This window comes from Muribacter muris, from assembly GCF_004569585.1.
GTDB classification, from domain to species: Bacteria; Pseudomonadota; Gammaproteobacteria; order Enterobacterales; family Pasteurellaceae; genus Muribacter; species Muribacter muris.
The window spans coordinates 1-57,671 of the sequence record NZ_SPPA01000011.1 but is presented as its reverse complement, the minus strand read 5'-3'; the positions used below and the strand labels follow the sequence as shown (position 1 = coordinate 57,671).

The following is a 57,671-nucleotide window of genomic DNA, read 5'->3' as shown; positions in this document are numbered from 1 at the left end:
TACGGGGCATATTCGTGGCATACAAGGGGCAATTCCGGCTATTTTAGCCGCCCACCACGCTCGGCGGGAAATTATTATTCCCCAGCAAAACGCAAATGAAGCCTCGCTGGTCAGCCAAACCCAAACCCATTGCGCCAAAACGCTACTGCAAGTGGTCAATTTTTTAAATAATCGGGACAGTTTGCCGATCGCCCAGCAACTTTTGCCAAAAAATACCTCAATCTCACCGCTTGTTGCACGGGATTTAACCGACATTATCGGGCAGCAACACGCCAAACGGGCATTAACTATCGCCGCAACCGGACAGCATAATTTGCTTTTTCTCGGTCCACCCGGCACGGGCAAAACAATGCTCGCCAGCCGTCTTGCCGATTTGCTGCCCGAAATGACCGATCAAGAAGCGATCGAAACCGCCTCGATCACCAGCTTGGTTCAACACGAGCTGAATATTCAACATTGGAAAACCCGCCCGTTCCGCTCGCCGCATCACAGTGCGTCTATCGTGGCGTTGGTCGGCGGTGGATCGATCCCCAAACCAGGTGAAATTTCATTAGCCCACAATGGTGTGCTTTTTTTGGACGAATTACCCGAATTTGAACGTAAAGTACTGGACGCTCTGCGGCAACCGTTAGAATCCGGCGAGATCATTATTTCACGGGCAAATGCCAAAGTGCGTTTTCCCGCCCGCTTTCAACTGATTGCGGCAATGAATCCCAGCCCGACCGGTCATTATCAAGGCACGCACAATCGTGCCTCACCGCAGCAGGTAATGCGCTATCTCAACCGCTTGTCCGGCCCGTTTTTGGATCGCTTCGATTTATCCATTGAAGTGCCGTTATTGCCGCAAGGGGCGTTACAAAACGCACAAGATCAGCGGGGTGAAAGTACGGAACAGGTTCGCAAGCGGGTACTTGATGCCCGACAGTTACAATTTAACCGCCGTGGCAAAATCAACGCGCAATTAACCACCAAAGAGATTGAGCAGGACTGCCGCCTCCGCCCTCAAGATGCGTTATTCCTTGAAAATGCGCTGATGAAACTGGGGCTATCCGTGCGGGCATACCACCGCATTTTGAAAGTCTCCCGTACGATTGCCGATTTAGCCGGCGAACCCGATATTCAGCAACCCCAGATCGCCGAAGCCCTCGGCTATCGGGCAATGGACAGGCTATTACAGCGGCTGCAGGGGGGATAGTGCCATCAGGCTGGCAAGCAGCCTTCAAACACCCGCAGCACCAACTTCGTCAGGCAGTCCATTACGATCAGCTCGGCATTAACGGCATTGATTTCCCGCAAATCCTGCTGGGTTTGTTGCAAAATTTGATGACCTGCCAGCAGCTGTCGGGTACTGAGCTGTTGGCTAAATAACTGTACTCCCTTTTCCAGATCAAGGTTGAGCCAACCGTTAGTTATTGCCAGTTTCGCTTTAACGGCATCGCTAAAAAAGCTCTCCAGCCATTCCAGTTCGGTCAGAAGCTGCGGTATATCGGTTGAAAATGCCTTGAGCATAAACCAAACATCACGGCTTTTGTAAAATCGCCAAAAGGTTTGGAAAAAGGTTTTGCGTTGCGTCAAGCGGTCGGTTTCAAGGAAATCTTTGCAAATCAACGGACGGTGGCGGCAAAGACGCAATGAGACGTCAATGGATTGCGGCTCGGTATTCGGGCAGTGGGATTGTAGCCAGTCATACGCAATTTGATGCTCCGGCGTGTGAATTAACCACGTTTGGCAGCGGCTCTGGATTGTAGCGAGTATCGGGGCAGACAACGGCGCTTCAAGCAGGAAATAGCACTGTTGTGGCGGTTCTTCGAGGGTTTTAAGGAGAGCATTGGCCGCCGCTTCGGTCAGCCGATCCGCATCTTGAATATACACAACCGTATTACCGCCTTGCTGCGCAAATTGTTGCAAACGGGCGGTCATTTCTCGGATTTGATCGATCCCAATATCCTTCCCATCAAGAGGGTGGATCAGGTGAAAATCGGGGTGGTTCTCCGCCTGTGTCAGCAAACAGCTTTTGCATTGCCCGCACGCTAAATTGCCCTGCGGGTGCTGGCAAAGCAACCAATGGGCGAAATGACGTACCAATGTGTCCGTGCCTAAGCCAAGCTCGGTTTTAAACAGTAAGGCGTGATGCCCGCGCCCGTTGAGAAAAGCGTTGCTCAATGCTTGATAAGTTGCCGTCTGCCAAGGATAGAGTGCCATTTGTCCGCCCTAATTTGCTGATTTTAGGAAAGATTCGACCGCTTGTTGAATCTCTGCCGATACCTGTTCGATCGTTTGCGCCGCATCAATCACCACAATGTGAGGATTTGCCTGCGCCAGTTCAAGATAACGCTGACGGGTGCGGTGGAAAAAGTCAATATGCTGTTGTTCAATGCGGTCTAACGCTCCCCGCCCCTTCGCTCGCTCCAAGCCGATACGGGGATCGAGATCAAGATAGAGGGTGAAGTCTGCTTTAAAATGGCCCAAAATTGCGTGGCTGATCGTCTCCACCAACGCCGTTAAATTCCGTCCGCCGCCTTGGTAGGCAAGGCTGGAAAGATTATGCCGATCGCCGATCACCCATTTGCCCGCAGCCAATGCCGGCTGAATGACCGTTTCAACCAACTGGGTGCGGGCGGCATACATCATCAGCACTTCTGCTTTGTCGGTGGTGTGTTCGCCGCCAATACCCTCTTTCCACAGGGTACGCAACGCTTCAGCAATCGGTGTGCCGCCCGGTTCCCGTGTGGTAATAAAATCCAGCCGATGTCGGCGTAAGGTGGCGGCGATCACGGCTTGAGCATTGCTTTTGCCTGCCCCTTCCAAGCCCTCGACAACAATAAATTTTCCACTCATTATTTCTGCTCGCTTTTCTTCATTTTTTCAATTTTCAGCCAGCCCCGCACCGCTTGATTATGTTCGTTTAAAGTGCGGCTGAATTTATGCCCGCCCGTGCCGTCCGCCACAAAGAAAAAGTAGGGCGTGCTGTCGGGTTGGGCTGCCGCCTTGATCGCCGCTTGGCTCGGCATTGCAATCGGAGTCGGCGGCAAACCGTCAATCACATAGGTATTGTAAGGGGTCGGCTCAAGCAGATCCCGCTTGCGGATATTGCCGTCATAGCGTTCACCCAAACCGTAAATAACAGTCGGGTCGGTCTGCAACTTCCAGTTATGGCGTAAACGGTTGATAAACACCGAAGCTACCTGCGGACGCTCCGCCGCAATGCCCGTTTCTTTCTCCACAATCGAGGCGAGAATTAACAATTCGTAGGCATTTTTGAGGGGAAGGTCTTCCGCCCTATTCTGCCAAGCACTGTCTAACGCTTTCTGCTGCTGTTGGTACGCCCGCTTGAGCAACTCGATATCCGTTGAGTACGGCACATAGCGGTAAGTATCCGGCGCAAGCCAGCCCTCTAATGTCGGCTGCAAAATGCCAAGCTTTCGAGCGATTTCCGCTTCGGACTTGCCAGCGAGGGTTTGGGTGAGGAATTTAGCCTTCGCCAACTGCTGCCGCCACTCTTTGAAGGTTTTCCCCTCAATAAAACGCACGTCTAACTGCACTTCTTTGCCGCTGTTAAAGTGGCGCAGTAAACTTTTCAGATCGGGGATAGCGTCCAACGCATACACGCCCGCCTTAAAGCGACTTAACTCGGGGTGAAAACGGATAAAATAGGGCAACCATTCGGCTTCTTGCTCGTCAATCAGCCCCGCTTGTTGTAGCGAACGGGCAAGCTGTTGGCTGGACGTGCCTTTTTCAATCACAAAAAACGCTTCCGCCGAGGGCATAATCGGGCGGGCAGCTAAAGTGGAAAATTGATGGTAAACATAGCCTGCTCCGCCTATTGCAACGGCAAGCAAAATACCGCCGAGAAACACAATTTTTTTTAACATTGGGAAAGAAAACCGTCAAAATCAAATCAATCAAAAACGGGGCGAACCTTACTACAACAAGGAAAAAAAAGCTATGACAAGCGGTTGGTTTTTTCAGGAAATTTGCAAATTAGGTGGTGGGTCGTGAAGGATTCGAACCTTCGACCAACGGATTAAAAGTCCGCTGCTCTACCGACTGAGCTAACGACCCAAACGGGATAATCATTGAGATTGGCTAAAGTGGTGGGTCGTGAAGGATTCGAACCTTCGACCAACGGATTAAAAGTCCGCTGCTCTACCGACTGAGCTAACGACCCTTTAGACTATGTTGGCGAGTAATCAATGGTGGGTCGTGAAGGATTCGAACCTTCGACCAACGGATTAAAAGTCCGCTGCTCTACCGACTGAGCTAACGACCCTTAATTACTGCGTAACGGAGGCGTATCATACTGATTTTGCGGCGCAAATCAACCTTTTTTTTAAATTTCTAAATTATTTGCATAGTTTACAAGCGATTTTTGCCCGTTACTTAAAAACCGTCTGTACCAACAGCATATAAAGCCCCGTCCCCGCTGCCATTGACAAGAACATATTCCGCTTCCAAAAATGCAGTATCAGCACCACCGCACCGGTGAGAAAATCCGGCAGCCCGTGATAACCGCTTGTAATATCGACATTTTTATAGCAATACACCACCAACATTGCAAAAATCGCCGCCGGCAGCACGCTGCCGAGATAGCGGATATACTCAGGAATCGGGCGTTTCGGCGAAAACACCCAAAACGGTAGCCAACGGGTAAACTGCACACCAGCAACCGCAATGGCAATCGTGAGAATTTGTTCGTTTAACGTCATTTTAACGCCTCCAATTTCACCGCTAATTTCGGGCGGCGGAGGGTGAGTACCAGCCAGATGCCAATCAAGGTCGGGATAAGAAAATGCGTTTTGCCGACGGTTAAAAGGGCGGTAAATGCGATACCGAAGCCGATCAACGAACTTTCGTGGGAGCGTTCCTTCAACCAATTTTCCGCAAAAATCACCAAAAAGAGTGCGGTCATTGCAAACTCAATCCCTTTGAGCGAGAACGGTAAATAACTGCCGAACGCATTGCCCAACACCGCACCGAGTGTCCAATAAAAATGCAAATACAGGCTGACAAACAAGAAAAACCAGCCCTTATCCAAATGCGGCGGCACTTTCGCCATATAATTCAGGGAAAAGGATTCATCTACCAAGGTACTGATTAGATACAGCCGCTTTTTGCCCAGCCAAGTGTCGTATTTTTCCAACATTGAAATGCCGTAAAACAGTTGTCTGGCACTCACCATTAAGGTAATCAATAACGTATTGAGCGGCGAGAAACCCGCCATTAACGCACCGGCGATAATAAATTCTACCGAACCGCCATAAATGAACATCGCCATAAACAGCGGAAACAGCACGCCGAAACCAAGGGATTTCATATACAGCCCGTAGGCAATCCCCAAAAACAGAAAACCGGCAATCATTGGGGCGCTATAAGGCAGTGCCGCTTTGGCAGCAGCACGCACAGGGTGGGAAAGATTATCCGACATCATCACAACTTCACATCAAAAGCACCATTCTAGCCATAATCCAGGAAAGTGCAAGCGGGTGGAAATCATACGTTTTTTACAAACCGAAGCTATCTGATAGCAACGGTATTCTTGAGTTTGGACACACACCATAACCCCTACCGATAATGCCATCGTTTAGGTTACGCTACGGTGATTTCAATATTGTAATAAGCTGTTTTGCGACCTCACCTTGCAAAAAATGACGAAAAACCCACCGCTTGCACGGTAACATCACCTTTTACGAAACTTATCAATGGCGAAAAGCACTAAGTTACGACATCGTTCACCCGTTTATTCACTTCAAAATAGGACGTTAATAATGAAAAAATATGCTTTTCTTACCGCTTTAAGCCTTGTTTTAACCGCGTGTGCCGGCGGTGGCACACAACACTATGCCGCCAACCCGCAAAACGCACAGAGCGTGCCTTACACCAAAGAGCAATACGAAAAATTGGCAGAGGCAATCAATAAAAATAAACGCCTAATCATCGATCAGATGAATAAAGAGTTAGAAAAGATGAAAGGCACAACAATTTCCGTGCCAATGCAATAATACCAACCTGCCAATACCGCCCGCTCACTTGGGCGGTTTTCTTTGCATATTGCCCTTGACCTTAAACCTGCTTTAACCTTTATACTGCACCCACCATTCACAAATTAAAGGAATAAAAATGCGTGTAGGCGAACGAATTTTTCACTCGGTATTATTTGAACTGGGCGCTATTGCCGTCAGCACCGTGGTCGTATTGGGCGTCGGCAATGTGCAAACGGAAACGGCGATTGGCACAAGCGTTGTGATGGCGATAATGGCGATGGTTTGGAATTTCGCTTTCAACTATGTGTTCGACACATTTTTTACCGGCAAACGAGAAGCCCGCTCCTTTGGGCTACGCCTGTTTCATACGCTCAGTTTTGAGGGCGGCTTACTGCTTTTTACCGTACCAGTTATTGCCTACCTGTTAAACCTCACGCTGTGGCAGGCACTGCTCGCCGATATCGGTTTAACCCTGCTGATTACCCTGTATGCGTTGCTGTTTAATTGGGCATACGACCATTTAAGGCTCCGCTGGGTAGAGACGTAACCACGCTCGAAATGCCGTGCATAAACACATAAATCGGATAAAATAACCACTCTCCGCCGTCTAGTGAGGCAAAAATGGAACATAAACGCTACCCTTTTCACGACCAAGGGATCATCGGTTTTTTATATAATGAGCGCAATGCCTCCCTTGAGATTTATTTAAACAACGGGCAGAAAATCGGCTTTGACCACGTTATTTTCTTTGAATTTACCGATATTTCAATGCAGAATATCATTTTCGATCTCTATTTGCTCACGGCACAAGACTTAAACGATGATCTGTGCCACACGTTTCCAACCCTACATTTTTATCGGCACAATGATGAATTAGCCTATTTCCATATTGCCGCCACTTGTGGCTGCGAAGCAATTATCATTTGCCCACAGGCAAGGGATTTCATTCTCCCATCACCCGATTAAATAGGAGGAGATAATGCTCTATTTCGGATTACTCATCATCGCCGTTGGTTTATGTATTTGGTTTTAGCCTCGTGCCGATTTACCCGTTCAACAAGCGGTACGTTTCTGTCATCTTTTGCAAAAACAAGCTGTCTTACGCTTATTTCTCATTTATTATCATATAGTTGCGCACAAACTCATTAAAAATACAAGACTGGTTTAACATTTGTTTTTTGTTAAAATAATCGCTGTTTTATCGGTTTTTAAAAGGAAAAAATAATGAATGCGTGGATTTTATTAGCCATTTCTATTTGTTGTGAAGTGGTCGGCACGACCTCCCTCAAATACAGTGATGGGTTTAGCAAACCTGTACCGACAATCATTGCACTGCTTTTTTTCGGGTTGGCGTTTTACTTTGTTTCTATCGTGTTTAAAACTCTACCGGTCGGTCTGGTCTATGCGATTTGGTCGGGCGTGGGGATTGTTATTACCGCAATCATCGCCTTTTTCGCTTTTGGGCAAAAACCGGATTTAGCGGGATTTCTCGGTATGGCGCTGATTATCGCCGGCGTGTTGGTGATTAACCTCTTTTCAAATAACGCCGCACACTAATCCCCACAAACCACGTTATACCCTTTTCAAGCGGTTGCAGAAAATCGCTATTTGCAACATTGTTTAACAAGCGTCTATGCCTAAAATAACGTGTTATTAAACGGACGCCAGCGTAGCGTCTCTACAATTAACCCACAGTATTATGTAGCAAATGCACAAAAATAGACATTTTAACAGAATGTAGGGACACACTGCATGTGTCCTTTATAAAAATCAAATTATTTCAATAGGTTAAAATCCGGACACACGCAGTGTATCCCTACAAGCGAACAAAAAACAACTTTGTGCAACGGCTACATAGTATTGTTAAACCACCATTCAAACGAACAAAACCACAATCTTACATTGTAAAAAATCCGCAAAATCCGACCGCTTGTTGTGAAATAAAAAGAGAGGCGATCTAGCCGAACACCTCTCTTTGCTATTTTAAAACCCTGATGTTTTGCCGTCAGGATTTCTCGGATCAGAGTAGCCGTAAAAACCGCCGTCCCTTGCTTGAATAATTTGCACTCGTCCCATTGGGGCTTTGAGCTTAATGTGATGCCCTTTCGCTTTAAGAATCGCTAAAGTGTCGGGGCTAATGCCTTCCTCAATCCGCAGCTCATCCGGCAACCATTGGTGATGAATACGGGGAGAAATAATTGCTTCCGCCGGATTCATTTGATGATCAATCGTATTGGAAATGCTTTGTAAAACGGTCGTAATAATTCTCGCCCCACCCGGACTGCCGGTAACTAACCAAGGCTTATTCTCTTTTAGCACCAAGGTGGGCGTCATTGAGGATAGCGGTCGTTTTTTCGCTTCAATCGCATTGGCATCACCACCAATCAATCCGAACGCATTCGCTACGCCCGGTTTGGCGGAAAAGTCATCCATTTCATTATTCAATAAAATACCCGTTCCCTCCGCCACAATGCCACTACCAAAATTAAGATTTAACGTGTAAGTTACCGCAACGGCATTGCCGGATTTATCCATTACAGAATAATGTGTGGTTTGATCACTCTCATAAGGCTGCGGCTGACCGGCTTTAATGTCGGCGGCACTTCGCGCTTTATCCTCACTAATGTGGCTAACCAAAGAGGCGGCGTAGCCTTTTGAGGTTAATCCTTTTACCGGGATATTGACAAAATCGGGATCGCCGAGATACTCCGCTCGATCGGCGTAGGCTAATTTCATTGTTTCCGCCAACAAGTGAATAGTTTTAGCACTGTTCGCCCCAAAATCGCCTAGCGGATAGTTTTCCAACATATTAAACATTTGCACTAAATGCACCCCGCCCGAGCTTGGCGGCGGCATCGTAACAATTTTATAGCCACGATAATGACCTTCAATCGGCTGGCGGATAACGGCTTGGTAGCCTTTCATATCTTCAAGGCTAATCAGCCCATTATGTCGCTGCATTTCTTGCACGATTTTATGGGCAATTTCTCCCTCATAAAAGGCTTTTGCGCCCTGCTTGGCAATCTGTTTCAATGAATGAGCCAGATCTTTTTGCACCAATAATTCCCCCGCAGCCAGCGGTTGATCGTTTTTAAAGAAAATCTTGCGACTACTTTGCCATTTTCCTAAGGTATCGGCTTCCGTGCGCAGCAAATTCGCCAGCGTTCGACTTACCGGAAAGCCCTCTTCCGCCAGCTTAATTGCCGGTTCAAGCACTTTGTCTAAAGGCAGCGTTCCCCATTTTTTCAACGCCAGCTCCATTCCTGCCACCGTTCCCGGCACACCGACAGCAAAATGGCTAAATAACGATTTGCCGTCAATCACATTACCTTGCGCATCAAGATACATATCCCGGCTTGCTTTTAGCGGTGCCATTTCACGAAAATCAATAGCCACATTTTGCCCGCTTTGCCCGTGATGCAGCACCATAAAACCGCCGCCCCCGATATTCCCCGCGTTAGGTAACACGACGGCGAGCGCAAACCCTACAGCAACAGCCGCATCCACCGCATTTCCGCCCTGTTTCAAAATATCCACGCCAACCCGTGTTGCCAGTGCCTGTTCAGTAGCCACCATTCCATTTTCAGCATAAACCGGGTGGAAAATATCCGTACTGCTATCATAACGTGCCGCCGCATTGGCGGTCAGAGAGGCTTGCGCCGTTGCTGAGAATGTCGCACTTGTCATCACCACGGCAAGACATCCAGCTAACAAACGCTGTTTAAATGTTGTGTTCTGCATTATGTTCTCCCCATTATTCGTAGAAATCTCGTTCACCATAGCCCGTTCCGCTCCTTAAATCAACTTTAAATTAACAATAATTTAACAAAATCCATTTTCAGTCGGATAACACGCAAATCGGTATTATGTTATAAACATACAAATGTATAAAACCGCAACCTCTCATTGCAAAAATCCCACCAAATGCGACCGCTTGTGCTTGGTTATTTTCTCTTGCGCTGAAAAATCGTGGTGTTTTCTCGCCTTTTGTCCACAAATTTTGTACAATATTAAGTCTTTTTTGCCTGTGAAATGCTCACGGGTCTCTTTTAATTTGATTATCTATTTATTTTTATTGAGTTTTTTATGAGTGCAACGCCAAATATCGGCTTTATCAGTTTGGGCTGCCCCAAAAATTTAGTGGATTCGGAACGCATTTTGACGGAGTTACGTTCGGACGGTTATAACATTATCCCAAGCTATGAGGGGGCGGATTTGGTGATCGTCAATACCTGTGGGTTTATTGACAGTGCCGTGCAAGAATCCCTTGAATCTATCGGGGAGGCGTTGGAAGCCAATGGTAAGGTGATTGTAACCGGCTGTTTGGGGGCAAAAGAAGATCAAATTCGAGAAGTCCACCCGAAAGTCTTGGAAATCACCGGCCCGCACAGCTATGAAGCGGTGATGAAACACGTGCATAAATATGTGCCGAAGCCGGCATATAATCCCTATGTCAGCCTTGTGCCGAAACAGGGGGTGAAGCTCACGCCGAAACATTACGCTTATTTAAAAATTTCGGAAGGGTGCGATCACCGCTGCACATTTTGCATTATTCCGTCTATGCGGGGAGATTTGGATAGCCGTTCTATTGTCCAAGTGTTAGATGAAGCGAAACGTTTAGTTGATGCCGGTGTCAAAGAAATTTTGGTTGTGTCGCAAGACACCTCTGCCTATGCGTTGGACAAAAAACGCAGCGAGGGTGCTAAAACGGTCTTTTGGAACGGTATGCCGATCAAAAATGATTTGCTGACGTTGTGCGAAAAATTAGGCTCGCTTGGGGTATGGGTGCGGTTGCATTATGTGTATCCTTATCCGCACGTTGACGATTTAATTCCGTTGATGGCGCAGGGCAAAATTCTGCCGTATTTGGATATTCCGTTACAGCACGCCAGCCCGAAAATTCTCAAGGCAATGAAACGTCCCGGCTCAATCGAACGGACATTGGAGCGGATTAAAAAATGGCGGGAAATTTGCCCGGATTTAACACTGCGTTCAACGTTTATTGTCGGTTTTCCGGGCGAGACCGAACAAGATTTCCAATTATTATTGGATTTCTTACAAGAGGCTCAGCTTGATCGGGTCGGTTGCTTTAAATTCAGTCCGGTCGAAGGGGCGGCGGCAACTGAAATGGCAGATCAAGTGCCGGAGGAAGTGAAAGAAGAGCGCTTCCACCGCTTTATGCAACTGCAGCAGCAAATTTCAGCACAGCGGTTGCAACAAAAAATCGGCAAAACCTTAGCGGTGATTGTCGATGAAATTGATGATGATGGAATTATCGGACGTTCAATGGCGGACGCTCCGGAGATTGATGGTGTTGTATATGTGGACAACACCTCAAAAGCGGAAATTACGATCGGTCAGATCATTTCCGTTAACATTACCCACGCAGATGAATACGACCTGCGGGGAACTTGTTGATTTTAAGGAACGCTTATGTCAGAAAATAAACAACCTAGTGTCATTCGTTTTGAAAATGCGGTAAAAGCGAGAAATCACGAACAAGCTTGTCTAGAATTACTCGAAATTTTAGGCAAGATTGACAGCCATTTTGGCGGAATTAACGATATTGAAATTGATATTCCGGAACAGCTCAATGGGTTGGAAAAAGAAAAACACATCTATTTCTGTACTCGGATGGCGGTCGCTATTACCGATCTTTTCCTAGATAGTAAACTAGAAATTACCGATAACGGCGCACAACGTTTCTTTGTACTACAACGCTGGATTAATTTAATTTTTGCCAGCTCGCCGTTTGTCAATGCCGACCATATACTGCGTAGCTATAACCAAAGACCCGATCCGGCTCACCCGAATGAAGTCCATTTGGCCGTAACCAAAACAGCAATAATCAAATTCTGCATTTTATATTTGCCGGAATCCAACATTTCGTTAAACTTGGATACCATTTGGCAAACTGCGCCGGATTTATGCGCATCATTATGTTTTGCATTGCAATCACCCCGTTTTATCGGTACAACCGCTGCGTTCAGCAAACGTGGTGCAATTTTACAGTGGTTTCCTCAAAAACTGGCACAAATTCAAAATCTCAACAACTTACCAAGTGCAATTTCTCACGATGTTTATATGCATTGTAGCTATGACGTTGCCGCCAATAAACACAGTGTGAAAGGCGCATTAAATCAAGTTATTCGTCGCCATTTACTTGCAAGTGGTTGGCAAGATCGCCAAGACTTAACCGAAATCGGCTATCGCAACGGTAAACCGGTGATGGTGGTACTCCTAGAACATTTCCACTCTGCTCATTCAATTTACCGGACGCACTCCACCTCAATGATTGCAGCCCGAGAACATTTTTATCTGATCGGTCTTGGCGGTGAAGCCGTTGACCAAGCAGGGCAAGATGTTTTTGACGAATTCCACCTTGTCAAAGGAAACAGTGTCGTTGAAAAATTGGAGCAACTAAAACATACCTGTACTGAAAACGGAGCGGCAATTTTATATATGCCAAGTATCGGTATGGACTTAACTACCATCTTCGCCAGCAACACACGGGTTGCCCCGATTCAAGCCATCGCGCTCGGACACCCGGCTACCACACATTCCGAGTTTATCGAATATGTGATTGTTGAGGATGACTATGTTGGTTCGGAAGAGTGCTTCAGCGAAAAACTATTACGCTTACCGAAAGATGCACTGCCTTACGTACCTTCTGCCCTTGCGCCATCCTCCGTTGAATATCGCCTGCGTGAAAATCCGGAAGTCGTGAACATCGGTATCGCCGCAACCACAATGAAGCTCAACCCATACTTCTTAGAAGCATTAAAAGCCATTCGTGATCGGGCGAACGTGAAAGTCCACTTCCACTTTGCATTAGGGCAGTCAACGGGGATTACCCACCCTTATGTCGAACGGTTCATCAAAACGCACCTTGGCGACAGTGCGACTGCCCATCCGCATTCACCGTATCACCAATATCTCACTATCTTGCATAACTGCGATATGATGCTTAACCCGTTCCCATTCGGGAATACTAACGGCATCATTGATATGGTAACACTCGGTTTAGTCGGTATCTGTAAAACAGGACCGGAAGTACACGAACATATCGATGAAGGGCTGTTCAAGCGTCTTGGATTACCGGAATGGTTGATTGCTAACACCGTAGATGAATATGTCGAACGAGCTATTCGCTTGGCGGAAAATCACCAAGAACGCTTAGCACTTCGCCGCCATATCATCGAAAACAACGGCTTACAAACGCTGTTCAGTGGCGATCCACGCCCAATGGGACGTACTTTCTTAGCCAAATTAAAAGAGTGGGCGGAAAGCAATCAGGTTGAACTTAACATCATTACTGAACCAGTAACCGAACCGGTTAAACGGGCGCCGAAAAAAGCACCTGTAAAAAGAGCCGCACCACGAAAAACAACGGCAACGGCGGAGAAAAAACCGACAACTACGCGCCGTAAAACCACCTCAGCAACCACAGAGGAAAAACCGTTAAAAGCGGCGGTAAAAAAGCTGAAAAAGCAATAACTACGCCTAAATAACCAAAAAACAAAAGCCGAACCGGTTCAGGTTCGGCTTTTTTATTCTATAACAGATCAAACAAGCGGCCGGATTAATCCGAAAAGTTGCAAAAAGTACAGTGCAACAAAGCGCTTGTTATACCCATCAACCATTGCGAATACTCCCCTAAGTCATTTATATTATTCAAAAGAGATAAAGGGAAACACAATGAAACTCAACACTCAAATCGCACAGCAGATTGTCAAACGCACAATGGGGATTATTCAGCGATCGGTCAATGTAATGGATGAAGAAGGGGTGATTATTGCCTCTGGCGATCCTGCCCGCCTCAACCAAAAGCATACCGGTGCGATAATTGCGTTACGCCAAAATCGTGTGGTGGAAGTCGATGACGAACTGGCTCGTCAATGGCAATTTGAAGCAAGAGCCGGCATCAATCTCCCAATTCACTATTTGGGTAAAAACTGGGGCGTTGTCGGCATTTCCGGCGAGCCGAAACAGGTGCGAGCCTATGCCGAGTTGGTCAAAATGACGGCGGAACTGATTATTGAACAACATATTTTACTCGAAAAAGCCCATTGGCAGCGCCGTTATAAAGAAGAATTTATTTTGCAACTGCTCAAAGGTACGCTCAATCCGGCAAAATGTGCAAAGCAAGCCGCTTTTTTTGACTTTGATTTAGCCTTGCCCCGTGCAGTCATTATTATTCAACTTTCGCAGTCAACTGCCGAACAGTTGCAGGAGCGGGTCGGCTACCTTGAACAAACCTATCCCCAACAAGAGATCGCTATTCTCGCCTTAGATCGGATCGTCATACTCAATCCCCTAACCGCGATGACACATTTTGAACCAACCAAACTCTTTGCCGAACAGGTCAGCCCGCACAGCTATAAAGTAGCGGTCGGCGCAATGCAACCGGGGCAGTCCCTGCATTTCGCCTATAAAACGGCATTAGCCACCCTGCGCTACGGGCTAAAACAGTGTCCGAGAAAATGCAGTTACTTTTTTCATCACGCCCGCTTACCGATTTTGTTACACGAACTGGCGGACACTTGGCAGGCAAAAGAGGCAATTAAACCGACCGAGGTGCTATATCAAAAACCGGAAAATGCAACATTAACCAAGACCCTCACCCACTATTTTTTAGCAAATTGTGATCCGGTTCACACTGCCGAACAGCTCTTTATCCACCCGAATACTCTACGCTACCGTTTGGCGAAAATCGAGCAGCTCACCGGCTTATCTTTCAATCGGATAGACGAAAAATGTATGCTCTATCTCAGTACCCTTTGGCAGAAACCATAGTTGAAAATCACAAAAAATCTGCCGAAACCGACCGCTTTTTTGGTCGTTTAAACAAAGATTTCTCCCCTCGCTCACGGGATAATATTGCTATCTAGCCATTAGGGGAGAATAAACGATGACAACCATTTCCGCACTCGGCGCATTGGTGGCACTGATAGTCGCCATTACGCTGATCCTGAAGAAAGTTTCACCCGCCTATGGAATGATGGTCGGTGCATTAGTCGGCGGTTTAATCGGCGGGGCAAATCTCACCGAAACCGTCAGTCTAATGATTGGCGGCGCACAAGGGATTACCACTGCCGTGATGCGTATTCTCGCCGCCGGTGTGTTAGCCGGCGTGTTGATTGAATCCGGTGCTGCCAACACCATTGCCGAAACGATTGTAAAAAAACTGGGCGAAACGAGAGCATTACTGGCATTGATTTTAGCCACAATGCTGCTGACAATGGTCGGCGTATTTATTGATGTCGCGGTGATCACCGTAGCGCCGATTGCCCTTGCACTCGCCAAACGGGGTAATCTGTCCAAAATGGCGATTTTGTTAGCAATGATCGGCGGCGGCAAAGCGGGCAATTTGATGTCGCCGAACCCGAATGCCATTGCAGCGGCGGATACTTTCCAAATTCCGCTCACCTCCGTGATGTTTGCCGGCATTATTCCGGCGATCTTCGGTATCACTCTCACCTATCTTTTGGCGAAAACCCTGATCACTAAAGGCTCAAAGGTAAGCGATGCCGACACTACTGCCGTTGCCGCTCATCAGCTACCGTCGTTCTTCCCTGCCATCAGTGCACCGCTTTGTGCTATTTCACTGCTTGCACTGCGTCCGCTGTGCAACATTATTATCGACCCGCTCATTGCTCTGCCGTTAGGGGCAGTAGTCGGTGCTATTGCAATGGGTAAATTCAAACAAGCCAACCACTATGCGATTGTCGGCTTAACCAAAATGGTGCCGGTCGCCATTATGTTACTCGGCACCGGCACGTTAGCAGGCGTTATCGCCCATTCTGGCTTAAAAGATCTCTTAATTGAAAACTTAACCCAATCCGGCTTACCGTCCTACCTGCTTGCCCCGATTTCAGGAATGTTGATGTCGCTAGCGACCGCCTCAACCACCGCCGGAACAGCCGTTGCGGCGAACGTATTCAGCAGTACCCTGATTGAATTAGGCATCAGCAGCCTTGCCGGTGCGGCAATGATTCACGCCGGCGCAACGGTGTTCGACCACCTACCGCACGGCTCGTTCTTCCACGCGACCGGCGGCAGTGTCAATATGGACATCAAAGAGCGGCTAAAACTGATCCCTTATGAAACCGCGGTCGGCTTTGTGATGGCAGTAGTCTCCACCCTGATTTTCGGCGTATTTCAATTCATTTAAGGAGTTTAAAATGAAGATTGTAATTGCCCCCGATTCATTCAAAGAAAGTTTAACCGCCCTTGAAGTCGCACAAGCGATCGAAACCGGCTTTGCCAAAATCTTCCCCAATGCCCGCTATATTAAAGTGCCGATGGCAGACGGCGGTGAAGGCACGGTGCAATCCTTAGTCGATGCCAGCGGAGGAACGTTGCAAAAAAGCACAGTGATCGCCCCGCTTGCTAACCCTGTCTGTGCAACATTCGGACTTTCGGGCGACGGCAAAACCGCTATTATTGAAATGGCAGCCGCCTCCGGCTTGCATTTAGTACCCAATGCACAACGCAATCCGCTGAAAACCACCAGCTACGGCACGGGCGAGTTGATTAAAGCTGCGTTGGATTTGGGCGTATCCGAGATTATTTTGGGTATCGGCGGCAGTGCCACCAACGACGGCGGGGTCGGAATGCTCCAAGCACTTGGCGCAAAATTTCATAACCAGCAAGGGCAGGATATCGGTTTTGGCGGTGCACAGTTGCTCGACATTGAACAGATCGATCTAAGCGGTTTAGATCCCCGTTTACACCAAGTTAATATTGACGTTGCCTGCGATGTGGATAACCCGCTTTGCGGCGAGCGGGGCTCGGCGGCGGTTTTTGCCCCCCAAAAAGGTGCCACACCACAAATGGTCAGTCTGTTAGATCAGGCACTTGCCCATTTTGCCGAGAAGGTCAAAACCCTGCTAGGTAAGGATATTCAGACACCGGCAGGAGCAGGAGCGGCGGGCGGAATGGGCGGAGGCGTATTGCTCTTACCAAATGCACAATTAAAAGCCGGTGTAGAGATCGTCCTCAATGCCACCCGCCTTGCCGAACATCTGCAAGACGCCGATTTAGTCATCACCGGCGAGGGCAGAATGGACGCTCAAACCATTCACGGCAAAACCCCGATTGGCGTAGCGAAGTTAGCCAAGCAATTCAATAAGCCTGTCATAGCGATTGTCGGCTGCCTGCGAGAAGATTACGAAGTGGTCTACCCACAAGGGATTGATGCCGTCTTCCCGATTATCCGACAGCTTGACAGCCTTGATGACACCCTGAAACACGCCAGAGAAAATCTCATCTCAACCGCTCAAAACGTGGCAAGGGTGTGGAAGCTCAAGGGGCAGGGAAAGTAAATCTCCCCTATCTCACTATAAAGCTAATTTTTTTATGTCTAGTGAAAGTTCTAAAAAGTCTTAAAAACTTTTTTAGAACTTATCTATTCATATTCAAAATGATTAGCTCTAAATAACTTCTCATTTATTAAACTTATCCCCTACCAAACATTCCCCCAAGCCCGCCTAAGCCGCCCATCACTCCTTTCATTCCACGCATCATTTTTGCCATTCCGCCTTTGCGCATTTTTTTCATCATCTTTTGCATTTCATCAAATTGTTTGAGCAGGCGGTTTACATCTTGAACTTGTGTCCCCGACCCTAACGCAATGCGGCGGCGGCGAGAACCTTTGATGATCTCTGGGTTTGCCCGCTCTTTCAGCGTCATTGAGTTAATAATCGCTTCCATTTTGTTGAACATTTTATCGTCCACCTGATTTTTGACGTGATCCGGCAGATTTTTTGCCCCCGGCAGTTTTTCAAGCAACGTCATCATTCCGCCCATTTTTTTCATTTCCACTAGCTGATCACGGAAATCGTCAAGGGTAAACATATCGCCTTTTTTGAATTTCGCTGCCATTTTTTCGGCTTTCTCTTGATCGACCGAACGTTGCAAATCTTCAATCAGCGATAACACATCACCCATTCCTAAAATACGAGACGCAACTCTGTCAGGGTGGAACGGCTCTAACGCATCGGTTTTCTCACCAACGCCTAAGAATTTAATCGGTTTGCCGGTAATATGACGAATTGACAACGCCGCCCCGCCCCGCGCATCGCCATCCACTTTAGTTAAAATGACCCCCGTTAAAGGCAATGCCTCGTTAAAGGCTTTGGCGGTATTTGCCGCATCTTGACCGGTCATTGCGTCCACAGTAAAGAGCGTTTCAATCGGGTTAAGCACCGCGTGAATGTGTTGAATTTCACTCATCATTTCGCCATCAACGTGTAAACGACCGGCAGTATCGACAATCAATACATCAAAAAAGTTTAATTTTGCGTGCTTGAGCGCCAGCTCGGCGATTTCAACCGGTTTTTGGCGGGTATCGGTTGGGAAGAAATCCACTTTCAACGCTTCCGCTAAGGTTTGAAGCTGTTTAATCGCCGCCGGGCGATAAACATCTGCCGACACGACCAACACTTTTTTCTTATGCCGCTCTTTTAAGAATTTCGCTAACTTACCAACCGAGGTGGTTTTCCCCGCCCCTTGCAAACCCGCCATTAAAATCACTGCCGGCGGTTGGCTGGCGAGGTTTAACGCCTCATTTGCCTCCCCCATCGCACTTTCCAGCTCGGCGCGGACGATTTTGAGAAATTCCTGCCCCGGTGTCAGGCTTTTGTTCACCTCCTCACCAATCGCCCGCTCTTTGACTTTATTGATAAACTCACGCACGACCGGCAAAGCAACGTCAGCCTCCAGCAATGCCATACGCACTTCCCGTAGCGTATCTTTAATATTCTCTTCGGTTAAACGTCCCTTACCGGTTATGTTACGCAGGGTTTTGGATAGTCTATCGGATAAATTCTCAAACATAATCTTCTCTCTAAATGGGCGTAGCGTTATGTAGCAAATGCTTTTGATGTTAAACGGACACGGCGTGGCGTCCCGACAATCTAATCAACATTCAAATTTGTACAATAACGGCATATATCAAAAAAACGTTACTTTTCAACCGCTTGCTAAAAGCCATACAAGCACTAAAAATCAAGGATATTATACAACGCAGGAAATATTTTGGGATAAATAGAATGTAAAGAAAGGATAAAGCTACGCTATTGGATCACGGTTACACAGGCTAAATGATGACATCAGTCGGGACGCCACGCCGGCGTCCGCTAATTAACGGTTAAGGCATTTTTGCACCAATTCCAAGACTAGCGGGAATGTCGTCCAGCCCTCACGATCCAAGAAATGCCCGCCTGTTGCCAAACGGATATAATCGGCAGACAAATGCACCGCTAACGCATCGCTATATTGCGGCGGGACAATCGCATCGTCCATCGCACTCACCACATAAGATTTAAACGGCATTAAATCGGGTGAAATCGCATAGAGGTTAGAGAACGGCGTCAATTCCGGCAAGGTATCTAACGGCTGATAAAAACCGGACACCAGCACCGCGCCTGCCGGCTGAAGATAGTGCTTCGCCAAAAAATTCAGCCACGCAATGCAACCTAAACTATGCCCGACCACCACCGTGTTCTCATCAATCTCCACATTTTGCGCTAAGTGAGCTAACCAACTGTCCGGTGTTGGGTTTGCCGAATCAGGCATTGCCAAACATTCACACGCAATATTTTGCTGGATTAATTGTTGCTGCAACCACGGAAACCAATGGTTCTCCGGCGTAGCCGTATAACCGTGGACAATATACACTTTTGCCATTTGCTCTCTCCCATATCATCAACAAGCGGGCATATTGTGGCATTTTTTTGCAATATTATACAGTCGCTATACACACCAAATTTGGTTCATCGCGAGGCTACACCGTCTTCATTAAAATGAAGTCAGAACTGAAAACGATGTCCGTAATAAAATTACCTAATTTCAAGCTATGATGAAACGGACGCAAGCATTGTGCTCCTACCGATAAGCAATCATCTCACCTGGCACAATGGAGACACAATTTTAGAAATCCTCATTAACCGACCGCTTGCGTTATCGTTCAAGGGATTGTAACGCTTGGACTAATTGGCAATATTGTCGGTATTTGCGGCGATAAGCGTCAAAATGAGCGGGATTGGGCGTAAATATCTGCATCTCTGGCGACAACGCAATCTGACATTGTTCCCCGTTCCCTTGCATTGCCATCAACGCTGCGCCTAAGCAGCCCGTTTCTTCAATGTGCGGAATTTCAACGGTTAAACCGCTCAAATCCGCCAGCATTTGCATCCATACCGCCGATTTCACCGCCCCGCCCGTTACCCGCAGCCGTTGAGTGTCGGGGAAACGTTGCAACATTCGCTCTAAATGGTACATCAGGCTAAACAGCACGCCTTCATAAATCCCCTGTAATAAATGGGCTTGGCGATGATGCGCCTGCAAGCCGTAAAAGCCCGCTTTCATTCCCAAACCGGCATTTGAGCCGTATAAAAACGGGACAAACAACACCGAGCTGGCAGCCGGCGGCAGCTCGGCAAGTCGTTGGTTGATCTCATCATAACTTAATGCCGACCACTGTTTTAAGAACCATTCCAAATTACCGGCAGAGGTCGGGCTGGCTTCGTGAACAATCCATTTTTGCGGTTCGGCATAACGCCCGTATACAAACGGCAGGGCTTGGGATTCATCAATCCGATCGGTAATACCGCTCACCACCGACCAAGTGCCTAAAACCACGTTGAGTTTATACTCATCGTCCAAACCGGCACATAGCGCAGTGGAGACCACATCAAATAACCCACCCACAACCAGCGTGCCTGCCGCCAAGCCGGTCAGTGCCGCCGCCTGCTCGGTAACATAGCCTGCTACCGCATTTGAGCGTATTACAGGCGGTAGCTTATCGCTGATTTCTTGCAAATCCAGCCATTGTGCCAACTGCGGATCGTATCGCCCTGTTTGCATATTGTAGAGGTTAGACTCGGAAATGTTGGTTTCCTCACAATGCAGCTCGCCCGTTAAACAAAAACGCAAATAATCGTGAGACATCAACACCGCCCCGATTTCCGCATAGCGCTGCGGCTCGTGCTCCTTCAGCCAACGCAAAATCGACACGGGGTGCCCCGTCCACAACGTTTGGCGGGTCAATGGATAGAGCTTATCGGGAATGCCCTGCCGTTGCCAGCCTTTTACAATATCAAGGGAACGCTGATCGGAGGATAAAATCGCTCGCCCAAGGGGTTGATTTTGGCGGTCGAGCAAAAACGCCCCCTTGCCCTGTGCAGAAATGCCGACTGCTTTAATCGCCGTTGGTAACAAACCGCTTTGTGCCATCGTTTGACGGATGACCGCCGCACATTTTTGCCAAAGCTGCGGCATATCCCGTTCCGCATAGCCCGCCTGATCGCTAATCACCGCCACATTTTCCCGCACACACGCTGCTATTTTGCCGTGCCGATTAAAAATCGCTGCCTTAATAAAGGTGCCGCCGCAGTCAATGCCAAGGTAGTAGTTCATTTTTTATCCTTTATGCTATGGTTAAACGATACAGGCTGTTTGTCGCTGTAATAAACAAGGTTTTTTGGTCATCGCCAAAGGTACAATTTGAGGTGGTTTTGCCTAAAATAAACCGCCCTAAGAGAGAACCGTCTGTCAGTAAAACGACAATGCCATTTTCACAACTGCAATAAATCACCCCTTGCTTATCTATTCGAAAACCATCCGGAATACCGGGGGTAATGGCTGCGACGGTACGGCGGTTTTTCAGTTGCCGACCGACCACATCAAAAATAACGAGGTGATGAAGCCCTTGCTCACCAAATTCTACCGCCGACATATCCGCCACCAATAACTGTGATTCATCGGGAGAAAAGGCAAGACCATTAGGGCGCATTGTGTTAAATGTTGCAATATTCACCTCATTCGTGTCGGGATCGAAACAATAGATGTAACAACCGACAATTTCGCTTGCCGCTCTATGCCCTTCCGCATCGCTCAAAATACCGTAGGGAGGATCGGTAAACCAAATAGTGCCGTCGGATTTCACTACAACATCATTAGGTGAATTAAAACGCTTCCCTGCTATTTTATCGATAAGCACGCACGTTTTGCCTTGTTGATCCGTTCGGCTAATACACCGCCTACCGTGCTCACAGGTAATTAACCGACCCTGTTGATCCACCGCATTACCATTTGCAAAATCAGACGGAGAGCGTTCAACCGTTACCCCTTGCCCTTCACGCCAGCGGTACATCGTATTCCCTTTGACATCACTAAAAATCAACGCATTTTGCTGCGCTAACCACACCGGCCCTTCAGCCCAAAGTGCTTGATCAAATAATTCGTCCAACTGAAAGCGTGTTCCGACAAGGGCGTGAAAACGCTCATCGTAAATTTCTACGGAAAATGGTGTCATACGCTTCTACCTCATTATCAAGGGGTATTCCCCCAAGTGTTATTGAATCCCCCAAATCGCTTTATATGCCTGCTTATAGCCATTTTGCGGATCATATAAATTACGCTCGCCCCCATCGTAGCGAATATTTTCTTGGGTCACTAAATGGGCCGGCGTAACATAACCGGAGGGTTTTTCACCTGCAAAGGCACGGTTTAACTCATCAACTAATTGCCAGCCGTGTAAATTTAACGGTTCCGGCACGGTCGCAAATTGTTTGTCATTCTGACGGATACGCTGATAGGCAGTTACCGAGCCGTCCCCAGCCGAAATATTGTATGGGCGCACTTTATTTGCCGAACGCAAAGAGGGTGCCATAAAATCAAAATAAAGGTCATTGATAGATAAGGCATATTGCAAATTATCCCCGTATTTTTGCAATAAATTGAAAGTTAAATTCGGCATACGGCTTGATGTATCCGCCAATGGCGTATCAATAAATTCTAATACTTGGCACGCTTGACATTTTTCTATCACCTCTTTCATTACATTCGCTTTGCGTAACGCAATTTCATAGAGCGAGTCGGTTAAAATAACCACTTTGGCTTTTCCGTCTGAATCCGCCACAGCCAGCATCGCCGACAGTTTGGCAATCTCATCGGAATTGGAGGTAACATTGTAGAAAATGCCGTATTTATCAATTGCACCCGGCTCCGGTGTGGCGTGCCAAGCTGTGAGAATAATGCCGTTTTTTACCGCTTTTTTGAGCGGTATTTTGGCGACATTGGGATTCCAACCGCCAATCACTATTGCATCAGGCTGGCGGGCAATCGCTTGGTTTAACGCCGCCAATTGATTATTCACCGTGCCTGCTCCGTCTAAAATATCCAATTTCCAACCGGTTGCGGCAACCGCTTCTTTCATTCCGTCAATCACGCCTAACACCCCACCGTTTTTCATATCCGAGGCAATGAAAATGACCGTTTTATCTTTCTGTAATTGAGGGCCTGCCGTAGGGCCGTCCCATTTCTCTTGTTTTGCCGTAGCCGAGGCGACTAGCTGCTTCACTTCTTCCACAAACGGATCAGAGGCAAAAGTATGGCTACTCCATAAACCCAAAATAGCAATACTCACGAAAGTTGACTTAACATAGTGTTTCATAGCATAGCTCCTGTTAAATAGCTGATGGTTTAGATTTTTTCTGTACCGCTTTCTGATTTAATAAACGTTTACGCTGGGCATAGCCGGCAATCGTAATGGACAAGAGTAAGGTTAAGCCGTTAAAGAGCGGTTCAACCCAAAATGCGCCGCCAAATTGCTGAATACCCGAAATGCCTATGGCTAAAATCGCAATCCCCACTATCGTTCCCCACACATTAATACGCCCCGGGCGGATAGTCGTACTGCCTAGAAAAGCCCCAACTAACGCCGGCAAAAGATAATCCATACCGACACTCGCTTGTCCCACCCCTTGTTGAGCGGAAATCAACACTCCTGTAAACGCAGTAATGACACTTGAGACAACAAACGGCACTATTGTATATTTTTTGATATTGATCCCGTTCAAACGGGCTGCCGTCGGATTACCGCCCACCGCATACATACAACGCCCTGTCGGTGTATGTTCGGTAATCAGCCACATTACAACGGCGATCACCAACACATAAAAGGCGGAAACGGGTAAGCCGAAAATTTCCGTACTATTGAGAGCTAAAAACCCGTCCGGTAAATCGCCTACAATTTGCCGCCCGCCTGAATGCCATAGGGCAACGGCATAAAGCACCGTCCCCGACCCCAGCGTTGCCACAAAGCTATCAATATCGGCAAGCGCAACCAAAATGCCGTTAAATAAACCGTATAACGCGGCAATCACCAACACAACCAAAATAGCCATTTGCCAAGAAAAGCCATATTGAACCTGCAAGGTAATTACCAAGATATGCCATAGCACAATCCCAAAACCGACATTTAAGTCGATCTTGCCGACAATCATCGTGGTGGTTGCGGCCAACGCTAAAAGTGCAATTTTCGATTTACTTTCTAAAATCGCATTTAATGTCAGCATTGATGCAAAAGAATCCGTTACCAATGAAAAAACAATCACCAACAAAATGCACAACCACAATAAACCGTAACGGGTCAGCATTTGGGAAAACCACGCAACCAATCCATCACGAGCAATGGATACCGGCTGTTCTAATGCGGTTGATTTGATATTTGTTTGAGTCATTTCTTATTCCTCCTCACAAGCGGTTAATTTGGTTAATTTTTTTGCAAATCAAACCGCTTGCTTCGATTTACTGTCCGAAGCAAGGGCAAGCAAATTCGCAAAACTCACCGCTTCATTACATAATTCACCCGCCACTTCGCCCCGATTAAAGACGATAGCCCGATTACACAAATGGGCGATTTCTTCAAAATCGGTAGAAATCACAATAATGGCGACATTCTCTTTTAACGCTTTATTGAGCAGATCATAAATTTCCGCTCTTGCACCGACGTCCACGCCAGCGGTCGGATCTTCCAAAATAAGCAGCGGCGTTTTAAGATGCAGCCAACGGGCAACGACAATCTTTTGTTGATTACCGCCGGACAACGCACTCACATCAATAAATAAATTTTTCGGGCGAATATCGAATAATTGAAATTTAAACCAACTCTCCGCCCACTCCTTGCGCTTACTGTAACGCTTCAAGGCAGAATGACCGCTCAACACCGGATTAACAAAAAGGTTTTCGGAGGTTGTCATTGACATTACCAGGCTTTCTTGCGTGCGATCGCCTGCGACTAATGCAACCCCTTTCCGAATAGCGTCCTGCGGCGATTGAGCCTGATAAGGGTGGCGATTAAGGGTAATATCGCCTTGTACGAGCGATCTCAACCCAAATAATGCTCTTCCGATCTCCTCCTGCCCTGCACCCCGTAAGCCGGCTAACGCCAGCATTTCACCTTGATGCAGCTCAAATGACACCGGGCCGGTATCGCCTACCACCACATTGTCCAAACGCAACACCTCCGGCGAACCTTGCGGCAACGGCGCACGCTGTTTGCCCCGACTTTCTTCACCGACAATCGCTTTCACCAAGCCTTTTACATCGTAGTTTTGCGTCCTCCCCTCCGCAACCGGTATACCATCACGCATCACTAAAATGCGGTCGGAAATCTCAATCACTTCATCGAGGCGATGTGTAACATAGATCATTCCCACCCCTTGACTTCGTAGGCGGTTCAAGACATTAAACAAATGGGCAACATCATCTGCCGGCAGAGAGGCAGTCGGCTCGTCCAACACCAAAATTTCGGCATTCACTGCGATTGCCCGTGCAATCGCCAGCAACGCTTTTTCGGTGCGACTAAGATCAAACACTCTCGTTTGAGCGGACAATTCAATCCCGACAAAATCTAACGCACGCTGCGCCTGTTCACGAATTTTTTTCCAATCAATCAGCCCCCATCGGCGTGGAAATCCCATCACAAACGCCATATTTTCCGCAATTGTCATCCACTCAATAAGCCCTAGATCTTGGTGAATAAAGGCAATCGGCTTTTTACCGCCTTTCTCAATCGCAAGGGCGGATTGGATTTTCTGATCGTGAAAGCAGATCTCACCGCTATCACAGGTATAAATGCCGGCAAGAATTTTAATCAGGGTGGATTTGCCTGCACCGTTCTCCCCCAATAACGCCACAATTTCGCCGGAATGAATTGACAGACTAACTTCATTAACTGCCGTATGATTTCCAAAACGTTTCACAATCCGTTGTAAAGTTAAAATTGGTTGTGTATTCACCACGCCCCCTTCACTTTGAAAAATTGATTTCGCTACACGCACTGCGATCCTCACACTTTTTTGCCGGCATAAGCGGCAGCCTACTCCGCCAGCCGATCAATCTGCTTCACCAAATCCTCGCCGTGTTTTTCGATGAAGGCTTTACGCACGTCGGCTTCAATTACGGCTTTAAACGGCGTGGTGTCGATATTTTCGATCACTTCAACGCCAGCGTTCTGCAATTTTGCGATGATCGCCTTTTCATTGTCGAGGTTCAGTTGGCGTTGGTACTGTCCCGCCTCTTTAGCCGCCTCCATAATTGCCTGTTGCAAGTTTGGCGATAAGTTGTCAAATTTGGCTTTATTCATTACCACAATCAGCGGGGTATAGCCGTGATTGGTGAGGGAGAGGTATTTTTGCACTTCATAGAGTTTTGCCGACCACACAATGCCGATTGGGTGTTCTTGTGCATCAACCGCACGGGTTTCAAGGGCGGTGTAAAGTTCGGAAAGCGGCATCGGCACAGGGTTTGCGCCGAGCAAGCTAAAGGCTTGAATATACATCGGATTTTGGTTAGTCCGCACTTTCAGCCCTTTAATATCCGCAGGGGAATTGATTGGATGTTTGGAGTTGGTGAAAGAACGGAAACCGACATCCCAAAACGCCAGCCCTTTTAAGCCTTGCGCCTCAAGTTGTGCCAGCAGCCCCTGCCCGATTTCACCGTCCAATACCGCATAGGCGTGCGTGCGATTTTTGAAGATAAACGGAATATCAATCACGTTGAGCTGCGGCACTAAACCGGAAAAATTCGGCGAGCCGGACATTTCCAAATCAATCGTGCCACCCCGCACAGCACCGATCATCGTTTGTGCATTGCCTAAAGTGCTGTCGGGAAACAGGCTGAGTTTAATCTCGCCTTTGGTTTTAGCGTTCAGCAGCTCGTTAAATTTTTTGGCGGCACTGTGTTGAGTATCGCTACGAGGGGCTTCATAGCCAAAACGTAAGGTCGTTTGCGCATTGGCAGCGGCAACAACGGCAAAGCCTGCCACAAGGGTTGCAAGGGTTTTGAGGGAAAATTTCATTGTGTGCTCCTTTCAGGTCTGTACAAGCGGTCGGATAAGTTGCGGTATTTGCAAATTCGACGACGGCTTAGGGTTGTAGCCACGCCAGTGGCGTTAAGATCAGTTGCGGAAAAAAGACAAACGCAAACAGTAAAACAATCATCATCAACATATAGGGCAAAATGCCTTTGGCAGCTTGGTCGAACGGCAATTTTGAGACGCCCGTGATCACATTCAGCACATTGCCGACAGGCGGTGTAATTAAGCCGATTGAGGTGTTGAGAATAAACAGCACGCCGAAATAGACCGGATCAATGCCCGCTTCTTCCACCAGCGGCATCAGCACCGGTGTGAGAATGAGGACGGTCGGGGTGAGATCCATCACCATTCCAATCACAAAGACCGCCAGCATTATCACCATCAACAGCAACGTCGGCGATTCAATCAACGGTTCAAGCAGCTCCGTCATCATCTGAGGTAGCTCCGCCACCGTAATCAGCCAGCCGGTAACTTGAGCGGCGGCGACTAAAAACATCACCACCGCTGTGGTTTTCGCCGCATTTAAAATCACCCCGTAAAGCTGCGACCATTTCAGCTCTTTATAGATAAAAATCGACACGATTAACGCATAAAAGGCGGCAACCACACCCGCTTCAGTCGGGGTGAACATTCCGGAGCGAAAACCGCCGATAATGATGACGGGCAGCAGCAACGCCCAAATACTCTGTTTAAAAGAGAAGCATAATTCTTTTTTGGTCGCTTTGGAAAAGGTCATTAAATTCAGCCGTTTTGCCTGCCACCACCAAAGCATCGCCAAGCAACAGCCCATCAAAATACCGGGGAAAATGCCGGCTAAAAACAGCTTGGTAATCGACACGCCACTCGCCACCCCAAACACAATAAACGGGATACTCGGCGGAATAATCGGGGCGATAATGCCCGCCGTGCCGATTAAACCAGCGGATTTGTCCAGCGGGTAGCCGGTAGTTTTCATCATCGGCAGTAACATTGCCGCTACGGCAGCGGTATCCGCCACCGCCGAACCGGACAGGCTCGCCATAATCATTGCCGCTAAAATCGCGACAAATCCCAGCCCGCCCCGCTTATGCCCGACCAATTTCATCGGCAAATCAATAATGCGTTTCGACAAACCGCCCTCGTTCATTATCTCGCCAGCAAGAATAAAAAACGGGATCGCCATTAGGGAAAAACTGTCTGCGCCACTCACTAGCTGCTGGGCAAGGATTTGAGCATCAAACACCTCTAAATGCAGCATCAGGGCAATGCCACAAATCAACAACGCAAACGCCACCGGTACGCCGAGTAAAATTGCGCCCAATAAGGCGGTAAGGAAAATCACCACGGTCATTTGTCAATTTCTCCTTTCATCAGCCCGCTTGCTGTCCCGATCCAGCGTATGCCGAGCAAGATGCCGATCGCAGTTCCCGCGACAACGCCGGCAAGGAAAGTGATTCCCGTTGGAATATTGGAAATCGGCGCGAGGTTATGCCAATTAAGCTGAAACTGCACCCAGCCGCCTGCGATAATCAAATAGCAGCAATAGAGCATTACGCCGTCTGTCAGTAGCGAAAGCCAACGGCGTTGAGCGAGCGAGAGCTTGGCAGTCTGTACGGTTACGCTGACGTGCTGATTATCACGAAAAGCCAAAATCGCCGCTAAAAAGGTCAGCCATACGAACAGATAACGGGACACTTCTTCGGTAACACTGATGCTACTGTTAAACCCGTAACGTAGCACCACGTTCAGAAAGACCAGTATCGACATTTTGGCTAGAATCAGGACGACTAGCATTTCCAGCCCACGAGTCGCAATATGTGCAAGTTTATTCATACAAGCCTCAAATCAAGAAAAACACGCGGTCGGTTAGCGGCAATTATTTGCAAAAATCGCTTACCCCTCTACAACGCTTTCAATTTCGCCCAAACACGCTCATCAACCGGAATGCCGTTCGCTTGGTTTTCCGCCCAAATCGTGTTGAACTCGTGTCCCGGCAATCGCACGGCGATATTCGGATCGGCTCGTTCGGCGGTTTTCACATAATCGATAATTTTCTGTAATTTCTCCGCTTTGGTTGCACCGCCAATTAAGCGATCAACTTCAATCGCAATAAAGATTTGCGATACGCAATATTCATCGTCCTTTTCTTCGGTAACTTCCGCCACCGATAACCCGTTGGAAAGCAAGGTGGCGATCATATCCAACACAATCGACAAGCCCGAGCCTTTCCAAAAGCCCATCGGCATTAGACGGCGGTTTTTCTCGACCATTGCGGGATCTTTGGTCGGTTTGCCGTCATCATCAAAACCGGCATCAACTGCCGTTTGGCGACCGGCAAGGCGATTGACCTCCAACATTCCGTAGGAATACATTGAGCAGGACATATCCACCATTGTGATCGGGTTGCTCGGCACGGCGATAATCAACGGGTTCGTCCCGATACGGCACTCTTTCGCCCCCCAAGGCGGCATTACGGCAATCGAGTTCGTCCAACAAATGCCGATGTAGCCCTTTTCTGCCGCTTGCCAGCCGTAGCCGCCGCCCCGCATCCAGTGGTTCGCATTTTTCAACGCCACCACACCAATGCCAAACTGATCGGCAATCGCCATTGCTCTGTCCATCATTTTTTTAGCGGTGAGATTGCCGATCCCTTGATGTGCGTCCCACTGCTCAATCGCGCCAAGGGAAAGCACTTTGGTCGGTTCGGCGTCAGGGTGAATATCGCCTTTCTCTAACTGTTGAATAAAACGGGGAAAGCGGTTTACTCCGTGGGAATAAACGCCGGATTGGGTGGTGTCGGCAAACATTGTGGCACAGGCTTCCGCAATCGGTTCTGCGACATTGCGGGCTAACAGCACCCGTTTAAATTCCGCTTTTAATTCTGAATAAGACACTCGCATAACAGCCTCATAGGGTTAATTCCAAATAGTAAAACTCTATTTCACAAATTATAATTTGCACGATTTAAAGTCAATAAAAGTTAAAAAATAAAAACTTTTTATAATCAATATGTTATTTTTAAATTTTCAATTCTGTGAGCCAGATCGCAAATTTTTCGCAAATTGATTTCACTATATGAAACGATTTTGATTAAAATACACAAAAATTTAATACTTGGAGAAAAAATGAAAACGGAAAAAAGTGCGGGTAATCAAAGTCTGATACGGGGGTTGCGATTATTGGATCTGCTAAGTAACTTTCCAAATGGCTGCCCGTTGGCAAAATTGGCGGAAATGTCGCAACTCAATAAAAGTACCACTCACCGTTTACTGCAAGGGCTGCAAAGTGAAGGCTTTGTACAGCCGGCAATTTCAAACGGCAGCTATCGGCTGACGACAAAATGCTTAAGTCTCGGGCAGAAGACATTATCATCGCTTAATATCATCAATATGGCTTCGCCTTATCTGGAGAAGCTGAATTTAGCCTTGGGTGAAACGGTCAATTTTTCAAAGCGGGAGGGCGATTACGGCATTATGATTTACAAGCTCGAACCGACCACCGGAATGATGCGGACTCGTGCCTATATCGGGCAACATCTCGCCCTGTATTGCTCGGCAATGGGCAAGCTCTATTTGGCGTATGAACAGGACGACAGCTATTTAGCACACTATTGGCACAGCCACCAAACGCTGATTCAACCATTAACCCATAATACGATTACCTCACAACAGGCAATGGTGCTGGAATTGGCGGAAATTCGTCAGACCGGATTTGCAATGGATCGGGAAGAAAACGAACTCGGTGTCGGCTGCATCGCCTGCCCGATATTCAGCTTAAACGGTAACGTAGAATACGCCGTTTCCGTTTCGTCTTCCATTCACCGCCTAAAACAACTCGGCATTCAGAACGTATTAGCCGAAATGCGTTTCGCGGCGGAGGGGATTTCTAAGGAATTGGGTTGGAATAAGGGTTAAATAAAAAACAGATCATAAAAGAGAGTGGGCTAAACACTCTCTTTTCTCATATTAGCAAAAATAACGCCCAAATTAACCGCTTGATCTACGGGTTAATAAAGGCTTCACAATATTGATAATCACCGCGCTCAATAATATCAATGCAAAGCCTAACGCTTGGGTCAATAAAGGATATTCATCAGAAAATAACATCATAATAACCAATGTAATCAGGGGTGAAAATAACGTGGCATAACTCGCAAATTCAGCACTTTTTGTTTTTATCAGATAAAACCAAATAAAATAAATCAACGCACTGCCTATTGCACTAATATAAAGTAAGCTCATCATTATTTTTAAATCACTCAATACGATTTCAACGGATAAAATCCACTGTTGCCGCTCCAACGTGAAGAGTAAAATCACACCTAAACAGAGAGCAGAAAATAAAAATTGCCAAAATAATGTTGCTTTAGATGATAGCGTCGGCTTAACCTTCTGCGCTAAAATCGTGCCAACCGCCCACACTAACGCACTCGATAAAATAATCACCTCCCCCAATGAAATAAATATCTCATTTAAGACAAAGACCCCCCCTAACAGACATAAAACAGCCGCTAATACCGATAAAAAATCAATCTTGCGTGCCATTAACATTAAAATCACAGAGGTAAAACAAGGCATTGTATAAATCAAAATAGTCGCATTCGTTACCGATGTATAATATAAAGCGAGGTTATTCAATGTAGGGACGAGGAGGATATTAGGCAGCGCTACCACCATCATTTTAAACATATTCTGCTTATCCATTATCGCCATACTCGCGCTTACCTCTTTGTAAAAAAGCACAAATAATATGCTACAAGATAGCACTAATGTGATAAAACGAAACGGCATAGGACCAATAGCATCAATGGCTAACTTGGAAAACGGGAAAGACGATCCCCATATCAATGCCATTATCGCTGTTAAAAAAGCTTTTTAGCATTATGTACCCCGCCTGTTACGATTTTATAAGCCAATACTGCTTATCTACATTGATTTTTCATTAAAAGCAAATTTTTTGAATAATAAAAAGACGCCCGAAGGCGTCCTATCCTATTTTCGTCATTTGCAAAAAAGTACGGAAATTTAACCGCTTGTTACCAATATTTCTCAATCTCGGCACGGATCGCTTCCGCCGTTTGCTTGCCTTTTTCACCAACTAATGCACGCCCTGCGATAAAGGCTTTGGCGTTTTTGATCTCTTTAAAGAGGTAAATTTCTTCCGGTACAATCCCGCCGGTAATGGACAGTTCTAAACCTAATGCAGAAAGTTGTTTCATCAATTCCACATCTTCGCTTGTCCAGCCTTTGCCTGCCAATTCGGCATCACGGGAGCGGTGGTAAATCGCTTGTTTTACGCCTAATTCCACCCACTCTTTTGCGTCTTTTTCAACGCCCCAGTTACCGTAAATTTCGATCTGAATTTCTTTTTTTACTTTTAATTCAGGGTGAGCGGCGTTAAATTCGTCCGCCACTTTTTTGCAAGCCGCTTTAGTTGCAGGATGAGCTGCGGCAGAGACGGTGAGCCAATCTGCGCCCGCTTCAAACGCCATTTTAGCCAGAATTGCACCGCCGTCCGTGGTTTTTAAATCGCAAACTAAAATATGGTTGGGGTGTAATGCTCTAAGAGTGGACACCGCTTTCATTCCTTCCGCACAAGCCAGGATTGTGCCGCACTCAATAATATCGACCACCGATTCCGCCTGTTTGGCATCGGCAACCGCTTTTTCAAGGGTTAAAGAATCAAGGGCAATTTGGAGTAAAGGTTTAGACATAGTATGTTCCTTTTGATTGGGTGTTGAATGTCCCCTTTTTCATCAAGGGGAACATTGATTTTGAGTCAATTCAACACAGATATAACGTCGTTATAAGGCATTCGAGCATTGAACAATGTTTCCATTGTTCAATCCCCCTCATTTCAAAGAGGGGGGAGGCGATTAATTCAATGCTGCATCAATCACCGCATACACTTCTTCGGCGGTGGTGCAACGGCGGATTTTGTCGAGATCGACCCCCGTATCGCTATCCGGATCGTCAAGCACTTGGGTGATTTCCATTAGCCCTTGCATATGTTGATCGGAATCGCTGCCGGCGAGGGTGAGCATCACATAAATCGGGTCGTCCTCGCCCTCAAAATAGACCGGCTCTTTGAACGTAACCAGTGCAAACGAGGTGCGTACTACCCCTTCTTCCGGACGGGCGTGCGGCATTGCCAACCCCGGTGCAAGAATGATGTAAGGCCCCATTTCCTCGATTTTACTGACGATATTGTGGTAATACTCCGGTTTAATCGTGCCGGCTTTTTCTAGCAAATCCGTGCCGAGTTTAATCGCCGCTTTCCAATCCGCCGCCTGCTGATTTAACAAAATTGAATTGTTTTCGATAAGTGATTGTTTTAAGTTCATACCTTTTTCCTTATAAAAAGGCGGTCGGTTTTATTAAAAAACCCGTTCAACCGACCGCTTGTTAGATTATGATTTTGCTTGGAATTGGTCAATCAAGGCAACCAGCTCGTCCCCAAAGGAGTTCGGGTTCAACATATTTTGTACCCCCAGCACATATTTGCCTTCGCCGACTTGAATTTCGTCCGCCAAGTGCCGTGAGGAGACGATAATATCCACGCTGTCCAATTTACCTTTGTAATCGGTAACGGCACAAGAGTCCATCACATTCGGAATACCCCGTTTATCGAGATAGCCTTTGATCTTCATTTTCATCATCATTGATGAACCTTGACCCGAACCGCACACCGCCAAAATACGGATTGGTTTCACCTCGCCTGTCGTTGATGACGCTTCGCTCTGTGCTGTTGCACCACAGCAAGCGGTCGCTTTCGGCTCATTTTTTGCAACCGGTTCAGGCTCGCTTTCGACACCGTAGCCGTCCATTTGCTCAAGGGTTTTACCCGCCGCCGCGGCTGCCGCTTCATCGGCACGCAATTTGCGGGAGGCAAACGCCATATACACCACCGCTAAGGCTAAAATCACAAAGAAGAAGAACGGAATGCTCACAATCCCTTGTAAGACAGGCGGGAAGAATAACGCCCAGTCCGCCATTCCCATCCAACCGTTAAAGGTCGTACCTTGGCTGGAGAGCAACTGAATCACCCACGCCGATCCTAATACTTCGATAATCCCCATCACAAAGCAGATTTTCATTACCGCTTTCCAACCGCCGAAGTGGTTCGCAAAGACCCCGATAGTCGCATTAGAGAAGAACATTGGGATAAAGCCCGGAATAATCAGCACCGGCGCGCCGGCAAACAAGAGAACGCCGACCGCCACAAACTGCCCGATTGCCCCCCACATAAAGCCGAACACCATTGCATTTGGCGAGAAGGCGTAAATCGCCGCACAGTCAATCGCTAATACCGCATTTGGAATCACCCGTTCGGAAATACCTTTAAAGGCTTCGGATAATTCTGCCACGAACATCCGCACCCCGATCACGATCACTTGAATTGCTACCGCAAATTTCAAGCCGGTTTCAAAAATGTAGATCGCCCAATGGGTTTTGCCCGCCATTGTTTGCAAATTATCCAACCCGAACGAAAGCAAGATAATACCGAAGAAAACGGTCATCACCAGCACGGTTGCCGAAATACTGTCGTGGAAAATATGTAACCACTTCGGTAATTTCATATGATCGACACTATCTTCTTTGTTTCCTAATTTCGGTGCAAGTTTTACCGCAATCCAAGAGGCGATTTGTTGCTGATGCCCAATGGAAAAGCCCGCCCCGCCGGTAACCGATTGGGTCGGCTTATACATAATGTTAGAGGAGATCCCCCAATAGAGCGCCATAATCACGGCGGTATAAATGATGGTTTCCATCATTGACGCATCGATGATCATATAGAAAACCGCCACCAAACCGGCTTGTTGGAACATAATATGCCCTGTCAGCATAATGGTGCGGATACCGGTAAAGCGTCTAAAGACAACCAACAGAATATTTAACGCTAATGCCAGCAATACCGCATAGCCGACCCAAGCGTAATTATCACCCATTGTCTGAATGGTCGCTTGCATACTGGTGTAAGGGTCGATAACTGCGCCGGTTAAACCGTGGTATTCGGACAATTTTTCGATAATCGGCTTAAAGCCTTTCACCAATTCGCCCGCTCCGACGCTAACCAGCATAAAGCCGACAATCGTTTTGATTGTGCCTTTAATGACCGTCGTCGCATCTTTTTTTAATAGAATGTAGCCGATACAGGCGACAATCCCCAATAACAATGGCGCTTTATTTAGCACCTGATCTCTAAAACCGATAAACAGTTCTAATAACATTTCCATAACAGAACCTCTGCTAATTGTACTTAAATGATAGATGATCGGTATCCACCACCCACCTAATAGTGCGCCCCATACCGCCTAGAGCGACTTTCCGCATAATGATAGCAATTATTAATGAACAAAAAAGATTATTTTTGATTATTTGTGAGCAACTTCACAAAATAAAATTATCACCCCACTATTATGTTAAATTTTTGTTGATTTTGTGTATGTGTTGTGAAAAACTGCGTTTAAACCTATTCAGCTCAAACTATCCACGACTATTCACCCTATTTTAGAGAAGCACCTTATTATGATTATCACAGAATACAATAAAAAATAAATTTATATGACAAAAAAATATATTTAAGCATACGCATTTTGTTGATTGCGTTAATCTCTTAATAAAGTAGGAAGATAAAATGCTAAAAATAAACAAAAATAACAGCTATTTATTTTTATCCCTATTATTAGGCAGTTTTAGTGATGAAGCCGCCCAAATGATATTTGCGCTAAACCTCAGTAATGTGGAACACATTTATATCACTTCCTTATTACTTATTTTGGGTATGGTAGGCGGCATTATTGCGAATACGCTCTTTAGTCAAATATCTCAAAAGCTCGGCATAAAAAAGATTATTTTATCCTCGTTTATTTATTCCCAAATACTCTATCTCTTTATTGCTTTTTCATTAGGGTTACTTGGCGGAATGTTATGGTCTGCCGTATTGATAATGGTTCCACTGATTACCCAAAATGAAGAAGAACTCAATACCGTTAATAAATATACTCATCTGATTAGAAATATGGGATTTATGATCGGCCCGATAATTGGGGGATTTATATCATCATTTTCCGATCACCAAACCGCCTTATTTTTAGTCGGGCTTTCGACATTTTTAGCTTCGTTGGTGATGGTAAAGGTCTCTTTACACTCATCGGTTCAACAGCAACTAAATATCTCGAAAAAAGCCATAAACGGATTTCATTCCATTTATTATTTATTGCTGGAAAGAAAGATTAGATATGTGCTTTTACCCCTTATATTCACGATTATTTCGATTTCGACACTTTCCGTACTTATTATTGTGTATATGATTGACATAATTAAGCTAGACGCTGAAAAATATGGCTTATATTCCGCACTGTTTAGCTTATCGTTAGCCGTCTCACCGCTTATCTTAACAAAACCTATATCAAAGTTGGGAGAAGCCTGCGGAGCTTGTATTTCAGCCACATTTATCGGTGTAGGGTTGTGTATGTTAAGTATAACGGAAAATTATATTCTAATGTTATGCTGGGGAATATTTACCGCTGCGTTTAACGGAACGCAAAATACCATTATGTCTGCCTTTATGTTAAAAAATATTGCAATAGAACATCGAGAAAATTATATGCCTGCCTACGGGTTAATTTTACAAATATCTGTCTTCATAGGCTTCCTGCTCTCGATGTTTGTTTCCTCTCAACAGATACATACAACTTTTACTTTACTCGGAACACTGACCGTTACTGCCGGACTGTTAGGGGCTTATGTGAACTATCGACCCGCTACCCAAAATTGATCGATCCACTCTATTTTTAAAACAGGATACTCAAACCTATAAAAAATTAGAGTTAGATCACAAAATCAAAAAAAATCATTTTACAAACCCAAATGATTAGTTATGATTACTTTTGATTATTTTAGTCAAATCCTCTCAATAAGGAGTTCACAATGAGCAAAATTCAAGAGATTACCCGTGAAAGCTGGATTTTATCGACTTTTCCGGAGTGGGGCACTTGGTTAAACGAAGAAATTGAAAACGAAGTCGTACCGGAAGGCAACTTTGCAATGTGGTGGTTAGGTTGTGTGGGCGTATGGATTAAAACCCCTGCCGGTGCGAATATTTGTATGGACTTATGGTGCGGTCGTGGTAAAAGCACCAAACAAGTTAAAGATATGGTACGCGGACACCAAATGGCAAATATGGCGGGTGTACGTAAATTACAACCAAACCTGCGTGCGCAGCCAATGGTGCTTGATCCGTTTGCGATCAACGAAGTGGACTTTATTTTAGCTTCCCACTATCACAGCGATCACATTGACGTGAACGTAGCCGCTGCCATCGTCAATAACCCAAAACTTGACCACGTTAAATTTGTCGGCCCGTGGCACTGTGCGGAGTTATGGAAAAAATGGGGTGTGCCGGAAGAACGTATTATTATTGTGAAACCGGGCGATGTGGTGAAATTAAAAGATGTCGAAATTCACGCACTAGACTCTTTCGACCGCACCTGCTTAGTCACCTTGCCGGTGGAAGGTGCAGAAGCACAAGGCGGCGAGTTAGCCGGTCTTTGCCCGTCTGATGAAGAAATGGGGCGTAAAGCGGTCAATTACGTGTTCAAAACACCGGGCGGCACGATTTACCACGGCGCAGATTCCCACTACTCCATTCAATTTGCCAAACACGGCAAACAATTTGATATTGACGTGGCATTGAACAACTACGGCGAAAACCCGGTCGGCATTGCCGATAAAATGACCTCTATCGATCTACTCAGAATGGCAGAATGTTTGCGTGCCAAAGTGATTATCCCGGTGCACCACGATATTTGGACAAACTTTATGGCAAGCACACAAGAAATCATCGAATTGTGGCGGATGCGCAAAGATCGCTTGCAATATCAGTTCCATCCGTTTATTTGGGAAGTAGGCGGCAAATACGTTTACCCACGAGACAAAGATTTAATTGAATACCACCACCCGCGTGGCTTTGATGATTGCTTCGAGCAAGAGCCGAATATTCAATTCAAATCAATGTTATAACAAAAAAAGCCACTTTCACCCTTGAAGGTGGCTTCAACTTTGTTCATTATTATTAAAAACGGATCAGATAGGACAAGGATAAATAATGAACGAAAATTATCGTCATCGACAATTATTGAACGCACTGGAAGAACATAAACAACTTTCCACCAACCAAATTATCGCCCTGCTCAATGTATCGCCGGCAACGGCTCGGCGAGACATCAAGAAGCTGGACGAACAGGGCAGGTTAAAAAAAGTGCGCAACGGGGCGGAATCGCTGAATAAGCCGGACGAAAAACTGCCCCGCAACATCAATAATCTCGATGAAAAACGGCGTATCGCTCAAGCAGCGCGGCAACTTTGCCAAGACGGCGACAGCGTGATTTTAACCTGTGGTTCGACAATGCGAATGCTCGGCGGCTTTTTGTGCGGCAGAAAATTGCAAATTATTACCAACTTCTTACCGCTTGCAAACGATTTAATCGAAAACTATCACGAAGATTTGGTGATTATGGGCGGACAATACAACCGCAATAAAGCAATTACGTTATCGCTCAACCAAAATGAAAGCCCCTACGCCGCCAACATTATGTTTACCAGCGGCAAAGGTTTTACAACGGAGGGGCTATACAAAACGGATATGATCATCGCCAATTCCGAGCAACGCCTATCCGCGAAAGCCAGCAAATATGTGGTGCTACTCGACAGTACCAAACTCGGTCAGCAGGTCGGAATGTTGTTCACGAAACTGGCGGATATTGATCTGCTGATTACCGGCACAGAGGCAGATCCCGTCCTCATTCAAGCCCTGAAAGCCAAAGGCTTGGCAGTGATGCTTGCCTAACAAGCGGTCGGTTGAGAGCGAAGATTTGCAAAAACGGGACACTGCGGTGTCCGACAACACAGTTGGCGTACCCGATACGCTCACCATTAAACAGATTAGGAGTGTCCTGTGAGAAAACATAAACTCGGCATCTACGAAAAAGCCCTCCCTAAACAGATTAGCTGGCAAGATCGCCTCTCAATTGCCAAAGCCTGTGGCTTTGATTTTGTCGAAATCTCCATTGATGAAACGGACGAGCGCCTCGCCCGTTTAGACTGGAGCAAAAAAGAACGCTTGGCATTAGTGAAAGCGATCGTCAATACCGGCGTTACCATTCCTTCAATGTGCCTGTCCGGTCATCGTCGCTTCCCGTTCGGCAGCCGTGATGAAGCTACCCGCCGAAAAGCCTACGACATTATGGAAAAAGCAATTCAGTTTGCAGTGGATACCGGCATTCGCACCATTCAACTGGCAGGCTACGATGTCTATTACGAAGAGCAAGACGAAGGCACGATTGAACGTTTTCAACAGGGCTTGGAATGGGCTGTCGAACGCGCCGCAAGCCACCAAGTTACCCTTGCCGTTGAAATTATGGATACCCAATTTATGAGCTCAATCTCCCGTTGGAAAAAGTGGGACGAGATCATCAAATCGCCGTGGTTTACCGTCTATCCCGATCTCGGCAACCTCTCGGCGTGGAATGATAACGTTGCTGAAGAGTTAAAACTCGGCATTGATAAAATTTCAGCCATTCACTTAAAAGACACTTACAAAGTAACCGAGAGCTGTGCAGGACAATTCCGTGATGTGCCGTTCGGTGAGGGTTGCGTGGATTTCGTCCACTGCTTCAAAACCTTAGCCGAGCTTAACTACCGCGGGGCTTTTTTAATTGAAATGTGGACGGAAAAAGCCGACGAGCCGATTGCAGAAATTATTCAGGCACGCCGTTGGATTGAACAAAAAATGCAGGAAGGAGGTTTCCAATGCTAAAAGAGCTAAGAGAAAGAGTGCTAAAAGCCAATCTTGAGTTACCCAAATATAAATTGGTTACATTCACGTGGGGCAATGTGAGCGAGATTGACCGTGAAAGCGGTTTAGTGGCAATTAAGCCGTCCGGTGTGGATTACGATGTGATGACCGCCGACGATATTGTGATTGTCGATCTCAACGGTAATCGGGTTTGGGGCGACAAAAAGCCTTCATCAGACACCCCAACCCATTTGGAACTCTACCGCCAGTTCAGCGACATCGGCGGCGTGGTGCATACCCATTCCCGCCACGCAACCGCTTGGGCGCAAGCCGGCGAAGACATTCTCGCCCTCGGCACAACCCAAGGCGATTATTTCTACGGTTCAGTGCCTTGCACCCGCCGAATGACCCCCGATGAAATCGCCGGTGAATACGAGCTGGAAACCGGCAAAGTGATTGTCGAAACCTTCCGCAAACGCCATATCGAACCGAAAACCGTGCCGGGTGTGTTAGTTCACTCCCACGGGCCTTTCACTTGGGGCAAAGATGCGTTTGATGCAGTGCATAATTCCGTCGTGCTGGAAGAAGTGGCGTATATGAATTTCGTCAGCCACCAAATCCGCCCGAATATCGGCTCAATGCAACAAGAATTGCTCGACAAACACTACCTGCGTAAACACGGCAAAAATGCGTATTATGGGCAGTAAAGATTAAGGCGGTAAATACCGCCTTTTTTATTAGGCATTTCACCATAAATGCCCACATCATTGTTTTTATCGGCGGAACGAAACAACGATCCAAATGGCAATCGGGGGCGTAAAACCACTTACCCTATCTCTATTACCGCTTCCGTTGTTCCAGTAGCCACATCATCACCTCAGGGCTATTAAAAACAGCATCCCAAGTATTATGCGGATTATGATGAATAATGCCGTTATCCCCTGCCTGCGTTGTGCTAAACTCGGTATATTTCACAAAAGGGGCTTGCAACTGCTCGGCTAAAATTCGGTAATTTATCCGAGAACCTTTTACCGGTGAAATGCTATCCTCTTTGCTATGAAAAAACCAAATCGGCATATTCCTCAACACCATAAGATTATCCTTATTTGCATTACCATCTATCCATTCTAGTGAAGATGCTTCTCGCCCACTCATCAGTAATGCACCGGCAAACCAATCCGGTCGTTTTAACAGCAGATTAAGACCACCTTCCGCCCCTCGAGACAATCCAATAATATAAATGCGATTTTTATCAATATTGCCGTGCTCCCGCACTGTTTTCTCAATCATTTTAACTAATAAATCAATCCGATTTGGCGTTTGCCAGTGAATACCGCGCCCCTGATCAAAAGGATCGAAAACGGCGGAATATTGGGGAGCAAGTACAAAGCCTTCTTCATATTGCAACGTTGAGATTGCCCCCTTGCTGGATAACAGTTGAGCAAGATTATCTGAACCGACCTGTCCCGAGCCGTGTAGAAATATGGTTAGCGGGTAATTTTTCTGCTTGTCCCTCGGTTGATACAAGCGGTAATTTAAGCTGTTTTCTTTTCGATTTAAATAAACTGTCCGATGGCTAAATTGATCCAAATATGCCGTACTGACCTTACTTTTATCGGCTGTTTGCCACTCTTGAAGCGCCCCCAAGGTCCTGCCATTCGCTAATTTAATATTACCCTTTTGGGTGATGAGATACTTTAATCTGGCATTATAATATTCGGGAATTTTGACGGATTGAACCTTTTCGCTCCAAACAACTTTGCCCTCTTTATCCCTTTCCCGTACTCTTATTGGCGATATATTGTCGAGCTTTAATTGATAAAGATCAGCACTCTTATCAAATTCATCTAATGCTAAAATGACATATTTTCCGGCAGTTGCTTGATGAGAGAAAGTAGGTTGATGGAAAGTATAAGCGCCCATCACTTGTCTGTTTTCGATAAAATTATCATCTAAAAAAACCGCTACTTGATAAAGCTGACGCAAATTCTCATTTGCTAAAATATTGTCTTCATATTCTAATGCTACACCTGTTATTTTTTGACCTTTCGCAGTAATTTCCGCTAAAAACTGAATATTAATAACGCTTGGCTTGTGCGGTATATCCGCTTGAAACCCATAAACGAAAGAAGACATCAAATATAATAATGGCATCACATATTTTTTCATTTTTATTCTCCTCAACATAAACGGGCTATAAATACGATTTATAGCCCGTTGTTATTATTTATTTAATCGATGATTATGCAGCCGAATATAAAGCGCAATACCAAGCATTACTGTAATCGGCAAGAGTAAATCAAAGAACGATCCGTCATTTCCCCAAACCAAATTCGCTAAGATGACGCTTATTCCGCCAATTCCCCACGCAATCGTCGTGGGAATAGACCAAACGATCATTTGCTGCTTCACATCATTAATTCCCATCATTCTATTGACGACCCAAAATAAGCTATCATTAAAATAACCGAAAAAGAGCGATCCCATTGTTGCCGCTTGAGCCGCCAATAGCATATTAACGCCCGGCATTTGCGCCAAAATCGGGGCGGAAATAGATGCCGCGGTAATCATTGCAACCGTGCCCGATCCTTGAATAAAACGAACAAGCGTGGAAACAATAAACGGAATCAGTATCGGGGAAATAGGCAACCGAGCAATCTGCTCTGCCAGTTGTGCGCCCGCGCCACTTTCCCGCAACACCGCTCCTAATGCTCCACCTGCGCCCGTTACTAATAAAATAATGCCGGCGGTTTTAACCCCTTCTTCCAGATGTAATGCGGTGGTCGTACTATCCGTACGAGGCAATAAGGTATAAACGGCAATAAGCACACTGATTGCCAATGCAATCATCGGATGACCGACAAATGTAAACAGAGAGTAAAACAGCATTTCACTGATTTCAGGGTGAGATTTCGCTGCTAAATCTAAAACGGCTTTGATAAAAATCAGCAAAATCGGCAGAACAATCGGTAATAAAGATAGCCCTAAACTAGGTAAGTTTTTCTTTTCACGGCTTTCAATATAATGGTCATACTTTTGTTTTAGCTCTTCCGGACTCAATGTTTGTTGGTTAAATTCCGGGTATTTTCTATCTAACCATTTCGCATATAATACAATAGCAACGACAGGCAACACCGCCATAGCTATTCCCACGAGGAGCATTGCACCAATATCGACCCCAAATAATCCGGCTACACCTAACGGCCCCGGTGTTGGCGGGACAGTATGATGGGTAACAACCAACCCGCCCGCTAATGCAACACCTAAAGTCAGCAGCGAACGTTTACCGTTTTTAGCTAATGCTTTAGCAACCGGATACAAAATCACAAATGCAGAATCGACAAAGATAGGAATACTGACGACATACCCGGTGATCGCTAACGCCCACTCTTCTTTCTTTTTGCCTAGCATTTTAATAAAACTGAATGCCATTTTTTCAGCAGCGCCGGAAACCTCCAAAACACTGCCCATCATCACCCCAAGCCCGATAACAATGCCAATTCCGCCCAAAGTGCCGCCGAACCCTTTGGTAATCGCCCCCAACGTTTCCGTTACCGACATTCCGCCGACCAGCCCCGCAATAGCGGCGGCAATCAGCATTGCAATAAAGGCGTGAACCCGTGTTTTTAAAACTAAATAAACCAAAATAAAAACGGCAATAAGTAATCCAATAATGGGTATCGGTAATCCAAACATAATACATTCCCCTACATATTATTTGTGATGAACTGACGGATAACGGTCGCAAAATCCGCATCAACCGCAAACCCTAAACTTAACGCTCGGCTGTTATCCATCTTGGTTGGCCAGCTGGCTACGATGTTGTTCACCTTCTCATCGAAGGAAAAATCAATTAAATCCAAAATCGACTGCCCTTTTAATTCAGCTAAAGCCTCTAACATTTGGCGAACACGCACGCTGATCCCCGGTAAATTGATCACATTCCAGTCTGATTTGGGTAACGCCGGTAAAGTTAAAGCGTGTGCCAAATTCGCAACCACGGTATCGGGGCTAGACAGCCATAGCACTAACTCTTTTGAGACCGGACATATCGCTTTTTGGTGATGCAACGGCTCTCTAATAATGCTGCTGACAAAAGATGATGCAGCTTGATTCGGCTTGCCGGGGCGTACACAAATGGTCGGTAAACGAACAGTAAGACCGTCCACAAAGCCTTTACGGATATAATCGTTAATCAACAATTCACACATTGCCTTTTGCGTACCGTAGGTAGATTGGGGTGTTACCGCTGTATTCTGCTGAATTTCTTCCGGCAATACGCCGCCAAATACGGCTAACGAACTTGAAAAAATAAACCGAAGCTGTGGATGATTACGGCGACATACTTCCAATAAATGCCGAGTCGCTAGAAAATTAACGTCATACCCGAGATCAGGCTCTTGCTCCGCCTGGCTACTCACAATCGCCGCCAGATGAAAAACAGCGTCCGTTTGCGGGGTAATCAGTGAATGCAATCCTTCGGAATCACGCAAGTCCATTGCTAAGCAACGTACTCGGGGATCATTATTCGGTGCAAGCGGTTCGATGACATCAATTAATGTCAATTCATCAACCGGAATTGTCGATTGGCTTAATAAATACTTCGCCAGACGTTGCTCTAAAAAGCCCTGCCCGCCGGTAATCATAATGTTCATATTTCCTCCTTTCTCAGGTCATTGTTGTGTGCTTATTAAACATTTCACGTTTTTAAGGGTGCAAAAATCCCGCCCGTCTCCAAGCAGGCATTGCACAATTAAATATTTACAGCTGAATTAAGGGATAAATTATTTGTAAGGTTTCAACCAAATCAGACCGCTTGCGGTATCACGGCGGGGCTTATATTCACAACCAAGATAGCCTTGATAACCGAGCTGCTCTAACTTATTGAATAAATAATGATAATTCACTTCGCCATCATCCGGTTCATTGCGATCCGGCACAGAAGCAATCTGAATGTGTGCAATCTTATTCAGATATTGCTCCGCTATCGCCGATAAATTACCGTCCACATTTTGGGCGTGAAAATAGTCAAGCTGCATAAAGACATTATCTCGCCCAACCGCCTGCACAATCTCCCAAGTATCCCGCTGGCTTTTCAGTAAGTAATCGGGCTTGACCTGCGGGCTTAAAGCCTCTAATAAAATGTGAATCCCGTGGGGCAGGAATGTATCGGAGGCATAGCGTAAATTTTGAATAAAAGTTTGCTTATATGCCTCCCGATCCGCCCCTTTCGGCACAACCGCCGCCATAATATGAATTTGGCGACAATCTAGAGCCAAAGCATATTCCAATGCGCGATCAATATCACGGCGGCTATCAGACTCCCGCCCCGGAATGGCTGACACACCCCACTCTCCCTGATTCACATCGCCGGCTGCGGTGTTAAACAACACCAGTTTTAATCCGAATTTATCCAGCTTTTGCTTCAATATGGCTGCCGGGTAATCGTAAGGCCAAAGAAATTCAACATATTTAAATCCGGCTTGAGCGGCAGCTTCAAAGCGATCTAAAAAAGGCACTTCATTAAACATCATTGTTAAATTTGCGGCAAATTTAAGCATTTTTCGTCTCCTTACTTGAGTTCACTAATGTCTTGTTCGGTCAAATAACGCACCGAATGCCCCCGCAAAATAAAGGCTAATTTAGCGGTTTCCTCCAACTCCTCGGCATTATCGACCGCATCGACTAAATCACGCCCTGTAACTACAATACCGTGATTAGCCAGCAAGAAGGCTTTCGCCGATAAGGCTCGTTCGGATAATGCTTGTGCCAGACGCTGATCCCCCGGTTTATAATAAGGAATGACCGGCAGATGCCCGACCCTCATCACATAATAAGGCGTGAAAGGGCGAATAGCATTCTCAGTATCAAGATTATCAAGACACGAAAGCGCCGTTAAGTAGCTGGAATGGAGGTGGACAATCGCCTGACAAGCGATATTTTTTCGGTAAATTGCTAAATGAAAAACCGATTCTTTCGAGGGTTTATCTCCGCCAAGCACATTCCCCGCCATATCCAATACAGAGAGCCGCTCTGCGTCTAATCGCCCTAATGAAGATCCTGTCGGCGTCACCAAAATACGGTTTTCATCTAAGCGTACCGACAAATTACCCGAGCCGCCAACGGTATAGCCTCGATCAAATAATGATTTGGCTAACTCAACCAGTTGTATTTTTTGCTGTTGCTCTGTCATACAAACATTTCCTGTGCAAAACTAAAAAAATCTTCCTGACCGAAATTACCGGATTTCAATGCAAGAAAAATCGGTTTTTCGACCGCTTGTAACCAAGGCACACCCGGCGCAATTTGTTTACCGATATGAAAACCGGATAACCCAAGCTGTTGGACAACAATACTTGATGTTTCGCCGCCCGCCGTAATAAAGTGTGTAATGCCGACTTGCCGGAGCTTTTTGGCTAACTCGGCGAATATGTGTTCAACTGCCATACTTGCCCGACTTACACCTAATTTCGTCTGAATCGCATTTAATTTTTCCGGCGAAACCGTTGCATATACCATCGGTGCAAAATTGCCGTCCAGGTTTTGACAGACCCATTGATATAATTCCTCAACATACTCGGCATTACTCAATGCTTGCTCAACATCTAAAAAATAATGCGGTGCTTTATGCTTATAATGCTCGACTTGCCGATTAGTCATTAGCGAGCAAGATCCGGACAAAACAACCGTTTTACCTTTTGGCGGCACGAATGCTTTATGCCGCTGCCGACCACCGCTTCGCCGAGCCGCCATATACGCCCCTAACCCCGAACCACCGGTTACTAATTTAAAATCAGCAACCGCCTCAGCCAATACCTCTAATTGTGCATTATCCACTGCATCAACCACGGCATAACGGTAGCCTTGTTGTTTTAATGTCTCAAAACAAGTTCTCACCCAAGCTGCCCCCCGAACCACATCGGCATAAGCAATTAAACCCGTTTTACCGATTGCCTGCGCATCCATTAAACGAACCAAATTGGATTCCGTCATCGGCGTAATTGGGTGATGTCGCATTCCCGATTCACTTAACAGCGTATTTCCAACAAACAAATAGCCATTAAAAATAGTGCGTCCATTGATCGGCAATGCTGGCGTAATCACCGTAAAATCTTCATTTAACGCCGTTAATAACGCATCGGTTACCGGGCCAATATTGCCCCGTTCCGTACTATCAAAGGTTGAACAGTATTTGAAATAAAATTGACGGCAGCCGTTTCTTTTCAACCAATCCAATGCTTGCAAAGATTGCTTAACCGCCTCATCGACGGGACTAGAGCGGGATTTCAGGCTGATCACAACCGCATCAATTTTTTCCATCATAGGCGTTTGAGGCACGCCATTCATCTGAATCGTTTTTAAGCCGTTTTCCACAAAAAAACTGGCAATATCACTTGCACCGGTAAAATCATCGGCAATTACACCTAGCATTTTTACCCCCTCGCTTTACGCTTTTTTCGGTAATTCAATACCGCTGAAAATTTTAATCACCGCACTGTCGTCCTCTTTTCCATAACCGGCATTACTAGCTTCGGTAAACATTGAGTAAGCCGTTCCGGCTAAGTACAACGGAAAATGCAACGCTTTTGCCGTATCATTTACTAAACCTAAATCTTTCACAAAAATATCGACCATAGAAAGCGGCGTATAATCCCCTTCAACAACGTGTTTCATTCTATTTTCAAACATCCAAGAATTACCGGCCGCGTGAGTTACGACTTCATACATTAAATCCAACGGAATACCGGCTCTTGCAGCTAATGCCATTGCTTCCGCACCGGCGGCGATATGCACACCGGCAAGGAGTTGATGAATAATTTTTACCGTCGCCCCCAAACCGATCTCATCGCCAATACGATAGACTTTACCGGCAATGGCATCCAATACCGGTTGCAATTTCTCAAAAGCTAGAGCGGAGCCCGATGCCATCACCGTCATCTCTCCCTGCTCCGCTTTAGCCGCCCCACCCGAAACCGGTGCATCCAACATTATCAGATTTAATTCTGTTAATTTTTGTGAAATTTCTTTCGCATCTTGCGCAGAGATTGTCGAACTCACCATTACAACCGTTCCCGCTTTCAAACGAGCGGCTAATCCGTTCTCACCGAACAACACGGCTCTCACTTGTGCCGCATTAACAACCAGTAATAACACCGCATCAAGTTCGGCTGCTATCTCTAGCCCATTCTGCCCGACCGCCTTAGCACCAAAGTCTTGAATAACCTTTAATGCCTGCGGATTTAGATCGATACCATAGGTTGTCAAGCCTGCTCTAATGCAGGATTTAGCCGCCCCCATTCCCATTGCACCAAGCCCAACAACAGCAACGTGATAACTCATTTGTTTTCCTCCATTGGCTAAAATATCATCTCAATGGCGATTATATTAGCGAAAACTTGATATAAAATCTGTGAACAAGATCACAAATTACAACAAAATGTTAATTTTTGTTAATTTTTATTTTGAATGATAAAGTTTGATATAATGGAAAGCACTAAAGGATAGGATAAAAATGACATTAATAAGAGGAGAAAATGATCCCATTAGAACGGCAAAAACAAATATTACAGCTTCTCAATGAAAGCGGCAGCGCCAGTATCAACGCATTAGCAAAACGTTTGAATGTTTCGCATATGACTATCCGCAGAGATATTCAAAAACTGGAAAAAGAAGGGAAAGTTGCCTCGGTATTTGGCGGTGTGCAATCGATTGAAAAATTAGTCTCCGAACCAACACATAACGATAAATCACAGCTTTTTCACGAACAAAAATGGGCTATCGGCGTTGCCGCTGCTGAAATTATTCCGCCCAATACCACCATCTATTTAGATGCCGGCACAACAACCCTTGAAATTGCGCATCAGATCGCAAATCGCCACGATCTCCTGGTGGTAACAAACGATTTTGTTATTGCCAATTTCTTAAGCAATAGCGGTAAAGGTGAACTGATTCATATCGGCGGTTCTGTTTGTAAGGAAAACCTCTCAACAACAGGCTCACTCGCCGCCCAATGCTTACGCAATGTCTCCCTTGATTTAGCCTTTATTTCAACCTCATCTTGGAATCTTAAAGGGCTAACTACACCAAACGAACACAAAATTCCGGTAAAAAAAGCGATTTTAGAGTCCTCACAAAAAAACATCTTGGTAACTGATTCCTCAAAATACGGCAAATTCGCCACCTTTTTTGTGTATCCTCTCACGGTTTTTGACCAAATATTCTGCGACAGAGGCTTACTGGAAAATGCGCAAGAGGCGATAGAAACAATGAATATCAAGCTCAATATCGTCTAAAAAACAAGCCAAGTACCGTATCATACTTGGCTTATTATTTAAGGATTAACAAAATCGCTATCTACGCAAACACAAAATGGCGATGTTAAGAGAACACAAAAAAGCTCCCAAGCTAGGCAGGTTTATGCCATCTCACTTGCAAAAAAGTCTGCCAAACCGACCGCTTGTTTTATCGATTCAACCACGCCATATAGGCTTTTGTGCCTTCGGCAACGGTTTTAAAAGGCTCTTGATAGCCGGCTTCTCTGAGTTTGGTTAAATCCGCTTGGGTAAAGGTTTGGTAGCGGGATTTGAGGTGATCGGGGAATGGAATAGTTTCAATTTCACCTTTTTGGTGGAAATCAATCACGGCTTCGGCTACCGCACGGAACGACTCCGCATTGCCCGTGCCGAGATTAAAAATCCCCGACACTTTATGCTGCCACGCCCAAAGGTTTACTTTCGCCACATCTTCTACATAAACGAAATCCCGCAGGAATGTTTCCGATCCGGCAAACAATTTTGGGTTTTCGCCGTTTAAAATTTGGTTGTTCAGGTGAAACGCCACGCTCGCCATACTGCCTTTGTGCTGCTCTCTCGGCCCGTAAACGTTGAAATACTTAAAGCCACACACCGGCGAAGCCGCCTCCGGCAACATTTTACGCACATATTCATCAAATAAAAATTTGGAGTAACCATACACATTGAGCGGCGATTCAAATTCACGTTTCTCAATAAAGTTATCGGATCGTCCGCCGTAGGTCGCCGCCGACGAGGCATAGAAAAACGGAATGTGGCGATCCAAACAGAAATGCAGTAACTCTTTAGAATACTCATAGTTATTCTGCATCATATATTTGCCGTCCCACTCCGTAGTGGCGGAACACGCCCCTTGGTGAAACACCGCATCAATGCGTCCGAAATCATCACCGGCAATAATAGAGGCGATAAAATCCTCTTTATCACAATAATCGGCAATGTCCAAATCCACTAAATTGATAAATTTTTCGCCGTTTTTGAGGTTATCCACCACCAAAATATCTCGGTAGCCCTGTTCGTTTAACGCTTTAACAATATTGCTACCAATAAAGCCTGCACCGCCTGTTACAATAATCATTATTTGTCTCCCCCGTTTTTATTCTGCTCAATTTGCTTTTTCAATTTCAGCATTTTCTCTTTAATCCGCTGGCGTTTAAGCCGCGAAATATGATCCACAAACAGCACACCGTTTAAGTGGTCGATTTCGTGCTGAATACAAATTGCCAACAAGCCCTCTGCCTCAAGGGTAAACGGCTCGCCTTGACGGTTCAATGCTTTCACGGTTACTTTTTCTTTGCGTGGGATTAACGCCCGAGAACCGGGGATCGACAAACAGCCCTCCTCAATGCCCGTTTCGCCGCTACATTCGATAATTTCAGGGTTAATCAACACGATTTGGTTGGTTTTATCCCCTTCAATATCCATCGTAATCACCCGCTTCAGCACATTGACTTGCGGGGCTGCCAGCCCGATTCCTTCGTGGTGATACATTGTATCAAACATATCATCAATAAATTGACGCAACGCATCGTCCACCGCCTCTACCGGCTGGCAGACCGTTGCCAAATTTTCATCGGGGTAAATTAAAACATCTAATATTGCCATTTTTGTGATCTCTGTCGAAAAATGAAAAATAAGTAGTTGGTCATTCTAAACTTTTTCCTATTATTAGGGAAATATTGTTTTGATGAGAGCAAGCGGTCGGATTTGGCGAAAAATATGCAAAAATCAACGGCAGTCAGGGCGCACTGTATGCGTTATCCAATAGGATATACGCAGTGTCTCCCTACGGTTTGCTAGACAGCGTATTACAAAAAAAGCCTCCCATCTCACCGCTTGTAAGCCTATGCCGCGATATACTTTATTGAAATTATTACAAATTCCCCAACTCGGCGCACAACGTATCGGGCGATTATTGGCGGAAGTCGATTTTGCCAGCCTCTGTCAATACGATAAAACCCAACTTCGCCACATCGGTTGGAATGAAAAACAGATTCAACGCTGGTTTCAGCCGGATTTACGCCGAATCGAACCCGCACTGGAATGGGGCGAACACGAGGGCAATCACATCATCAGTTTATTTGACCCGCACTATCCGTTTTTGTTACGCCAAATCAGCACTGCGCCGCCAATGTTATTCGTCAAAGGCAGCATTGAAAGCCTATCGCTACCGCAAATCGCCGTGGTCGGCAGCCGTGATTACTCCCTCTATGGTGAATATTGGGCAGGGCATTTCAGTGCCGAACTGGTTAAACACGGGCTTGCCGTTACCAGTGGCTTGGCAATTGGCATTGACGGTTTTTGTCATCAGCGGGCAATCGCTGAAAAAGGGATCACACTTGCGGTACTGGGCAGCGGTTTAGATCGCCTTTACCCTAGCCGCCACAAAGGGTTAGCGCAAAATATCATTGAGAGCGGCGGAGCGTTAGTATCGGAATTTCTGCCCGACCAACCGCCGATTGCCGAACATTTTCCCCGCCGTAATCGTATTATCAGCGGTTTATCCCTCGGCACGTTGGTTGTGGAAGCCACCCTCAATAGCGGCTCACTGATTACTGCCCGCTATGCAATGGAGCAAGGGCGGGAAGTGTTTGCTCTGCCGAATGGGGTACAAAATACCGCCAGTCAAGGCTGCCACAAACTCATCAAAGAAGGAGCGTTATTAGTCGATAGCATTGAGGATATTCTCGAGGCAATCCGCTGGCAGCGCCAACCACAATCGCCCGTAGAGCAAGCGCCCTTATTCTGCACACCGCCAACGCAAGCGGTCGCTTCACCGCCCAAGATTGCAAAAAATCTGCCGAAACTGACCGCTTGCCAACAGCAGATTGTCCAACATATTCAGCTTGAGCCGATCAACATCGACAATCTCGCCAAAGCCTGCGAAATGACGGTCGAATCACTGTTGATCGAACTGTTAAATTTAGAATTGATGACGATCATCAAACAGGTAGAAGGTGGCTATGTACGGGCGTTTTAACATTTTAAACAATCAATCACCGCCCTTAACGCCGGCGATACATTGCGGTGAGGATAATACAAGTACAACGCTGCTAACGATTGCCCATAATCACCAAACAATCGGATTAACTCGCCGCTTGCCAGCTCTTTGGCAACTAATGCTTCCGGTAAATAGGCAATGCCTAGCCCCATTTTTACCGCCGCTTTTGCCGGATAATCATCATTAAAAATCCACTGCCCTTGCGGTTTAATGCTAACCGTCTCGCCTTGCATATCAAACGACCATTGATACACATCACCATTGCTTAAGCGATAGCCGAGGCATAAATGTTGTTCCAAATCCTGCAAGACTTTTGGCATACCGTGTTGCGCTAAGTAGTCGGGGCTTGCGACTACCGCCATTTTCATTTCCTCACTGATTTTGACCGCAGTCATTTCCTCCGCAACATCATTACCAAGCCGTACGCCGGCATCAAAGCCGTCTGCTATAATATCAATAAAACGGCTCTCACTCGCCATTTCAACACAAATACTCGGATACTGTTGCTTAAACCCCACCAATTTAGGTAATAAAATATGCTCAATAACAAATAATCCGGCGCTGATCCTAACTAAACCGGACGGCGTATTACGGTAATGCGCTAATCTTGCCAGCCCGTTTTCTAATTTTACAAAGCTCTGCTGTGCCGCGTTTGAAAAAGTTGCTCGCCAGCTCGAGTTAATACAACCACTCGTGTCGTTCTAACAAAAAGTTGTACCCCTAAACGCTGCTCTAACAGACGAATAGTCTTACTTAATGCCGATGCTGAAATCCCCAAGCGGTTTGCCGCTTTGCTGAAATTACGCTCTTGTGCTACAACCCCAAAAGCATACAACGCATTGTAATTTTCACCCTGTTTCATTCTAAGCCTAATTAGTAACTAAAAGTTAAAAGTATATTCCATTTTTCGGTCATTCTCACTTGATTATTCACTTAATATAATATACACATCTTTTAAGGATAGTATTTAAGGAAAGCATAATGAAATTAAAAGCATTAACCACAGCACTCTTTTTGGGTACAACATTATTAGGAGTAAACGCAATGGCAGCAACACAATCCGCAACCATCGTCGAAATCCCTGCACAAACCATTCAATTAACGCAAGAATGGGATAAAATTTTCCCGAAATCCGACAAAGTAGAACATCGGAAAGTGATTTTCAAAAACCGCTACGGTATTACTCTTGTCGGCGATCTCTATACCCCGAAAAATGCTCAAGGAAAACTATCGGCAATTGCAGTAAGCTGGGCATTTGGCGCAGTAAAAGAGCAATCATCGGGTCTATATGCACAGCATTTAGCAGAACGAGGCTTCGTTACCCTTGCATTTGAGGGTTCTTATACCGGTGAAAGTTCAGGTTTGCCTCGCAATACAGCATCTCCTGAAATCAACACTGATGACTTTATTTCAGCTGTTGATTTTTTAGGTTCGCTAGAAAATGTTGATCGTGAAAAAATCGGCGTGTTAGGTATTTGCGGCTGGGGCGGCTTTGCCTTAGATGCGGCTCTCACCGATCCGCGCATTAAAGCCGTGGCAACTAGCACAATGTACGATATGACACGAGTAATGGGTAACGGTTATAACAACAGTATCGACGAGGCTGCTCGCCAAGCAATGCGCCACACTATCGGTGAAGCCCGTTGGACAGCCACCCAAAATGATTACGCCGATCTCAGTAAACCGGAAGAACACCTGCTCCCGCAAGATAAAACTACGCAAGACACACCGAAATTTGTGAAAGATTATTCTGATTTCTACAAAACTAAGCGAGGCTTCCACCCTCGTTCCGTCAATTCAAACAGCCGTGGAGTACCGTAATGGGCGCTTCATTTGTTAATATGCCTATTTTGCAGCGTGCTGGCGAGTTACAAACGCCTGCTCTTATCGTCCACGGTGAGAAAGCTCACTCTCGCTATTTCTCCGAAGACGCATTTAAAGCGCTTGGAAGTAAAAACAAAGAGTTAGTTATTGTGTCGAATGCCTCACATACGGATTTATACGATGACGTGGCAAACAAAATCCCATACGATAAATTTGAACAATTCTTCAAAACAAACTTAAAATAAGACTAAAAGTGCTACCCTAGATAACCAGGATAAAAGTCCCTTAACTAGCTGTTTTAAAATGGAAATTTAATACTTTATATCACTGTGATTAAAATGCTATCACATTCATTCAAATAAGGATCACAATGATTTTTGGAAATACTATTAAACTTGAGTAAATGGCGTTTTACTTGATTCCAAAGCTTGTTTCTCATTAAAGCCTTTGATGACATCTGCTAGGTACTTGTGGGAATACCCAAAACGTTCATCGGTTTTATGGTCCTCCAACTGCTTATAGCCTGCGGTGTCTCTGAGTTCAGACTGATTTGGATTAAACGGATATCTCAATAAGTAACCATTTTGCCCACACCATTGAACAAGGCATAGGAGATCTTTTCCCATGTGCTTACGGTACGAGCCTTGCCCGATTTCATCTAACGGCATAAAGTTATCATTTTGGGCCGCCGCTTCGTTGGTTAAGCTTAAAATCGGTCGCATTGCTGATCGTCCATAACTTGTGGTCGCCTCTGTTTTGCAGATAGTTCGCCAGCTCATTTTTGAATGAGGTGTTATTAGTGATTTTAATCCCTATCGCTTTGAGCCGCTTCCAGCCCTCCAGTTCGCCCAAATCTTTGAGTACCACCACTTTTACAACTAGTGTGAATAACCCCACAGTATCCACTGCAACACGATAAAACTTTCAGCATCGCTCCCCCAGTGCCGATGACTTCCACCACATCAGACAGCCTCTGCACCTGTTCTAAAAGCAATTCACCGGTGGCATTACCAAACTTCGGAATAATGCGATACAAGCCCTATTTCAAAATGTTGTTCTAAATATTAGGCTTACTGTAGATTTAGCGGCAGATAGAGTTTTTTATCTTTGCCTGATAATACTTGATCAATCCAATTAGGGCTATAATTGCCAGTATCGTTGAATGAAATGCTGAATAAATGGTATATGCTATGTCTAGTGAGCTGTCCATTGCTAATGCTTTTAATAATAGCTTAGCGGATCGCTTCTATGGTGATGCCCATTCTTAGTAGAAATAGCTAAAGAAAGCCATTAATCCTTCTCTCTCGGCTTCTCCTGCCTAACTTGTGTGTCGGTGAGTTTATATTTCATTAGCTACCCATCATCAAAAGTAACAAACCCATTTCTTGTTACTTTTTTAGTGTTGCTGGTGGTTTAGATGGATTGGCGGAGTGAATGGGAGTTGAATTCATACAATAACCAATTGAAAAATAATGAAATAATTTCTACACATCAAATTCTTGTTACTTATCTTGTTACTTTTTTTCATTACCACCCTGGAAATAGGCTGTTATTTAAACAATTGCACTGTATATCAACACTAGGTTATTTTAGCCGGTTAGGTGGAAGCAAAATTGCGTTCACCTCTAACCTGCTCAAATTAGAGCTGGTTAGATGGGCGAAAAATTTCGCTCACCTCTAACCGCTCCAATTTTGGATTGGCCAATCTCCTCAAAATTGAGGAGATTGGCTCAATAGTGAGCCGACCTATATTTTCTAAAAAATTGCCGTGCGTAAAAATTTGATGGGGGGGCGGTTCTTAGCCGTTGGGCTTTTCTTTTCAAAACTCCCCCTACCGGCTTGTCTAGTTGGCTTGTGATTTATTACGGAATGATTAGGGGATCATCGATGGAAAAAGGATTATTTTGTTTCCGTATCTTTTCCGCATTTTTTCCTTGCTAAGCAATCAGGGGGCCCTGATCCCTTGTGAGCCGTTAGCATTTGTTAAATCCCTACCTGTTCGGGAATGTTTGCCCTACATCTTCAGGATAACCCCTTACGCTTTCGCCATAATAGCAACGCATTGAAGGTATGGGGATTATCCCCATTCCTTACGCCTGTATGATAAAGGCGTTTCAGTTGTTTCGATATCGAAACAGTTTAGTTGTGGTCATATCACCACGACTGGATGTAGCCAGTGGTTAGGGGTGATCGCAAACGGGCTTTTTTGAAGGTTTTTTACTGCTCAAGCCTTGAATGGCAAGGCTCTAAACCTGTGATCAGGGTTGTTCTTTAAAATGTAAGGCTATGCCTTTATCCAACAAATCCCTCTATTTGGTGGATAAATCAATTGGTCTTGAATTGGCGGTGGGCTAGGTGATAGTGGTTGATTGGGCAGCAAAGAAAAAGGGCGATGCCTGCCCTTCATTGTGAATATATTATGCCAGTTCTGCAATGAGTTCCGGTCTCTTGGTGATAAGTTTGATTAAAGCACTTGCCGATCCGCTTGGTTGCCGTTTGCCTTGCTCCCACGATTTCAGCGTATTTACAGAAATCCCTAAACGCTCTGCAAATAAACGCTGGGATAGCCCCGTTTTATGGCGTGTTTCAGCAATCGGGGATAGCTCAACCTCAAATGCCTTTGCATAGCGTCCTGCTTTCATATCGTTTAAGGCTTCGATAAGCTCACCGTGAATAGCTATTGCGTCAGGGTCATCTGCGACTACGGCTGTCGCCATTGCGTTTACGTCCCAGTCTTTGGTAACTTCTTTCATTGCTTCGCTAATTGGATCACGCTTTTTCATTCTTTGCCCCTTTCAGTTGGTTTAATTCGGTTGGTGATAGATTTTCTTTTTCGTTCTTTGTGTAGATAGTCAGTAATGTAATAAAACCTTGTTCAAGCACATTGAAGTAAATGACTCTTGCCCCGCCTCGTTTTCCCCGTCCGCTTGATTGCCACCTTACTTTTCTCAATCCGTTAGAGTGCGGGATTACATCACCAATCAGCGGGTTTGCAGATAAATAGCTGATAAATTCCAAGCGTTCTTCATCGCTCCATATTTCCGCTACTTTGGTTTTGAATACCTTACTTTCAATGATTGTATACATTGCTTACCCTTATCTGTAATACTTTGTATTATAGTGATACTTAGTATTCTTTTCAATAAAGTTTCACCAATCAATCCGCCAATCGTTGCTTTGCTGAAAATACCTGCGGGAAAACTTTTTATATATAGAAAAAATCGTTGTCCAATGTGTCCATTTGTCCAAAAGTCCGCACGCCAATGGCTGAAGGCACTTTTTTTTGGACAAATTTCATTTTTTGAATTTGTCCAATTTGTCCAAAATGGACAAGTTGATTAAAATAACGCCACTAAATATTTGTCCAAAACCTCTAAAATTTTGTCCAAAATGCCCTTAAATTTGTCCAAAATCAACCTAATTTGTCCAATTATTTTTTATAAGTTATTGTTATGTATTGATATTTTTATTTTTGGACTGTCAATGATCTTCCAAAATTGAACCACAAAGATCCTTTAAAAGTGATCCACTTTTATTATTTCTTAATTACGATGTTTAAATCGATAAGATTCATTACCCGTTTCTAAAATATGGCAATGGTGAATTAA

General features: G+C 45.7%; 54 protein-coding genes, 3 tRNA genes and 2 pseudogenes (1 of these 59 running past the window's edge). 19 read left to right on the top strand and 40 right to left on the bottom strand.

The window, feature by feature from the left end; translation table 11 throughout:
• Positions 1–1,195, top strand: the 3' portion of a protein-coding gene (locus tag E4T80_RS06230) for a YifB family Mg chelatase-like AAA ATPase (protein ID WP_135056176.1). It extends 335 nt beyond the left edge of the window; the window shows 1,195 of its 1,530 coding nt (coding positions 336–1,530); its start codon lies beyond the left edge, outside the window; it ends in the stop codon at positions 1,193–1,195.
• Positions 1,196–1,200: 5 nt separating this feature from the next.
• Here the strand turns inward: E4T80_RS06230 and E4T80_RS06225 are convergent, their stop codons facing one another.
• From E4T80_RS06225 to E4T80_RS06190, 8 genes are all read right to left on the bottom strand, one after another.
• Positions 1,201–2,202, bottom strand: coding sequence for a DNA polymerase III subunit delta' (locus E4T80_RS06225; RefSeq protein WP_135056173.1), 1,002 nt, complete (start codon positions 2,200–2,202; stop codon positions 1,201–1,203).
• Positions 2,203–2,211: 9 nt separating this feature from the next.
• A complete protein-coding gene (gene tmk / locus E4T80_RS06220) occupies positions 2,212–2,838 on the bottom strand; it encodes a dTMP kinase (protein ID WP_135056170.1) in 627 nt (208 codons plus the stop codon).
• Positions 2,838–3,872 (bottom strand): endolytic transglycosylase MltG, encoded by a 1,035-nt coding sequence (gene mltG / locus E4T80_RS06215; protein ID WP_135056167.1) that lies wholly within the window; start codon positions 3,870–3,872, stop codon positions 2,838–2,840. Before mltG ends, tmk begins: the two co-directional genes overlap by 1 nt.
• Before the next feature lie 114 nt (positions 3,873–3,986).
• Positions 3,987–4,062: transfer RNA gene (locus tag E4T80_RS06210), tRNA-Lys, on the bottom strand.
• Positions 4,063–4,092: 30 nt separating this feature from the next.
• Positions 4,093–4,168 (bottom strand) — tRNA-Lys (locus E4T80_RS06205).
• Positions 4,169–4,194: 26 nt separating this feature from the next.
• Positions 4,195–4,270 (bottom strand) — tRNA-Lys (locus E4T80_RS06200).
• 106 nt (positions 4,271–4,376) lie between these two features.
• A complete protein-coding gene (locus E4T80_RS06195) occupies positions 4,377–4,706 on the bottom strand; it encodes a branched-chain amino acid transporter permease (protein WP_135056164.1) in 330 nt (109 codons plus the stop codon).
• The gene (locus E4T80_RS06190; RefSeq protein ID WP_135056161.1) at positions 4,703–5,425 is read right to left on the bottom strand and encodes an AzlC family ABC transporter permease; all 723 of its coding nucleotides are present in this window, start codon (positions 5,423–5,425) and stop codon (positions 4,703–4,705) included. Before E4T80_RS06190 ends, E4T80_RS06195 begins: the two co-directional genes overlap by 4 nt.
• A 340-nt stretch (positions 5,426–5,765) precedes the next feature.
• Here E4T80_RS06190 and E4T80_RS06185 point away from each other — a divergent pair, with 340 nt between their 5' ends.
• The 4 genes from E4T80_RS06185 to E4T80_RS06170 all read left to right on the top strand — a co-directional run bounded on the left by E4T80_RS06185 (position 5,766) and on the right by E4T80_RS06170 (position 7,538).
• Positions 5,766–5,999 (top strand): hypothetical protein, encoded by a 234-nt coding sequence (locus E4T80_RS06185; RefSeq protein WP_135056158.1) that lies wholly within the window; start codon positions 5,766–5,768, stop codon positions 5,997–5,999.
• Between the two features lie 118 nt (positions 6,000–6,117).
• Positions 6,118–6,528: a PACE efflux transporter gene (locus E4T80_RS06180; RefSeq protein WP_135056155.1), complete on the top strand. Its 411-nt coding sequence runs from the start codon at positions 6,118–6,120 to the stop codon at positions 6,526–6,528.
• 74 nt (positions 6,529–6,602) lie between these two features.
• Entirely contained in the window at positions 6,603–6,947 is a 345-nt protein-coding gene (locus E4T80_RS06175) for a hypothetical protein (protein WP_135056152.1), read from the top strand.
• 258 nt (positions 6,948–7,205) lie between these two features.
• Positions 7,206–7,538 carry a DMT family transporter gene (locus E4T80_RS06170; RefSeq protein ID WP_135056149.1) on the top strand — a complete coding sequence of 111 codons (333 nt, stop codon included), beginning with the start codon at positions 7,206–7,208 and terminating at the stop codon, positions 7,536–7,538.
• Between the two features lie 426 nt (positions 7,539–7,964).
• Here E4T80_RS06170 and ggt read toward each other — a convergent pair whose 3' ends face one another.
• On the bottom strand, positions 7,965–9,722 hold the full coding sequence (gene ggt, locus E4T80_RS06165) for a gamma-glutamyltransferase (RefSeq protein ID WP_135056146.1): 1,758 nt from the start codon (positions 9,720–9,722) through the stop codon (positions 7,965–7,967).
• A gap of 345 nt (positions 9,723–10,067) precedes the next feature.
• Between ggt and rimO the strand changes: the two genes are divergently transcribed.
• The 5 genes from rimO to E4T80_RS06140 all read left to right on the top strand — a co-directional run bounded on the left by rimO (position 10,068) and on the right by E4T80_RS06140 (position 17,308).
• Complete coding sequence (rimO, locus tag E4T80_RS06160; RefSeq protein WP_135056143.1) at positions 10,068–11,399, top strand: 30S ribosomal protein S12 methylthiotransferase RimO; 1,332 nt, start codon at positions 10,068–10,070, stop codon at positions 11,397–11,399.
• A 15-nt stretch (positions 11,400–11,414) separates the two neighbouring features.
• Positions 11,415–13,478 carry a UDP-glucose:protein N-beta-glucosyltransferase gene (locus E4T80_RS06155; protein ID WP_135056141.1) on the top strand — a complete coding sequence of 688 codons (2,064 nt, stop codon included), beginning with the start codon at positions 11,415–11,417 and terminating at the stop codon, positions 13,476–13,478.
• 201 nt (positions 13,479–13,679) lie between these two features.
• Positions 13,680–14,777: a sugar diacid recognition domain-containing protein gene (locus tag E4T80_RS06150; protein WP_135056138.1), complete on the top strand. Its 1,098-nt coding sequence runs from the start codon at positions 13,680–13,682 to the stop codon at positions 14,775–14,777.
• A 115-nt stretch (positions 14,778–14,892) separates the two neighbouring features.
• Entirely contained in the window at positions 14,893–16,155 is a 1,263-nt protein-coding gene (locus E4T80_RS06145; protein ID WP_135056135.1) for a GntP family permease, read from the top strand.
• A gap of 10 nt (positions 16,156–16,165) precedes the next feature.
• Entirely contained in the window at positions 16,166–17,308 is a 1,143-nt protein-coding gene (locus E4T80_RS06140) for a glycerate kinase (protein WP_135056132.1), read from the top strand.
• A 133-nt stretch (positions 17,309–17,441) separates the two neighbouring features.
• Here E4T80_RS06140 and ffh read toward each other — a convergent pair whose 3' ends face one another.
• The 11 genes from ffh to yiaK all read right to left on the bottom strand — a co-directional run bounded on the left by ffh (position 17,442) and on the right by yiaK (position 30,029).
• Positions 17,442–18,821, bottom strand: a complete 1,380-nt coding sequence (ffh, locus tag E4T80_RS06135; protein ID WP_135056129.1) for a signal recognition particle protein — start codon at positions 18,819–18,821, stop codon at positions 17,442–17,444.
• Positions 18,822–19,127: 306 nt separating this feature from the next.
• Positions 19,128–19,673 carry an RBBP9/YdeN family alpha/beta hydrolase gene (locus E4T80_RS06130; RefSeq protein ID WP_135056126.1) on the bottom strand — a complete coding sequence of 182 codons (546 nt, stop codon included), beginning with the start codon at positions 19,671–19,673 and terminating at the stop codon, positions 19,128–19,130.
• A gap of 273 nt (positions 19,674–19,946) precedes the next feature.
• Positions 19,947–21,404, bottom strand: coding sequence for an FGGY-family carbohydrate kinase (locus E4T80_RS06125; RefSeq protein ID WP_135056123.1), 1,458 nt, complete (start codon positions 21,402–21,404; stop codon positions 19,947–19,949).
• Positions 21,405–21,414: 10 nt separating this feature from the next.
• Positions 21,415–22,302 (bottom strand): SMP-30/gluconolactonase/LRE family protein, encoded by an 888-nt coding sequence (locus E4T80_RS06120; protein ID WP_135056120.1) that lies wholly within the window; start codon positions 22,300–22,302, stop codon positions 21,415–21,417.
• A 39-nt stretch (positions 22,303–22,341) separates the two neighbouring features.
• Positions 22,342–23,442 (bottom strand): ABC transporter substrate-binding protein, encoded by a 1,101-nt coding sequence (locus tag E4T80_RS06115; RefSeq protein WP_135056117.1) that lies wholly within the window; start codon positions 23,440–23,442, stop codon positions 22,342–22,344.
• Between the two features lie 13 nt (positions 23,443–23,455).
• Positions 23,456–24,511, bottom strand: coding sequence for an ABC transporter permease (locus E4T80_RS06110; RefSeq protein WP_135056114.1), 1,056 nt, complete (start codon positions 24,509–24,511; stop codon positions 23,456–23,458).
• Between the two features lie 48 nt (positions 24,512–24,559).
• Positions 24,560–26,074, bottom strand: a complete 1,515-nt coding sequence (locus E4T80_RS06105; RefSeq protein WP_135056228.1) for a sugar ABC transporter ATP-binding protein — start codon at positions 26,072–26,074, stop codon at positions 24,560–24,562.
• 77 nt (positions 26,075–26,151) lie between these two features.
• The gene (locus tag E4T80_RS06100; protein ID WP_135056111.1) at positions 26,152–27,132 is read right to left on the bottom strand and encodes a TRAP transporter substrate-binding protein; all 981 of its coding nucleotides are present in this window, start codon (positions 27,130–27,132) and stop codon (positions 26,152–26,154) included.
• 67 nt (positions 27,133–27,199) lie between these two features.
• Positions 27,200–28,480, bottom strand: coding sequence for a TRAP transporter large permease subunit (locus tag E4T80_RS06095; RefSeq protein WP_135056108.1), 1,281 nt, complete (start codon positions 28,478–28,480; stop codon positions 27,200–27,202).
• A complete protein-coding gene (locus tag E4T80_RS06090; RefSeq protein ID WP_135056106.1) occupies positions 28,477–28,962 on the bottom strand; it encodes a TRAP transporter small permease in 486 nt (161 codons plus the stop codon). The genes E4T80_RS06095 and E4T80_RS06090 overlap by 4 nt, the downstream gene beginning before the upstream one ends.
• A gap of 68 nt (positions 28,963–29,030) precedes the next feature.
• Positions 29,031–30,029 (bottom strand): 3-dehydro-L-gulonate 2-dehydrogenase, encoded by a 999-nt coding sequence (yiaK, locus tag E4T80_RS06085; protein WP_135056103.1) that lies wholly within the window; start codon positions 30,027–30,029, stop codon positions 29,031–29,033.
• 225 nt (positions 30,030–30,254) lie between these two features.
• Between yiaK and E4T80_RS06080 the strand changes: the two genes are divergently transcribed.
• On the top strand, positions 30,255–31,043 hold the full coding sequence (locus E4T80_RS06080; RefSeq protein WP_135056101.1) for an IclR family transcriptional regulator: 789 nt from the start codon (positions 30,255–30,257) through the stop codon (positions 31,041–31,043).
• A 72-nt stretch (positions 31,044–31,115) separates the two neighbouring features.
• Here E4T80_RS06080 and E4T80_RS06075 read toward each other — a convergent pair whose 3' ends face one another.
• The 4 genes from E4T80_RS06075 to E4T80_RS06060 form a co-directional block, all read right to left on the bottom strand.
• Entirely contained in the window at positions 31,116–31,985 is an 870-nt protein-coding gene (locus E4T80_RS06075) for a DMT family transporter (protein ID WP_267899460.1), read from the bottom strand.
• A gap of 179 nt (positions 31,986–32,164) precedes the next feature.
• Positions 32,165–32,842, bottom strand: a complete 678-nt coding sequence (locus tag E4T80_RS06070) for a 3-keto-L-gulonate-6-phosphate decarboxylase UlaD (RefSeq protein WP_135056095.1) — start codon at positions 32,840–32,842, stop codon at positions 32,165–32,167.
• A gap of 162 nt (positions 32,843–33,004) precedes the next feature.
• On the bottom strand, positions 33,005–33,472 hold the full coding sequence (locus tag E4T80_RS06065) for a PTS sugar transporter subunit IIA (RefSeq protein WP_047976799.1): 468 nt from the start codon (positions 33,470–33,472) through the stop codon (positions 33,005–33,007).
• 66 nt (positions 33,473–33,538) lie between these two features.
• Positions 33,539–35,365 carry a PTS ascorbate-specific subunit IIBC gene (locus E4T80_RS06060; RefSeq protein ID WP_135056092.1) on the bottom strand — a complete coding sequence of 609 codons (1,827 nt, stop codon included), beginning with the start codon at positions 35,363–35,365 and terminating at the stop codon, positions 33,539–33,541.
• A 401-nt stretch (positions 35,366–35,766) separates the two neighbouring features.
• Between E4T80_RS06060 and E4T80_RS06055 the strand changes: the two genes are divergently transcribed.
• From E4T80_RS06055 to araD, 5 genes are all read left to right on the top strand, one after another.
• Positions 35,767–36,909 carry an MFS transporter gene (locus E4T80_RS06055; RefSeq protein ID WP_135056089.1) on the top strand — a complete coding sequence of 381 codons (1,143 nt, stop codon included), beginning with the start codon at positions 35,767–35,769 and terminating at the stop codon, positions 36,907–36,909.
• Between the two features lie 152 nt (positions 36,910–37,061).
• A complete protein-coding gene (gene ulaG, locus E4T80_RS06050) occupies positions 37,062–38,153 on the top strand; it encodes an L-ascorbate 6-phosphate lactonase (RefSeq protein WP_135056086.1) in 1,092 nt (363 codons plus the stop codon).
• 85 nt (positions 38,154–38,238) lie between these two features.
• Entirely contained in the window at positions 38,239–38,979 is a 741-nt protein-coding gene (gene ulaR / locus E4T80_RS06045; protein WP_135056083.1) for an HTH-type transcriptional regulator UlaR, read from the top strand.
• 108 nt (positions 38,980–39,087) lie between these two features.
• The gene (locus E4T80_RS06040; RefSeq protein ID WP_047976804.1) at positions 39,088–39,948 is read left to right on the top strand and encodes an L-ribulose-5-phosphate 3-epimerase; all 861 of its coding nucleotides are present in this window, start codon (positions 39,088–39,090) and stop codon (positions 39,946–39,948) included.
• Positions 39,942–40,634, top strand: coding sequence for an L-ribulose-5-phosphate 4-epimerase (araD, locus tag E4T80_RS06035; protein WP_047976805.1), 693 nt, complete (start codon positions 39,942–39,944; stop codon positions 40,632–40,634). Before E4T80_RS06040 ends, araD begins: the two co-directional genes overlap by 7 nt.
• Before the next feature lie 133 nt (positions 40,635–40,767).
• Here araD and E4T80_RS06030 read toward each other — a convergent pair whose 3' ends face one another.
• From E4T80_RS06030 to ltnD, 7 genes are all read right to left on the bottom strand, one after another.
• Positions 40,768–42,114, bottom strand: a complete 1,347-nt coding sequence (locus E4T80_RS06030) for a phospholipase (protein WP_407662347.1) — start codon at positions 42,112–42,114, stop codon at positions 40,768–40,770.
• 36 nt (positions 42,115–42,150) lie between these two features.
• Complete coding sequence (locus tag E4T80_RS06025; protein WP_135056077.1) at positions 42,151–43,623, bottom strand: GntT/GntP/DsdX family permease; 1,473 nt, start codon at positions 43,621–43,623, stop codon at positions 42,151–42,153.
• A gap of 11 nt (positions 43,624–43,634) precedes the next feature.
• Entirely contained in the window at positions 43,635–44,582 is a 948-nt protein-coding gene (gene denD, locus E4T80_RS06020; protein ID WP_135056074.1) for a D-erythronate dehydrogenase, read from the bottom strand.
• 129 nt (positions 44,583–44,711) lie between these two features.
• The gene (gene otnI / locus E4T80_RS06015; protein ID WP_135056071.1) at positions 44,712–45,488 is read right to left on the bottom strand and encodes a 2-oxo-tetronate isomerase; all 777 of its coding nucleotides are present in this window, start codon (positions 45,486–45,488) and stop codon (positions 44,712–44,714) included.
• 11 nt (positions 45,489–45,499) lie between these two features.
• Complete coding sequence (otnC, locus tag E4T80_RS06010) at positions 45,500–46,120, bottom strand: 3-oxo-tetronate 4-phosphate decarboxylase (protein WP_135056068.1); 621 nt, start codon at positions 46,118–46,120, stop codon at positions 45,500–45,502.
• On the bottom strand, positions 46,117–47,358 hold the full coding sequence (otnK, locus tag E4T80_RS06005; RefSeq protein ID WP_135056065.1) for a 3-oxo-tetronate kinase: 1,242 nt from the start codon (positions 47,356–47,358) through the stop codon (positions 46,117–46,119). The genes otnC and otnK overlap by 4 nt, the downstream gene beginning before the upstream one ends.
• 15 nt (positions 47,359–47,373) lie before the next feature.
• Entirely contained in the window at positions 47,374–48,267 is an 894-nt protein-coding gene (ltnD, locus tag E4T80_RS06000; protein WP_135056062.1) for an L-threonate dehydrogenase, read from the bottom strand.
• Between the two features lie 194 nt (positions 48,268–48,461).
• Between ltnD and E4T80_RS05995 the strand changes: the two genes are divergently transcribed.
• Complete coding sequence (locus E4T80_RS05995; RefSeq protein ID WP_135056059.1) at positions 48,462–49,220, top strand: DeoR/GlpR family DNA-binding transcription regulator; 759 nt, start codon at positions 48,462–48,464, stop codon at positions 49,218–49,220.
• Between the two features lie 169 nt (positions 49,221–49,389).
• Here the strand turns inward: E4T80_RS05995 and rfaD are convergent, their stop codons facing one another.
• A complete protein-coding gene (rfaD, locus tag E4T80_RS05990) occupies positions 49,390–50,316 on the bottom strand; it encodes an ADP-glyceromanno-heptose 6-epimerase (protein WP_135056056.1) in 927 nt (308 codons plus the stop codon).
• The gene (gene def / locus E4T80_RS05985; protein ID WP_135056053.1) at positions 50,316–50,843 is read right to left on the bottom strand and encodes a peptide deformylase; all 528 of its coding nucleotides are present in this window, start codon (positions 50,841–50,843) and stop codon (positions 50,316–50,318) included. The genes rfaD and def overlap by 1 nt, the downstream gene beginning before the upstream one ends.
• Before the next feature lie 241 nt (positions 50,844–51,084).
• Between def and dprA the strand changes: the two genes are divergently transcribed.
• The gene (dprA, locus tag E4T80_RS05980) at positions 51,085–52,218 is read left to right on the top strand and encodes a DNA-processing protein DprA (RefSeq protein WP_135056051.1); all 1,134 of its coding nucleotides are present in this window, start codon (positions 51,085–51,087) and stop codon (positions 52,216–52,218) included.
• On the opposite strand, the gene E4T80_RS13135 is transcribed toward dprA, so the two are convergent.
• Both E4T80_RS13135 and E4T80_RS13130 read right to left on the bottom strand, forming a co-directional pair.
• Positions 52,215–52,775 carry a LysR substrate-binding domain-containing protein gene (locus E4T80_RS13135; protein ID WP_233437164.1) on the bottom strand — a complete coding sequence of 187 codons (561 nt, stop codon included), beginning with the start codon at positions 52,773–52,775 and terminating at the stop codon, positions 52,215–52,217. The genes dprA and E4T80_RS13135 overlap by 4 nt on opposite strands.
• 92 nt (positions 52,776–52,867) lie before the next feature.
• Positions 52,868–53,101, bottom strand: a complete 234-nt coding sequence (locus E4T80_RS13130; RefSeq protein WP_228064802.1) for a LysR family transcriptional regulator — start codon at positions 53,099–53,101, stop codon at positions 52,868–52,870.
• 119 nt (positions 53,102–53,220) lie between these two features.
• Between E4T80_RS13130 and E4T80_RS05970 the strand changes: the two are divergent.
• Positions 53,221–54,308, top strand: a pseudogene (locus tag E4T80_RS05970) (alpha/beta hydrolase).
• Positions 54,309–54,374: 66 nt separating this feature from the next.
• Here E4T80_RS05970 and E4T80_RS13125 read toward each other — a convergent pair.
• The 5 genes and pseudogenes from E4T80_RS13125 to E4T80_RS05950 all read right to left on the bottom strand — a co-directional run.
• Positions 54,375–54,487, bottom strand: a pseudogene (locus E4T80_RS13125) (IS1595 family transposase); the annotation flags it as partial.
• Positions 54,453–54,785: a hypothetical protein gene (locus E4T80_RS12985; RefSeq protein ID WP_209304370.1), complete on the bottom strand. Its 333-nt coding sequence runs from the start codon at positions 54,783–54,785 to the stop codon at positions 54,453–54,455. The pseudogene E4T80_RS13125 and the gene E4T80_RS12985, both read right to left, overlap by 35 nt.
• On the bottom strand, positions 54,739–54,960 hold the full coding sequence (locus tag E4T80_RS05960; protein ID WP_167740699.1) for a hypothetical protein: 222 nt from the start codon (positions 54,958–54,960) through the stop codon (positions 54,739–54,741). Before E4T80_RS05960 ends, E4T80_RS12985 begins: the two co-directional genes overlap by 47 nt.
• A 1,520-nt stretch (positions 54,961–56,480) precedes the next feature.
• Positions 56,481–56,846 (bottom strand): helix-turn-helix domain-containing protein, encoded by a 366-nt coding sequence (locus E4T80_RS05955; RefSeq protein WP_228064803.1) that lies wholly within the window; start codon positions 56,844–56,846, stop codon positions 56,481–56,483.
• Positions 56,833–57,150: a type II toxin-antitoxin system RelE/ParE family toxin gene (locus E4T80_RS05950; protein WP_135056045.1), complete on the bottom strand. Its 318-nt coding sequence runs from the start codon at positions 57,148–57,150 to the stop codon at positions 56,833–56,835. Before E4T80_RS05950 ends, E4T80_RS05955 begins: the two co-directional genes overlap by 14 nt.
• Positions 57,151–57,671 lie beyond the last annotated feature (521 nt).

Bases quoted from the DNA above. Each gene is read 5' to 3' on its own strand.
- mltG (WP_135056167.1), bottom strand. From the start codon at position 3,872: ATGTTAAAAAAAATTGTGTTTCTCGGCGGTATTTTGCTTGCCGTTGCA.
- rfaD (WP_135056056.1), bottom strand. From the start codon at position 50,316: ATGATTATTGTAACAGGCGGTGCAGGCTTTATTGGTAGCAATATTGTT.
- E4T80_RS06190 (WP_135056161.1), bottom strand. From the start codon at position 5,425: ATGTCGGATAATCTTTCCCACCCTGTGCGTGCTGCTGCCAAAGCGGCA.
- E4T80_RS06150 (WP_135056138.1), top strand. From the start codon at position 13,680: ATGAAACTCAACACTCAAATCGCACAGCAGATTGTCAAACGCACAATG.
- otnK (WP_135056065.1), bottom strand. From the start codon at position 47,358: ATGCTAGGTGTAATTGCCGATGATTTTACCGGTGCAAGTGATATTGCC.
- E4T80_RS06070 (WP_135056095.1), bottom strand. From the start codon at position 32,842: ATGTCTAAACCTTTACTCCAAATTGCCCTTGATTCTTTAACCCTTGAA.
- E4T80_RS06025 (WP_135056077.1), bottom strand. From the start codon at position 43,623: ATGTTTGGATTACCGATACCCATTATTGGATTACTTATTGCCGTTTTT.
- E4T80_RS06140 (WP_135056132.1), top strand. From the start codon at position 16,166: ATGAAGATTGTAATTGCCCCCGATTCATTCAAAGAAAGTTTAACCGCC.
- otnC (WP_135056068.1), bottom strand. From the start codon at position 46,120: ATGACAGAGCAACAGCAAAAAATACAACTGGTTGAGTTAGCCAAATCA.
- ulaG (WP_135056086.1), top strand. From the start codon at position 37,062: ATGAGCAAAATTCAAGAGATTACCCGTGAAAGCTGGATTTTATCGACT.
- E4T80_RS06130 (WP_135056126.1), bottom strand. From the start codon at position 19,673: ATGGCAAAAGTGTATATTGTCCACGGTTATACGGCTACGCCGGAGAAC.
- E4T80_RS06180 (WP_135056155.1), top strand. From the start codon at position 6,118: ATGCGTGTAGGCGAACGAATTTTTCACTCGGTATTATTTGAACTGGGC.
- E4T80_RS06095 (WP_135056108.1), bottom strand. From the start codon at position 28,480: ATGACCGTGGTGATTTTCCTTACCGCCTTATTGGGCGCAATTTTACTC.
- def (WP_135056053.1), bottom strand. From the start codon at position 50,843: ATGGCAATATTAGATGTTTTAATTTACCCCGATGAAAATTTGGCAACG.
- E4T80_RS06175 (WP_135056152.1), top strand. From the start codon at position 6,603: ATGGAACATAAACGCTACCCTTTTCACGACCAAGGGATCATCGGTTTT.
- E4T80_RS06060 (WP_135056092.1), bottom strand. From the start codon at position 35,365: ATGGAAATGTTATTAGAACTGTTTATCGGTTTTAGAGATCAGGTGCTA.
- E4T80_RS06115 (WP_135056117.1), bottom strand. From the start codon at position 23,442: ATGAAACACTATGTTAAGTCAACTTTCGTGAGTATTGCTATTTTGGGT.
- dprA (WP_135056051.1), top strand. From the start codon at position 51,085: ATGCCGCGATATACTTTATTGAAATTATTACAAATTCCCCAACTCGGC.
- tmk (WP_135056170.1), bottom strand. From the start codon at position 2,838: ATGAGTGGAAAATTTATTGTTGTCGAGGGCTTGGAAGGGGCAGGCAAA.
- E4T80_RS06125 (WP_135056123.1), bottom strand. From the start codon at position 21,404: ATGAACTACTACCTTGGCATTGACTGCGGCGGCACCTTTATTAAGGCA.
- E4T80_RS13130 (WP_228064802.1), bottom strand. From the start codon at position 53,101: ATGAAACAGGGTGAAAATTACAATGCGTTGTATGCTTTTGGGGTTGTA.
- E4T80_RS05995 (WP_135056059.1), top strand. From the start codon at position 48,462: ATGATCCCATTAGAACGGCAAAAACAAATATTACAGCTTCTCAATGAA.
- E4T80_RS05950 (WP_135056045.1), bottom strand. From the start codon at position 57,150: ATGTATACAATCATTGAAAGTAAGGTATTCAAAACCAAAGTAGCGGAA.
- E4T80_RS06100 (WP_135056111.1), bottom strand. From the start codon at position 27,132: ATGAAATTTTCCCTCAAAACCCTTGCAACCCTTGTGGCAGGCTTTGCC.
- ffh (WP_135056129.1), bottom strand. From the start codon at position 18,821: ATGTTTGAGAATTTATCCGATAGACTATCCAAAACCCTGCGTAACATA.
- araD (WP_047976805.1), top strand. From the start codon at position 39,942: ATGCTAAAAGAGCTAAGAGAAAGAGTGCTAAAAGCCAATCTTGAGTTA.
- E4T80_RS06110 (WP_135056114.1), bottom strand. From the start codon at position 24,511: ATGACTCAAACAAATATCAAATCAACCGCATTAGAACAGCCGGTATCC.
- E4T80_RS06155 (WP_135056141.1), top strand. From the start codon at position 11,415: ATGTCAGAAAATAAACAACCTAGTGTCATTCGTTTTGAAAATGCGGTA.
- ltnD (WP_135056062.1), bottom strand. From the start codon at position 48,267: ATGAGTTATCACGTTGCTGTTGTTGGGCTTGGTGCAATGGGAATGGGG.
- E4T80_RS06185 (WP_135056158.1), top strand. From the start codon at position 5,766: ATGAAAAAATATGCTTTTCTTACCGCTTTAAGCCTTGTTTTAACCGCG.
- otnI (WP_135056071.1), bottom strand. From the start codon at position 45,488: ATGCTTAAATTTGCCGCAAATTTAACAATGATGTTTAATGAAGTGCCT.
- E4T80_RS12985 (WP_209304370.1), bottom strand. From the start codon at position 54,785: ATGCGACCGATTTTAAGCTTAACCAACGAAGCGGCGGCCCAAAATGAT.
- E4T80_RS06145 (WP_135056135.1), top strand. From the start codon at position 14,893: ATGACAACCATTTCCGCACTCGGCGCATTGGTGGCACTGATAGTCGCC.
- E4T80_RS06065 (WP_047976799.1), bottom strand. From the start codon at position 33,472: ATGAACTTAAAACAATCACTTATCGAAAACAATTCAATTTTGTTAAAT.
- denD (WP_135056074.1), bottom strand. From the start codon at position 44,582: ATGAACATTATGATTACCGGCGGGCAGGGCTTTTTAGAGCAACGTCTG.
- E4T80_RS06090 (WP_135056106.1), bottom strand. From the start codon at position 28,962: ATGAATAAACTTGCACATATTGCGACTCGTGGGCTGGAAATGCTAGTC.
- E4T80_RS06225 (WP_135056173.1), bottom strand. From the start codon at position 2,202: ATGGCACTCTATCCTTGGCAGACGGCAACTTATCAAGCATTGAGCAAC.
- E4T80_RS06195 (WP_135056164.1), bottom strand. From the start codon at position 4,706: ATGACGTTAAACGAACAAATTCTCACGATTGCCATTGCGGTTGCTGGT.
- ulaR (WP_135056083.1), top strand. From the start codon at position 38,239: ATGAACGAAAATTATCGTCATCGACAATTATTGAACGCACTGGAAGAA.
- ggt (WP_135056146.1), bottom strand. From the start codon at position 9,722: ATGCAGAACACAACATTTAAACAGCGTTTGTTAGCTGGATGTCTTGCC.
- E4T80_RS06080 (WP_135056101.1), top strand. From the start codon at position 30,255: ATGAAAACGGAAAAAAGTGCGGGTAATCAAAGTCTGATACGGGGGTTG.
- E4T80_RS06120 (WP_135056120.1), bottom strand. From the start codon at position 22,302: ATGACACCATTTTCCGTAGAAATTTACGATGAGCGTTTTCACGCCCTT.
- E4T80_RS05955 (WP_228064803.1), bottom strand. From the start codon at position 56,846: ATGAAAAAGCGTGATCCAATTAGCGAAGCAATGAAAGAAGTTACCAAA.
- E4T80_RS06170 (WP_135056149.1), top strand. From the start codon at position 7,206: ATGAATGCGTGGATTTTATTAGCCATTTCTATTTGTTGTGAAGTGGTC.
- yiaK (WP_135056103.1), bottom strand. From the start codon at position 30,029: ATGCGAGTGTCTTATTCAGAATTAAAAGCGGAATTTAAACGGGTGCTG.
- E4T80_RS06055 (WP_135056089.1), top strand. From the start codon at position 35,767: ATGCTAAAAATAAACAAAAATAACAGCTATTTATTTTTATCCCTATTA.
- rimO (WP_135056143.1), top strand. From the start codon at position 10,068: ATGAGTGCAACGCCAAATATCGGCTTTATCAGTTTGGGCTGCCCCAAA.
- E4T80_RS06030 (WP_407662347.1), bottom strand. From the start codon at position 42,114: ATGTTGAGGAGAATAAAAATGAAAAAATATGTGATGCCATTATTATAT.